The organism is Promicromonospora citrea, from assembly GCF_013004695.1.
Classification (GTDB): domain Bacteria; phylum Actinomycetota; class Actinomycetes; order Actinomycetales; family Cellulomonadaceae; genus Promicromonospora; species Promicromonospora citrea.
Genome location: NZ_JABEMG010000025.1, coordinates 1 through 44143, shown reverse-complemented (window position 1 = coordinate 44143; position 44143 = coordinate 1). Strand labels below are relative to the sequence as shown.

40 protein-coding genes, 1 rRNA gene, 1 pseudogene and 1 riboswitch are annotated in these 44143 nt (G+C 73.5%); of the genes and pseudogenes, 31 read left to right on the top strand and 11 right to left on the bottom strand.

The genetic code is table 11. The annotated features are described in order from the left end of the window. The 5 genes from rrf to HLB15_RS07480 all read left to right on the top strand — a co-directional run. Positions 1-89 (top strand): 5S ribosomal RNA (gene rrf / locus HLB15_RS07500); the annotation flags it as partial. A gap of 172 nt (positions 90-261) precedes the next feature. Beyond that, positions 262-1521, top strand: a complete 1260-nt coding sequence (locus tag HLB15_RS07495; RefSeq protein ID WP_171104679.1) for an AGE family epimerase/isomerase — start codon at positions 262-264, stop codon at positions 1519-1521. A 58-nt stretch (positions 1522-1579) separates the two neighbouring features. Next, positions 1580-2038: an RrF2 family transcriptional regulator gene (locus HLB15_RS07490; protein ID WP_171104678.1), complete on the top strand. Its 459-nt coding sequence runs from the start codon at positions 1580-1582 to the stop codon at positions 2036-2038. A gap of 247 nt (positions 2039-2285) precedes the next feature. Next, on the top strand, positions 2286-3206 hold the full coding sequence (locus HLB15_RS07485; RefSeq protein ID WP_171104677.1) for a sulfite exporter TauE/SafE family protein: 921 nt from the start codon (positions 2286-2288) through the stop codon (positions 3204-3206). Further along, positions 3203-3700, top strand: a complete 498-nt coding sequence (locus HLB15_RS07480; protein ID WP_171104676.1) for a MogA/MoaB family molybdenum cofactor biosynthesis protein — start codon at positions 3203-3205, stop codon at positions 3698-3700. Before HLB15_RS07485 ends, HLB15_RS07480 begins: the two co-directional genes overlap by 4 nt. Here the strand turns inward: HLB15_RS07480 and HLB15_RS07475 are convergent. Further along, complete coding sequence (locus HLB15_RS07475) at positions 3697-3936, bottom strand: MoaD/ThiS family protein (protein WP_171104675.1); 240 nt, start codon at positions 3934-3936, stop codon at positions 3697-3699. The genes HLB15_RS07480 and HLB15_RS07475 overlap by 4 nt on opposite strands. Then, positions 3933-4403: a cyclic pyranopterin monophosphate synthase MoaC gene (gene moaC / locus HLB15_RS07470; protein WP_171104674.1), complete on the bottom strand. Its 471-nt coding sequence runs from the start codon at positions 4401-4403 to the stop codon at positions 3933-3935. Before moaC ends, HLB15_RS07475 begins: the two co-directional genes overlap by 4 nt. A gap of 125 nt (positions 4404-4528) precedes the next feature. Between moaC and HLB15_RS07465 the strand changes: the two genes are divergently transcribed. Next, complete coding sequence (locus tag HLB15_RS07465) at positions 4529-5299, top strand: PAS and ANTAR domain-containing protein (RefSeq protein ID WP_171104673.1); 771 nt, start codon at positions 4529-4531, stop codon at positions 5297-5299. Here HLB15_RS07465 and HLB15_RS07460 read toward each other — a convergent pair. Further along, positions 5288-5569, bottom strand: a complete 282-nt coding sequence (locus tag HLB15_RS07460) for a DUF4235 domain-containing protein (protein WP_171104672.1) — start codon at positions 5567-5569, stop codon at positions 5288-5290. The two genes, HLB15_RS07465 and HLB15_RS07460, sit on opposite strands and share 12 nt — an antisense overlap. 38 nt (positions 5570-5607) lie before the next feature. Next, positions 5608-5713: riboswitch (TPP riboswitch) on the top strand. Here HLB15_RS07460 and HLB15_RS07455 point away from each other — a divergent pair. The 4 genes from HLB15_RS07455 (at position 5708) to HLB15_RS07440 (ending at position 9669) form a co-directional block, all read left to right on the top strand. Further along, on the top strand, positions 5708-6766 hold the full coding sequence (locus HLB15_RS07455) for a thiamine ABC transporter substrate-binding protein (protein ID WP_171104671.1): 1059 nt from the start codon (positions 5708-5710) through the stop codon (positions 6764-6766). (Overlaps the previous riboswitch by 6 nt.) Then, positions 6742-8436 carry an ABC transporter permease gene (locus tag HLB15_RS07450; protein WP_229785140.1) on the top strand — a complete coding sequence of 565 codons (1695 nt, stop codon included), beginning with the start codon at positions 6742-6744 and terminating at the stop codon, positions 8434-8436. The genes HLB15_RS07455 and HLB15_RS07450 overlap by 25 nt, the downstream gene beginning before the upstream one ends. Continuing rightward, entirely contained in the window at positions 8436-9152 is a 717-nt protein-coding gene (locus tag HLB15_RS07445; protein WP_171104670.1) for an ABC transporter ATP-binding protein, read from the top strand. Before HLB15_RS07450 ends, HLB15_RS07445 begins: the two co-directional genes overlap by 1 nt. Positions 9153-9276: 124 nt before the next feature. Beyond that, positions 9277-9669, top strand: coding sequence for a DUF6069 family protein (locus tag HLB15_RS07440; RefSeq protein WP_171104669.1), 393 nt, complete (start codon positions 9277-9279; stop codon positions 9667-9669). On the opposite strand, the gene HLB15_RS07435 is transcribed toward HLB15_RS07440, so the two are convergent. Further along, entirely contained in the window at positions 9666-10847 is a 1182-nt protein-coding gene (locus tag HLB15_RS07435; RefSeq protein ID WP_212759601.1) for a PrsW family intramembrane metalloprotease, read from the bottom strand. The genes HLB15_RS07440 and HLB15_RS07435 overlap by 4 nt on opposite strands. Positions 10848-10908: 61 nt before the next feature. Here HLB15_RS07435 and HLB15_RS07430 point away from each other — a divergent pair, with 61 nt between their 5' ends. Continuing rightward, positions 10909-11697: a copper homeostasis protein CutC gene (locus tag HLB15_RS07430; RefSeq protein ID WP_229785139.1), complete on the top strand. Its 789-nt coding sequence runs from the start codon at positions 10909-10911 to the stop codon at positions 11695-11697. Continuing rightward, positions 11694-13409: a glucose-6-phosphate isomerase gene (gene pgi / locus HLB15_RS07425; protein ID WP_171104667.1), complete on the top strand. Its 1716-nt coding sequence runs from the start codon at positions 11694-11696 to the stop codon at positions 13407-13409. Before HLB15_RS07430 ends, pgi begins: the two co-directional genes overlap by 4 nt. Before the next feature lie 87 nt (positions 13410-13496). Here pgi and HLB15_RS07420 read toward each other — a convergent pair. Next, positions 13497-14378, bottom strand: a pseudogene (locus tag HLB15_RS07420) (M20/M25/M40 family metallo-hydrolase); the annotation flags it as partial. A 91-nt stretch (positions 14379-14469) separates the two neighbouring features. Here HLB15_RS07420 and HLB15_RS07415 point away from each other — a divergent pair. The 5 genes from HLB15_RS07415 (at position 14470) to HLB15_RS07395 (ending at position 19962) form a co-directional block, all read left to right on the top strand. After that, on the top strand, positions 14470-15720 hold the full coding sequence (locus HLB15_RS07415; RefSeq protein ID WP_171104666.1) for a phosphotransferase: 1251 nt from the start codon (positions 14470-14472) through the stop codon (positions 15718-15720). Next, on the top strand, positions 15717-17162 hold the full coding sequence (locus tag HLB15_RS07410; protein WP_171104665.1) for a sensor histidine kinase: 1446 nt from the start codon (positions 15717-15719) through the stop codon (positions 17160-17162). The genes HLB15_RS07415 and HLB15_RS07410 overlap by 4 nt, the downstream gene beginning before the upstream one ends. After that, positions 17159-17824 carry a response regulator transcription factor gene (locus HLB15_RS07405; protein WP_171104664.1) on the top strand — a complete coding sequence of 222 codons (666 nt, stop codon included), beginning with the start codon at positions 17159-17161 and terminating at the stop codon, positions 17822-17824. Before HLB15_RS07410 ends, HLB15_RS07405 begins: the two co-directional genes overlap by 4 nt. A 120-nt stretch (positions 17825-17944) precedes the next feature. Continuing rightward, positions 17945-18397, top strand: a complete 453-nt coding sequence (locus HLB15_RS07400; RefSeq protein WP_171104663.1) for a hypothetical protein — start codon at positions 17945-17947, stop codon at positions 18395-18397. A gap of 83 nt (positions 18398-18480) precedes the next feature. Then, complete coding sequence (locus HLB15_RS07395; RefSeq protein WP_171104662.1) at positions 18481-19962, top strand: M81 family metallopeptidase; 1482 nt, start codon at positions 18481-18483, stop codon at positions 19960-19962. Between the two features lie 12 nt (positions 19963-19974). Here HLB15_RS07395 and HLB15_RS07390 read toward each other — a convergent pair whose 3' ends face one another. Beyond that, a complete protein-coding gene (locus HLB15_RS07390; protein ID WP_171104661.1) occupies positions 19975-21063 on the bottom strand; it encodes a GNAT family N-acetyltransferase in 1089 nt (362 codons plus the stop codon). Positions 21064-21134: 71 nt separating this feature from the next. On the opposite strand from HLB15_RS07390, the gene HLB15_RS07385 reads away from it, so the two are divergent. After that, on the top strand, positions 21135-23510 hold the full coding sequence (locus HLB15_RS07385) for a glycoside hydrolase family 3 C-terminal domain-containing protein (RefSeq protein ID WP_171104660.1): 2376 nt from the start codon (positions 21135-21137) through the stop codon (positions 23508-23510). Here the strand turns inward: HLB15_RS07385 and HLB15_RS07380 are convergent. Beyond that, complete coding sequence (locus HLB15_RS07380; protein WP_171104659.1) at positions 23449-24567, bottom strand: GNAT family N-acetyltransferase; 1119 nt, start codon at positions 24565-24567, stop codon at positions 23449-23451. The genes HLB15_RS07385 and HLB15_RS07380 overlap by 62 nt on opposite strands. Positions 24568-24619: 52 nt before the next feature. Then, entirely contained in the window at positions 24620-25720 is a 1101-nt protein-coding gene (locus HLB15_RS07375; RefSeq protein ID WP_373291072.1) for a LacI family DNA-binding transcriptional regulator, read from the bottom strand. A 182-nt stretch (positions 25721-25902) separates the two neighbouring features. On the opposite strand from HLB15_RS07375, the gene HLB15_RS07370 reads away from it, so the two are divergent. The 7 genes from HLB15_RS07370 to HLB15_RS07340 all read left to right on the top strand — a co-directional run bounded on the left by HLB15_RS07370 (position 25903) and on the right by HLB15_RS07340 (position 36395). Further along, a complete protein-coding gene (locus tag HLB15_RS07370; protein WP_171104658.1) occupies positions 25903-27192 on the top strand; it encodes an extracellular solute-binding protein in 1290 nt (429 codons plus the stop codon). An 8-nt stretch (positions 27193-27200) separates the two neighbouring features. Then, positions 27201-28223 (top strand): carbohydrate ABC transporter permease, encoded by a 1023-nt coding sequence (locus tag HLB15_RS07365; RefSeq protein WP_171104657.1) that lies wholly within the window; start codon positions 27201-27203, stop codon positions 28221-28223. Continuing rightward, complete coding sequence (locus HLB15_RS07360; RefSeq protein WP_171104656.1) at positions 28223-29098, top strand: carbohydrate ABC transporter permease; 876 nt, start codon at positions 28223-28225, stop codon at positions 29096-29098. Before HLB15_RS07365 ends, HLB15_RS07360 begins: the two co-directional genes overlap by 1 nt. Before the next feature lie 88 nt (positions 29099-29186). Further along, positions 29187-31598 (top strand): beta-xylosidase/alpha-l-arabinosidase, encoded by a 2412-nt coding sequence (locus HLB15_RS07355; RefSeq protein ID WP_171104655.1) that lies wholly within the window; start codon positions 29187-29189, stop codon positions 31596-31598. Positions 31599-31701: 103 nt separating this feature from the next. Beyond that, positions 31702-32064: an Hsp15 family ribosome-associated heat shock protein gene (hslR, locus tag HLB15_RS07350; protein ID WP_171104654.1), complete on the top strand. Its 363-nt coding sequence runs from the start codon at positions 31702-31704 to the stop codon at positions 32062-32064. A gap of 129 nt (positions 32065-32193) precedes the next feature. Further along, complete coding sequence (locus tag HLB15_RS07345; protein ID WP_171104653.1) at positions 32194-35244, top strand: S8 family serine peptidase; 3051 nt, start codon at positions 32194-32196, stop codon at positions 35242-35244. A gap of 95 nt (positions 35245-35339) precedes the next feature. Then, positions 35340-36395 carry a dipeptidase gene (locus HLB15_RS07340; RefSeq protein WP_171104652.1) on the top strand — a complete coding sequence of 352 codons (1056 nt, stop codon included), beginning with the start codon at positions 35340-35342 and terminating at the stop codon, positions 36393-36395. A gap of 13 nt (positions 36396-36408) precedes the next feature. On the opposite strand, the gene HLB15_RS07335 is transcribed toward HLB15_RS07340, so the two are convergent. Continuing rightward, positions 36409-36681, bottom strand: a complete 273-nt coding sequence (locus tag HLB15_RS07335) for a hypothetical protein (RefSeq protein WP_171104651.1) — start codon at positions 36679-36681, stop codon at positions 36409-36411. A gap of 162 nt (positions 36682-36843) precedes the next feature. Then, the gene (locus tag HLB15_RS07330; RefSeq protein WP_171104650.1) at positions 36844-37389 is read right to left on the bottom strand and encodes a GNAT family N-acetyltransferase; all 546 of its coding nucleotides are present in this window, start codon (positions 37387-37389) and stop codon (positions 36844-36846) included. Between the two features lie 173 nt (positions 37390-37562). Between HLB15_RS07330 and dnaK the strand changes: the two genes are divergently transcribed. The 5 genes from dnaK (at position 37563) to HLB15_RS07305 (ending at position 42199) form a co-directional block, all read left to right on the top strand. Continuing rightward, positions 37563-39428, top strand: coding sequence for a molecular chaperone DnaK (gene dnaK / locus HLB15_RS07325; RefSeq protein ID WP_171104649.1), 1866 nt, complete (start codon positions 37563-37565; stop codon positions 39426-39428). Next, positions 39425-40105 carry a nucleotide exchange factor GrpE gene (gene grpE, locus HLB15_RS07320; RefSeq protein ID WP_171104648.1) on the top strand — a complete coding sequence of 227 codons (681 nt, stop codon included), beginning with the start codon at positions 39425-39427 and terminating at the stop codon, positions 40103-40105. Before dnaK ends, grpE begins: the two co-directional genes overlap by 4 nt. A gap of 78 nt (positions 40106-40183) precedes the next feature. After that, complete coding sequence (locus HLB15_RS07315; RefSeq protein WP_171104647.1) at positions 40184-41185, top strand: DnaJ C-terminal domain-containing protein; 1002 nt, start codon at positions 40184-40186, stop codon at positions 41183-41185. A 100-nt stretch (positions 41186-41285) separates the two neighbouring features. After that, positions 41286-41738, top strand: coding sequence for a heat shock protein transcriptional repressor HspR (locus tag HLB15_RS07310; RefSeq protein ID WP_171104646.1), 453 nt, complete (start codon positions 41286-41288; stop codon positions 41736-41738). Positions 41739-41890: 152 nt separating this feature from the next. Then, positions 41891-42199: a DUF1540 domain-containing protein gene (locus tag HLB15_RS07305; protein WP_171104645.1), complete on the top strand. Its 309-nt coding sequence runs from the start codon at positions 41891-41893 to the stop codon at positions 42197-42199. Between the two features lie 118 nt (positions 42200-42317). On the opposite strand, the gene HLB15_RS07300 is transcribed toward HLB15_RS07305, so the two are convergent. Continuing rightward, entirely contained in the window at positions 42318-43085 is a 768-nt protein-coding gene (locus HLB15_RS07300; protein ID WP_171104644.1) for a GGDEF domain-containing protein, read from the bottom strand. Positions 43086-43244: 159 nt separating this feature from the next. Here HLB15_RS07300 and HLB15_RS07295 point away from each other — a divergent pair. Further along, the coding region (locus tag HLB15_RS07295) for an RNA polymerase sigma factor (RefSeq protein WP_171104643.1) at positions 43245-44143 on the top strand (899 nt) is incomplete at its 3' end.

Here is a 44143-nt window from a genome sequence, read left to right as displayed (position 1 = left end):
CCGGTCCCATTCCGAACCCGGAAGCTCAGCCCTACAGCGCCGATGGTACTGCCCTGGAGACGGGGTGGGAGAGTAGGACGCCGCCGGACAACCATTCCGTCAGGGGATGGACCCCCGCACCCCACACTGGGTGCGGCACGGGTCCATCCCCTGACGACGTTCACGGCAGGTTTGCGCCGGCACGAGCGCTCGCGCCCGTGCCGGCGCCCGTATGCCGAGGCAACTTGCCGCCTGGAGCCCTGCCGCGACTATCGTGGCGGTGTGAACGCAGATCTGACCCGCACCGGCGCGGACTCCACCGACAACCAGACCGCAGGCTCCACCGACTCCGCGTGGCGCAGGGAGCACTTCGTCTCGCTGCTGCGGTTCGCCGAGGGGTCGATCCGTGAGGACGGCGCGGCCTGCTGGCTGGACGACGCGGGCCGGCCCGACACCTCGCATCCCGTGGAGACGTGGATCACCTCCCGCATGGCGCACATCTTCGCCGTCGGGCAGCTGCTCGGGGTGAGCGGGTCCGGGGCGTACGCCGAGCGGGCGATCGCCGGGCTGCGGGAGGTCCTGGGCGACGCCGAGTTCGGCGGCTGGCTCGCCGCGCGGGGCGAGGGCGACGACCTGGTCGGCACCAAGGAGGCGTACGCGCACGCGTTCGTCGTGCTCGCCGCGTCGACCGGAAAGATTGCCGGTGTCCCCGGCGCCTCCGAGCTGCTCACGGAAGCCCTGGCCGTGCTGGACGCGCGGTTCTGGGAGCCCGAGCACCAGCTGCACCTGGACGAGCGGTCCCGTGACTGGTCCACGACGTCGGACTACCGCGGCGTGAACGCGAACATGCACTCCGTCGAGGCGCTGCTCGCGGCGCACGCCGCGACGGGCGACGCCGTCTGGCTCGACCGTGCCGCGGCGATCGGTGACCGCGTGATCTCCTGGGCCGAGGCCAACGACTGGCGCATCCCCGAGCACTTCGACGCCGCGTGGGCGCCGCAGCTCGAGTACAACGCGGACCGGCCGCACGACCCCTTCAAGCCGTACGGCGCGACGCCGGGGCACGGGCTGGAGTGGGCGCGCCTGCTGCTGCAGATCGACGCGGAGGCCGGTACCGAGGGTCGGCGGACGGCGGCCGCGGCGTCGCTGTTCGACCGTGCGGTCGCCGACGGCTGGGACGAGGCGCACGGCGGCGGGTTCGTGTACACGACGGACTGGTCGGGCGCGCCGGTCGAGCCGCGCCGGTTCCACTGGGTGGCCGCCGAGGCGGTCTCGACGGCGCACGTCCTGGCTCGTGTCACGGGCGAGGAGCGGTACAGCGCGCTCGAGGCCGAGTGGTGGGGCTGGATCCGGAGGTACCTCGTGGACGACGAGCAGGGGTCGTGGCACCACGAGCTCGACACCGACAACCGTCCCTCGGGCCGCACCTGGGTCGGCAAGCCCGACGTCTACCACGCCGCGCAGGCCGCGATCCTCTCGGAGCTGCCGCTGACCGGGTCGTTCGCAGCGTCCGCGCAGCGGGCCGGCCAGATCCTGGCCTGAGGGTCGCGACACCGAACGGACCGGCGCGCTCGGCCCTGACCCGGGGGACAATGGAGGCATGAGGATCTCCGCACGAGCCGACTATGCCGTCCGGGCCGCCGCCGAGCTGGCCGCCTCCGACCAGGACGGGCCCGTGCGCGCCGAGGCCCTGGCTCGCGCGCAGGACATCCCGCACCGCTTCCTCGAGGGAATCCTGAGCGACCTGCGCCGGGACGGGCTCGTCACGAGCCACCGGGGTGCCGGCGGCGGGTACCGGCTGGCCCGGCCGGCCGAGAAGATCACGGTCGCCGACGTCGTGCGCGCCGTCGACGGGCCGCTCGTCTTCGTGCGCGGCACGCGCCCGTCCGACCTCGAGTTCCAGGGCGCGGCCGCGCCGCTGCTCCATGTGTGGGTCGCGCTCCGGGCGAACGTCCGCGCGGTCCTCGAAGCCGTGAGCCTGGCCGACCTCGTGGCGGGCGACCTCCCGGACGAGATCGAGGAGCTCACCCGGGGCGAGTCTGCCTGGGCCAACGCCTGACCCGCACGCCGGCGGACGCACCGGCGTCGTGACCAGCACCTGACCCACGCGTCCACAGGCTGAGACGACGGCTGCCGGCTCGACGGGCGAGCCGCAGGAAACCGCCTCTCGAGGGCGCGTCCTGTTCATGCCGACTAATCCGATCCGTGAGATGACTGTTGTTCCCGACCGGGTAAGGCGGATACCGTGACCCGAGGCCGCGCCGGAGCGGCCCTGCCGTTCACCCCGTCCTCGGAAGGCAACGACCATGAGAACCCTGATCCTGCTGGCGCTCGTCGGCCTCGGCGCGCAGCTGGTGGACGGAAGTCTTGGCATGGCCTACGGCGTCACCTCGACCACCCTGCTGCTCGCGATCGGCACCAACCCGGCGGCGGCCTCGGCGACGGTCCACCTCGCCGAGATCGGCACCACGCTCGCGTCGGGCGCCGCGCACTGGCGGTTCGGCAACGTCGACTGGAAGGTCGTCGCCAAGATCGGCATCCCGGGCGCGGTCGGCGCGTTCGCGGGCGCGACGTTCCTCTCCTCGCTCTCGACCGAGGTCGCGGGCCCGATCATGTCGGTCATCCTGCTGGCTCTCGGCCTCTACGTGCTCCTGCGGTTCACGCTGCAGGGCCTGCCTGCGCGCTCGGACAAGCCCCTGCGCAAGCGGTTCCTCGCCCCCCTGGGCCTCGTGGCCGGCTTCTTCGACGCCACCGGCGGGGGTGGCTGGGGGCCGGTCGGCACCCCGGCGATCCTCGCGAGCGGCCGCCTGGAGCCGCGCAAGGTCATCGGCTCGATCGACACCAGCGAGTTCCTCGTCGCGGTCGCCGCCAGCGCGGGCTTCTTCGTGGGCCTCGCCGGTGAGGGTATCGACGTCACGTGGGTGCTCGCGCTGCTGGTCGGCGGCCTGATCGCGGCCCCGCTCGCCGCGTGGCTCGTGCGTCACGTGCCGCCGCGCGTCCTCGGCTCGCTCGTGGGCGGCCTCATCGTGCTCACCAACGCGCGGACGCTGCTGCGCAGCGACTGGATCGACGCGTCCGACCCGGTCAAGATCCCGATCTACGCGGTGATCTGGCTGGCCTGGGCCGCCGCCGTCGCGTGGTCCGTGCGGGCGCACCTGCGGAACAAGGCCGCGGAGGCCGCGTCCGCCGTGAGCGAGGAGCCGGAGGCCGATAGCGTGAAGGCATGACGCTCGACACGGCCGCGGTGATCACCGTCTCCGACCGCTGCGCACGCGGCGAGGCGGAGGACAGGTCCGGGCCCGCCGCTGTCGCGCTGCTGCGACAGACAGGACTCACCGAGGTCGCCACCTATCTGGTGCCCGACGGCGTCGAGCCGGTCCGTGACGTGCTGCGGACCGCGCTCGGCGCCGGCGCGCGTCTGGTGGTCACCACGGGCGGTACCGGTGTCACGCCGCGCGACCTCACGCCCGAGGGCACCCGGGAGGTGCTCGAGCAGGAGGTCCCCGGCATCGCGGAGGCCGTCCGGCAGCAGGGCGTCGCCGCCGGTGTCCCGACGGCGGTGCTGTCGCGGGGGCTGGCCGGCATCGCGCGGACAGGGGACGGGTCGCGGGCCCTCGTCGTCAACCTGCCGGGATCCTCCGGCGGGGTGCGCGACGGGCTCCAGGTGGTGCTCACCCTGTGGCCCCACGTGCGCGGCCAGCTCGACGGCGCGGACCACTAACCCCCGGCGAACGGCGGCAGCACGTCCACGGTGACGCCGTCGGGGACGGGGGCGGCGTCGTCGGTGGTGCGGGAGCCCGCCACCAGGAGCGTGCACCGCGGCAGCACGGTCGCCAGCCCCGGGTGGGCGTCAGTGAGGGCGGCGCGCAGGGCGGCGACCGACGTCGGGCCCTCGAGCTGCTCGCCCGGGGTGCCCGCGGCCTCGCGCGCGCCCGCGAAGTAGCGCACGGCGATCACGGCTCACGCACCCACTCGCCTGACTTGCCGCCGGTCTTGCGCTCGAGGCGCACGTCGGCGAGCGAGACGGACTTGTCCAGGCCCTTGACCATGTCGACGACGGCGAGGCCCGCCACCGCGACCGCCGTGAGCGCCTCCATCTCGACGCCGGTGCGGTCCGCGGTGCGCACGGTCGCGGTGATCGTGACGCCGTCGTCGGTGACCTCGAGGTCGACCGCGGCGCCGTGCACGCCGATGACGTGGGCCAGGGGCAGCAGCTCCGGCGTCCGCTTGGCGGCGGCGATGCCCGCGACGCGGGCCACGGCGAGCACGTCCCCCTTGGGGACGGCGCCGTCACGCAGGGTGCGCACGACCTCGGGGGTGCAGCGCACGCGGCCGGAGGCGGTCGCGGACCGGACGGTCGGCTGCTTGGCGGTGACGTCGACCATGCGGGCCTGCCCGCGGTCGTCCAGGTGCGTGAAGCTCACGGGTCCAGCGTGCCATGTGACTCACGACATCCCGTTCGACTGTCCGAACTATCCGACCTGTTCTATGGTGACGTTCATCGGAGTCATGAAGCGGCTCCAGGTCCTACTGGATCTGGGAGGTTCACATGTCCGCCGACACCACGCACGCCCTCACCCTCGTGGACGGGGCGCGGAGCGACAGCCTGCCGGCGCTGCCGGGGATCTCGGCAGCCGAGCTGGCAGAGGCTCTCGGCATCGGAACCAACCTTCTCATCGGCCGATACCGTGTCGGCCTGGCTACGGGCGAGTGGTGGTGGTCCGACGAGGTCTACACCATGCACGGCTGGAGGCGCCACGAGGTGGAGCCTGGCCTCGACGCACTACGCTCGCGCAAGCACCCTGACGACCGGGCCCGCGTCGTGCGGGCTGCCGCGGAGTCCCTGCGGCTCGGACGCCCGTTCGCGTGCGCCCACCGGATCGTCGACAAGAACGGCCGCTCGCGGTCGGTGGTCGTCATCGGTCAGGGGCAGCGGGGACCTGAGGGGCCGATGATCGCCGGGTACGTGCTCGACGTGACGCCTGTGCAGAAGGAGGCGCTGAACCGCCGTGCGACCAGCACGGTGAACAGGGCCTTCGTCAGCCAGGCAGCGATCGAGCAGGTCAAGGGCGTGATCATGGCCGTGCGCGGCGTGGACGAGGCGACCGCCGACGTCACGCTGCGCGAGCGGGCCAACGCGGTCGACGTGCCCGTACGGCTCGCGGCCGACCAGGTGATGGCAGCGCTGCGCGCCGACGCCGAGAAGTCGGGGATCACCCCTGCGGTGCTGACCCAGGCGCTCGACGCGGTGCAGTCCGTGGGCCGGCCGCGCAGGCACGACGCGCTGCTGACCCGCAGGCCGCGCAAGTCACGCGACTGAGCGGCGGGCGGCGATCCGGAGAGCGGCCGTGTGCGCTCCCTTGGCGGCCATGCGCTTCGCGAACACCGCGGTACCTGCCGCGACGGCTGCGAAGACGGTCGCCTGCACGAGGTCGAGCTCCGGATCGTCCGCCTTGCTCGGTGCGTCGTTGCCCGTCACGCCCTTCCAGATCATGCTCACCGCCTTCTGGGCGACCCAGCCGGCCGCCAGCGTGAGGGCGAGCGTCCCGACCTTCTCCACGAGTGTCTGTTCCGTCTCAATCTGCGCCACCTGCCCACCGTAGCCCTGGTCGGCCCACTAGGCTGAACGGGAAACGACAGGGGAGCGCCCCGACGGCGCTGAGAGTGCGGAGAACCGCAGACCCTTGAACCTGATCCGGTTGATACCGGCGGAGGAAGTCGAGGCACGATGTTGCGTCTTTCGGGTGCCCGCAGGGGCACCGTCGTCCTGGGTGTCGCCGTGGCCGTCGCCGCGGCAGGGTGCGCCGGCGGGTCCGGCACGGGCGAGGACGGGGCCGAGGGCCAGGGCACCGTCACCCTGGTGACCCACGACTCCTGGGCGCTCGACGACTCGCTCGTCGAGCAGTTCGAGCAGGAGTCCGGCTACACGCTCGAGGTGAGCGCGGCCGGGGACGCGGGCACCCTGGTCAACCAGCTCGTCCTCACCCGGGACGCGCCGCTGGGCGACGCCGTGTTCGGCGTCGACAACACGTTCGCGTCACGCGCGCTGGACGCCGGCGTGCTCGAGGAGTACACCCCCGAGGCGCTGCCTGACGGGGCGGAGCAGCTCGGCGGCGCGCTCACCCCCGTCGACCAGGGCGACGTGTGCGTCAACGCCGACACGGCGTGGTTCGAGCAGGAGGGCCTCGAGCCGCCCACGACGCTCGAGGACCTGGCCGACCCGGCGTACCGCGACCTGCTCGTGGTGACCAACCCCGCGACGTCGTCGCCCGGGCTCGCCTTCCTGCTGGCGACCGTCGGCGCGTTCGGCGAGGACGGCTTCGAGGAGTACTGGGCCTCGCTCGTGGACAACGGCGTCAAGGTCGCCGACTCGTGGGAGGACGCGTACTACGTGGACTTCTCGGGCGCAGGCGAGGGCGGGCAGCGCCCCCTGGCCCTCTCCTACGCGACGTCGCCCGCGTTCACCGTGACCGAGGACGGCAGCGCGTCGACCACGAGCGCGCTGCTGGAGACCTGCTTCCGTCAGGTCGAGTACGCGGGCGTCCTCGCGGGCTCCGACAACCCGGAGGGCGCACGGGCGCTCGTCGACTTCCTGCTCACCCAGGACGTCCAGGCCGCACTGCCCGAGTCGATGTACATGTACCCGGCCGACCAGGCGGTGGAGCTGCCCGAGGACTGGCAGAAGTTCGCACCGCAGGCCGACGAGCCCTTCGCGGTGGACCCGGCAGCGGTCAGCGAGCACCGTGACGAGTGGATCGAGCGGTGGACCGCGACCGTCGTGGGCTGACCCGCACCCCCGCCCCGTACCTGTGGGCGGCGGCCGTCGCCGTCCCGCTGGGCTTCCTCGGCGTCTTCTTCGCCTGGCCCGTCGCGGCGCTCGTCGTGCGCGGGTTCGTGCCGGACGGCGCGCTCGACCTCGGCGGCTTCACCGAGGTGCTGTCCCGGCCGCGCACGTGGCGGCTCGTCGGGCTGACCCTGACCCAGGCGGCCCTCGGCACGGTGTTCTCCGTGCTCCTCGGCCTGCCGCTCGCCTACCTGCTGTACCGGCGCTCGTTCCCCGGCCGGACCCTGGTGCGCGGGCTCGTCACCGTGCCGTTCGTGCTGCCCGCCGTCGTGGTCGGCGTCGCGTTCCGCACGCTGTTCGCGCCGGGCGGCACCCTCGGGTTCCTCGGCCTCGAGGAGTCGCTCGCCGGGATCGTCGTCGCGCTCGTGTTCTTCAACGTGTCCGTGGTGGTGCGCACCGTCGGAGGGCTCTGGGAGCGGCTCGACCCCCGCACCGAGCAGGCCGCCGCGTCCCTCGGCGCCTCGCCCGCGCGCGTGCTGCGCACCGTGACCCTGCCGGCCCTCGCCCCGGCCGTCGCCTCGGCGGCGTCCGTCGTGTTCCTGTTCTGCGCCACGGCGTTCGGCGTCGTGCTCGTGCTCGGCGGCGTGCGCTACGGCACGGTCGAGACCGAGATCTGGACCCGCACGACGCAGTTCCTCGACCTGCGCTCCGCGTCGGTGCTGTCGATCCTCCAGCTCGTCGTCATCACGGCGGCACTCGCGGCCTCCGCGCGCGCCCGCAGACGCCGCGAGGCGGCGCTCCGGCTCGTCTCGGCCCGGGTCGCCGCCCGCTCCCTGTCGTGGCGCTCGCCCGCCGACGTCGCCGCGGCCCTCGGCGGCGTGGTGATCGTGGGCGGCCTGCTGGTGCTGCCGCTCGCGGGCCTCGTCGCGCGCTCGTTCCGCGAGCCCGACGGGTCCTGGGGCCTGGCCAACTACGTCGCGCTCGGGACCACCGGCGAGCGCAACGCGCTCGTCGTCACCGTCTGGGAGGCCACGGCCACCTCGCTCCGGATCGCCCTCGTCGCCACGGTGCTCTCGCTCGTCGTGGGCGGGCTCGTGGCCCTCGTCGTCTCGCGGCGGCCGCGCTCGTCCGGTGCCCGCCGGGCCGTCGGCGTGCTCGACGGGCTGTTCATGCTGCCGCTCGGCGTCTCCGCCGTGACCGTCGGGTTCGGATTCCTCATCACGCTCGACCAGCCCGTGCTCGGCGTCGACCTGCGCACCTCGGGCCTGCTCGTGCCGGTCGCGCAGGCCGTCGTCGCCGTGCCGCTCGTGGTCCGCACCGTGCTGCCCGTGCTGCGCGCCGTCGACCCCCGCCTGCGGGAGGTCGCCGCGGTGCTCGGCTCCGGTCCGGGCCGCGTGCTGCGCACCGTCGACCTGCCGATCGCCCTGCGGTCGGTCGGCCTGGCCACCGGCTTCGCCTTCGCGGTCTCGCTCGGGGAGTTCGGCGCGACGTCGTTCCTCGCCCGGCCCGACGGCGCCACGCTGCCGGTCGTCATCTACCGGCTGGTCGGGCGGCCCGGCGCGGAGAACTACGGGATGGCGCTCGCGGCGTCGGTCGTGCTGGCGGTGCTCACGGCGACCGTGATGATGGTGGCGGAGCGGCTGCGCGACGAGCGCGCCGGAGGGGAGTTCTGATGGCGGGCCTCGAGGTCCGGGACGTCACGGTCCGGTACGGCGGCGCGACGGCGGTGGACGGCGTCTCGCTGGCTGTCGCGCCGGGCGAGGTGGTCGCGCTGCTCGGCCCTAGCGGGTGCGGCAAGTCGTCGCTGCTGCGCGCGGTGGCGGGCCTCGAGCCGCTCGCCGGCGGCCGGGTCGCCTACGACGGCGCCGACCTCGCCGGGGTGCCCGTGCACCGCCGGCGGTTCGGCCTGATGTTCCAGGACGGCCAGCTCTTCCCGCACCGCGACGTGGGCCGCAACGTCGCCTACGGGCTGGAGACGCAGCCGCTGGGCCGCGCCGCGCGGGACGCCCGGGTGGCCGAGCTGCTCGACCTCGTGGGCCTGGCGGGCTACGAGCGGCGGCCGGTGCCCACGCTGTCCGGCGGCGAGCAGCAGCGCGTGGCCCTCGCCCGCGCGCTCGCACCGCGCCCGCGCCTGCTCCTCCTGGACGAGCCCCTGTCCGCCCTCGACCGGCAGCTGCGCGAGCGGCTCGCGAACGAGGTGCGGTCGGTGCTCGTCGGGACGGGGACCACGGCGGTGTTCGTCACGCACGACCACGCCGAGGCGGCCGTCGTCGCCGACCGTGTCGCCGTCATGGACGCGGGCAGGCTGCTGCAGGTCGCGGCGCCGGACGAGCTGCGCACGGCCCCGGCGTCGGACCGGGTGGCGGAGTTCCTCGGGCTGCGCGGCTGACGCCGTCGCCGGGAGGTGGACCACAGGACGATCCGGACCGGTACCCCAGGCCGACGACGCGCACCCGGTGCGCGGCCAGGATCCTCCCAGGCGCGAGGGACGTGCCGAGAAGGAGGGGAACGACATGGCTGAGAGCACAGTCGTCCGCAGGCAGGCACCCCCGTGGACGGTTCCGCTCGTCGCCGCGGTCGCAGCGGTCGCGGTCTACCTGATCGGCGTGGCGGTCGGTGTCGACCCGGAGGCGCGCATCGGGTCGCGCCTGCAGGCCGTCTCCGTGCCCGCCGTCCTGATCATCACCCTGGCCGCGGGCTTCGTCGGGTGGGGTGTGCGGGTCCTGCTCGGGCGCGTCGTGCGGGGCGGAGGGGAGACCGTCTGGCTCGTGCTGTGCGGCCTCGTCTTCCTCGGCTCGCTGCTCGGGGCGGCAACCGGCACGACGGCGGGCGCCGTGGCGCTGCTGGTCGCGCTGCACCTGGTCGTCGCGGTGATCGTGGCGCTCGGCCTGCGGCGCGCCGCCTAGCGCGACGGCGGCCCGAACCCGGTGGCACCCCACGGCGACTGCGGCGGGTGCGGCTGCCGGGCCAGGAACGTGGCGCGCGCCTGCTGCATGAGCCACACGAGGTACTGCCGCTGCTGCTCCAGGCCGTGCGGGTCGAGGTCGCGCTGCGCGCCCGCGCGCTGGTGCAGCAGCGCGAGCTCGGTCGCGGCCTGCTGGTAGTCGGTCATCGCGCGCTCGGCCGGCCGCCCGCCCGCCGCCCGTGCCCAGGCGCGGGCGGCGCGGCGGCCCGGCAGGCTCGACAGCATCCGGAGGTCGTCCGCCGTGACGATCCCGACCGGCGCGTACATCGGCAGGTAGTGCCCGATGAGCTGCACGATCCGGCGCCGGTCCCGCGCCAGGATCACGATGAGCGCGACCAGGACCGCGAACCCGACGAGGTAGGCGCCCGCCAGGCCGAGCACGCCGAACTTCGTCGAGCCGTTCCACAGGCTGTGGAGCACGATCGCGCCGGCGAGGCCGTACAGCGGCGCACGGCGGCGCAGGCGCCCGGGGCCGGCGAGGGCCGCGACCGCGACGCCGATGCCGGTCATCGCCGTGCACAGCGGGTGCAGCAGCGGTGAGACGATCGCGCGCAGCACGAACACGTACCCGAGCTGGTCCACCTCGACGGCGTCGATGAAGTACTGGATGTTCTCCGTCGCGGCGAAGCCGAGGCCGACCATCGCGGCGTAGATGACGCCGTCGGTCGGGCCGTTGAGCTCCTGGCGCCGCCACCACAGCATGCCGAACAGCACGAGGCCCTTGAGCAGCTCCTCGACCACCGGGGCGCCGAACGTCGCGACGAGGTACCAGCCCTCCTCCTCGCCGGTCAGCTCGGTCTCGGTGAGCAGCGACAGGCCGAGCGTGTTGAGGATGCTCGCGAACAGCGCCGCGACGCCCGCGCCCCACAGGAACGCGAACACCAGGGCGTTCGGCGGCTCGGGCTCGAGCCGGTCGAGAGCCAGCACGAGCGGCAGCCAGACCGCCACGGGCAGCAGCGCCAGCAGCAGCCCGACGACGAACGACCCGCCGCCGGTGATCGCGTCGAACGCGAGCACGACGAGCAGGCAGAGCGAGGCGAAGACGATCCCGACGATCACGCCGACCGGGGCACGCCCGGGCGCGCGCCCCTGGAGGATCGCACTGGGATCGATGGCCATGCCACGGGACCCTACCGACTCGGGCCACCGGACGGCGGGCGAACGCCGCTACGCTGGCGCCGTGCCCCCCTCAGCGCCCCTCCCCGTGCTTCCGCGTGCCGTGCTCGAGCTCGCCGTCCAGGACCCGGCAGGGGCGGTGGTCGCGGCCGGCGTCGGCGCCCGGCGCGTCGAGCTCTGCTCCGCGCTCGGCGCCACCGGCGGCATCACGCCCAGCACCGGCCTCGTCGAGGCGGTGGTCGCGGCGGCCTCGGTGGTCCCGGCGTCGGACAGCGCGCCGCTGCTCGAGGTGCACGTGCTCGTGCGCCCCCGGCCCGGCGGGTTCGTCTACACGCCCGCCGAGACGGACCTCATGGCCCGCGACGTCACGCTCGCCGTCGAGGCGGGGGCCGACGGGGTCGTGGTCGGCGCGCTGACACCGTCGGGCGCCGTGGACCTCGCCGCGCTGCGCGCGCTGGTCGAGGCCGCCGAGGGCGCGGAGGTCACGTACCACCGCGCGCTCGACGTGGCGGCCGACCCGGCGGCCGCCCTCGACGTGCTCGCCGAAGCGGGCGTCGCCCGCGTCCTCACGTCCGGGGGAGCCGCCCGCGCGGCCGACGGGCTGGACCGGCTGGCCGCGCTCGTCGAGCGCAGTGCCGACGTCGGCATCGAGGTCATGGCGGGCGGTGGCGTCACCGCGGCGGACGTCCCCGCGCTGGTCGCCGTGGGCGTCGACGCGGTGCACCTGTCGGCCAGGCGGACCGTCGCCGACACCGGCGGCCCCGGCGGCGGGGGCGACGCCGGGTACGAGGTGACGGATCAGACACTGGCCGAGGCTGCGGCGGCGGCCCTCCGCACTACCGTTGACCTATGACCTCTGAGCAGGCACGTGTGCCCGTCGATGCCACCACCACCCATGCCTGGGGTTCGCTCACCGAGCTCTCCGCGAACCTCGTCCCCGACCTGCGCGGCTGGTTCGCCGCCGACCCCGACCGGGCAGGCCGCTACACCCACCAGGCCGCCGACCTCCACGTCGACCTGTCGAAGAACCTGGTCACGGACGAGGTGCTCGCCACGCTGCTCGCGCTCGCCGACGAGGTCGGGCTGACCGAGCGCCGCGACGCGATGTTCGCGGGCGAGCACATCAACGTCACGGAGGACCGCGCGGTGCTGCACACCGCGCTGCGCCGCCCGTCCGACCAGCCCCTGACGGTCGACGGCCAGGACGTCACCGGCGACGTCGCCGACGAGCTCGCCAAGGTCTACGCGTTCGCCGAGAAGGTGCGCTCCGGCGAGTGGACCGGTGTCACGGGCGAGCGCGTGCGCACGGTCGTCAACATCGGCATCGGCGGCTCCGACCTCGGCCCCGTCATGGCATACGAGGCGCTCGAGCCCTTCGTCCAGGACGGCCTCGAGGTCCGGTTCGTCTCGAACATCGACCCCACCGACGTCGCGCAGAAGACCGCCGACCTCGACCCCACCACGACGCTGTTCATCGTCGCCTCCAAGACGTTCGGCACGCTGGAGACCCTCACCAACGCGCGCCTCGCCCGCGACTGGCTGTGGCGCTCGCTCGTGGCCGCCGGCGCGATCGAGGACTCCGACGAGGGCCGTTCCGACGCTGTGGCCAAGCACTTCGTCGCGGTCTCGACCGCGCTCGACAAGGTCGAGGCGTTCGGGATCGACCCCGCCAACGCGTTCGGGTTCTGGGACTGGGTGGGTGGCCGCTACTCCGTCGACTCCGCGATCGGCACCTCGCTCGCCGTCGCCATCGGCCCCGACGCCTTCGCCGACCTGCTGGCGGGCTTCCACGCGATGGACGAGCACTTCCGCACCACGCCGCTCGACCAGAACGTGCCCGTGCTCATGGGCCTGCTCAACGTCTGGTACACGAACTTCCGGAACGCGCACACGCACGCCGTGCTGCCGTACGCGCAGCAGCTCCACCGGTTCCCCGCCTACCTGCAGCAGCTCACCATGGAGTCGAACGGCAAGTCGGTGCGCTGGGACGGCAGCCCCGTCACCACCGACACCGGCGAGGTCTTCTGGGGCGAGCCGGGCACCAACGGGCAGCACGCCTTCTACCAGCTCATCCACCAGGGCACGCGGCTCATCCCCGCCGACTTCATCGCCGTGGCCAACCCCGCCTACCCGCTCACCGACGCCGTCGGCGACGGCAAGGACGTCGCGGCGGGCGCCGACGTGCACGGCCTGTTCCTCGCGAACTTCTTCGCCCAGACCAAGGCGCTCGCGTTCGGCAAGACGCCGGACGAGGTGCGTGCCGAGGGCGTCGCCGAGGAGCTGGTCTCCGCCCGGACGTTCCCGGGCAACCGGCCGACGACCTCGATCCTCGCGCCCGCGCTCACGCCGTCGGTGCTCGGCCAGCTCGTGGCGCTGTACGAGCACATCACGTTCGTGCAGGGCGTCGTGTGGGGCATCGACTCGTTCGACCAGTGGGGCGTCGAGCTCGGCAAGAAGCTCGCGCTGGAGATCGCGCCGGCGGTCGTCGGCGACGAGGCCGCCCTGGCGGCGCAGGACCCGTCCACCGCCGCGCTCATCACGCGGTACCGCGAGCTGCGCGCCTGAGGCGCCGCTCGACCCGCCGGCGGCGACGCCGGTGAGCGGGGGCAGGCCCGCCTCGGCCGAGAGCCGCTGGGCGCGCGCGAAGAGGTCCGCCGACAGCGCGCGCTCCAGCGGCGGCCGGTTGATGCCGCCCTCGATCGTGATCGCGGCGCCGGGCTGCACGGGCGTCAGCGCGCGCAGCGCCGTGTCGACCCGCACCTGTTCCGCCACGGTCCGCGCGCGGACGTCGACGGCGAACGACGCCGCGGCGGGCACGGTGTTCCGGGTCGTCCCCGCCGCGGCGACCGTCGGCACGACGGTGGTGCCGAGCTCCGGGTCGCCCAGTGCGGCGACCGCGAGCACCTGGTGCGCGAGCTCGACCGACGCGTTGACGCCCTTCTCGGGCTCCAGGCCCGCGTGCGCGGCGCGGCCCGCGAGCACCACCTCGTAGATCGACGTGCCCTTGCGCTCGAGCTTGAGGGCGCCGCCGTCCGCCGAGGCCTCCAGGACGAGCGCCGCGTGCGCGCCGCGCGCCTCGTCCTCGATGAGCGCCCGCGACGACGGCGAGCCGAGCTCCTCGTCGCCCGTGACCAGCAGCGTGACGCCCGTGCGGTCGTCGAGCGACGCGAGCGCGTGCAGGGCCATGACCAGGCCGGTCTTCATGTCGAAGCTGCCGGGGCCGCGCAGCACGCCGTCCGTCACGGCGAAGGGGTGGGTGCGCAGCGAGCCGACCGGCCACACCGTGTCGTGGTGCGCCAGCACCAGCACGCGCGTCGGCCCGCCCAGCCGCCAGCGGAGGTGGATCCCCAGGCGCTCCGGCTCCGCGCCGAGCAGCCGGGTGCCGAGCCCCGCCACCAGGTCGGCGGAGCGTGCCAGCGCCTCGGGGTCCGACGACGGCGACTCGCACTCGACGAGCGTCCGCAGGTCGTCGAGCAGGTCGGCCGGCAGGTCGTCGAAGGGGGTGTCGGTTCCGGGCAGCGTCGTGTCGGGCATGGCCGCACCGTACCCGCCGGTGCGGCGAGGGTGAGAGGATTCTCATGCGGATGAGCGGGCTCGGCGGGCCGTGGGCTGCGAGGATGGTGCGGTGACCACGCACCTCGACCTCCTGACCGGCGAGTCCGCGGCGGAGCTGCTCGACGCCGCCGTCGCGACCGCCGGCGGCGAGCTCGTGGACTGGCGCGTGCGCCAGGTCGACCACCGCCCGGGCTCGACGACGACCGTCGCCTACCGCGCGACGGTGCGCTGGGACGGCGTGACACGGTGCGAGACCCTCGGCGCGAGCGTCGGCCGGTCCCGCGACGGCACGAAGCCCGGAGTCGTCACGCTGACCGACGGCGACGCGACGGTCGCGGTGTGGCGCTTCCCGGACGACCCGGCGCTGCCCGCGCTGCCCGCGGCGTTCGACCCCGTCCGCGTCGAGGAGCTGCTGGAGGGCCTCGGCGTCGGGCACCAGGCGCGCGCCCACCCGGAGCTCGGCGTGCGCGCCTACCGGCCCACCCGCCGGGCGGTGATCGAGGCGCGGGCCGCCGCGGCGCGCGTGTTCCTCAAGGTGCTGCGCCCGCGCAAGGTCGCCGACCTGCACCGCAGGCACGAGCTGCTCTCGGACGCGGGCCTGCCCGTGCCGCGGCCGCTCGGCTGGTCGGACGAGGGCCTCCTCGTGCTGTCCCCGCTGCGCGGCACCGAGATGCGGGCCGCCGTGCGGGACGGCGCGCGGATCCCGTCCCCCGACGAGGTGCTCGACCTGCTCGACCGGCTGCCCGACGAGGTGCGGGACCTGCCGCGCCGCCCGGCGTGGAGCGAGTCGGCCGAGCACTACGCGGGCGTCATCGGCGCGGCGCTGCCGGCGGAGGCGGGCCGCGCGGCCGACCTGGCCGGGGCCGTCGGCGCGCGCCTCGCGGAGCGCGGGCCGGGTACCGACCCCACGCACGGCGACCTGTACGAGTCGCAGATCATGCTCACCGACGGCCGGATCACCGGCCTGCTCGACGTCGACTCCGCCGGGCCCGGCCACCGCGCCGACGACCTGGCGTGCCTCGTGGCGCACCTCGACGTGCTGTCCCTGACGCGCCCGAAGGACGCGGCACAGGCCGAGCAGGCGTCCCGGATGCGTCGCCTCGCCGCCGACTACGCCACGGCGTTCGTCGCCGCGGGCGACGGCAGGGGAGCCGACCGCGCTGACCTGTGCGCACGCGTCGCCGGGGTGCTGCTGTCCCTGGCCACCGGCCCGCACCGGGTGCAGGAGCGCGACTGGCAGACCGCGACCTCGCGCCGGCTCGACGCCGTCGCCGGCTGGCTCGACGGCTCCCGGCTCGCGGCGGCCGTGGGCACCGCATGAGCCTGCGCCGGCCCTCGGTGCGTGCCCGGGTCGTCGCGGTGGTCGTCGCGGTGACCGCCGTAGGACTGCTGGCGACGGGCCTGCTCACGCACGCCATCCAGACGCAGCAGATCATGGACGACGTCTCCGAGGACTTCGACCAGGAGATCCGCGAGCTGCAGCGGCTGGCCGACGCGGGCATCGACCCCGAGACCGGCGAGCAGTTCCGGGGCGCGGGGCGGCTGATGAGCGTCGCGATGGAGCAGAACGTGCCGGGCTCCGACGAGATGTTCCTCAGCTACCTCGACGGCGAGCTGCAGCAGTCCAACCCGCCGACGCAGTCGCGCGTGGTCGCCGACAGCCCCCTGGTCCAGGAGGTGGTCGACGGCCTGACGCCGCGCTCGGGGCGGACCGTGCAGCGCGAGATCGAGACCGAGATCGGCCGGGTGTGGTTCGTCGTCGTCCCCGTGACCGTGCCCGACCGGCAGGAGGTGGGCGCCTACGTGCTCGCGTCCGCGCTGGACCGGGCGCTCGCGACCGAGCGCTCCGTGATGCGCACGTACACGGTCGTCTGCTCGGTGGCGCTCGTGCTGCTGGGCGCGTCCGCGTGGCTCGTGGTCAGCCGCCTGCTGCGCCCGCTGCGCCAGCTCGGCGCGACGGCCGCGCGCGTGACCGAGACGGACCTCTCCGAGCGCGTCCCCGTGGCCTCCCAGGACGACCTCGGGGAGCTGGCCGGCGCCTTCAACACGATGCTCGACCGGCTCGCGACCGCGATCGAGACGCAGCGGCAGTTCCTCGACGACGCCGGGCACGAGCTGCGCACCCCCCTGACGGTGCTGCGCGGGCACCTCGAGGTGCTCGACCCGGACGACCCGCAGGACGTGCGCGAGACGCGGGACCTCCTGCTCGACGAGACGGCCCGGATGGGGCAGATCGTCGAGGAGCTCGTGCTGCTCGCCAAGGCCGAGCGCGCCGACTTCGTCACGCTCGCGCCCGTCGACCTCGGCCGGCTCACCGACGACGTGCACGACAAGGCGCGCGCCCTGGGCGCGCGGCGCTGGGTGGTGGATGCGCGGGCCGACGTCGAGGTCCCGGCCGACGCCCACCGGATCACCCAGGCCGTGCTGCAGCTCGCGGACAACGCGGTAAAGTTCACCGGCCCGGACGACGAGGTCGGCATCGGCACGCAGGTGTCGGGCGGGCGCGCGCGGCTGTGGGTGCGCGATACCGGGCCGGGCGTGCCGCCGCAGGAGGCGGAGCGCGTCTTCGACCGGTTCGCCCGCGGCAGCGGTGCGGGCGGCGTGCCCGGCTCGGGGCTCGGGCTCGCGATCGTGCGCGCCATCGCCCAGGGCCACGGCGGCGACGTGGCGGTCGAGCGGCCCGACGGCGGCGGCGCGCGGTTCGTGATGACGTGGCCCGCGCGCGGCGCGACGCCGTCCGGCCCGGACGAGGAGGTGGCGTGAACCAGATCCTGATCGCGGAGGACGAGGAGCGCATCGCGCAGTTCGTCCGCAAGGGCCTCACCGCGCACGGGTTCCAGCCCACCGTCGTGTCCGACGGCGCCACGGCGCTCGCCCACGCGATGTCGGGCGGTTACGACCTCATGGTGCTCGACATCGGCCTGCCCGTGCTCGACGGCTTCACGGTGCTCCAGCGCCTGCGCGACGTCGGCTCGACGCTGCCCGTCGTGATCCTCACGGCGCGCGACTCGCTGTCCGACCGGGTGGCGGGGCTCGAGGGCGGCGCCGACGACTACATGTCCAAGCCGTTCGGCTTCGACGAGCTGCTCGCGCGCATCCGCCTGCGCCTGCGCCGGGCCACCGCCGACGGCACGGCACCGGGCCGGCTCGAGCACGGCGGCGTCAGCCTCGACCTGCGCAGCCGGACGGCGACCGCGGCGGGGCGGGAGGTCGAGCTGTCCGCGCGGGAGTTCGCGCTCGCCGAGGTGTTCCTGCAGCATCCGGGCCAGGTGCTGTCCCGCGAGCAGCTCCTGTCGCGCGTGTGGGGGTACGACTTCGACCCCGGCTCCAACGTCGTGGACGTGTACGTGCGCTACCTGCGCCGGAAGCTCGGCGCCGACAGCATCGAGACGGTGCGCGGGGCCGGCTACCGGTTCCGTGGCTGAGCGGTCCGGGACCGAGATGAGAGCCGTCTCATCCAGGTCTCCTCGTCCCCTCATCCAGGGGTCCCAGACTCGATGTCAGGAGGCACCCGGCAGGGGTGCCGAGAGATCGGAGGTCACGCCATGAACCCCTCGACCATGAAGAAGCGCTGGGTCGTCGTCGGAACCGCTGCCGTGCTGGGCGTCGCCGGTGCGAGCACCGCCGCTGCGCTCAACGACCCCGCCCCCCGGACCGAGGCCACGGCGGCCGTCGCCCTCGACGGCGGCTCCGCGTCGGGCGAGCCGACGCCGGCCTCGACCGCCGACCCGTCGCCGGAGTCGGCGGACTCGCCGAACGAGTCGGCGCGCGACACCGCGGGTTCCGCGCAGTCGGCCGACTCGCCGGGCGACGCCAACTACGACCCGTCGCCGGAGTCGGCGGACTCGCCGAACGAGTCGGCGACCGAGACGCCGGGTTCCGCCCAGTCGGCCGACTCGCCGGACGACGCCAACTACCAGGGCGACGACGGTGACGACGACCGTGACGACGACACGAACACCCCGAACGACACCCCCGGGGACCGCGACGACGACTGACCCGGGGACTGACCCGGAGTCAGTGCGGTGACCCCGGCGGTGGGGGGTATTTTGTCCGGCCTGTGCGTGTCTACACTGCGCGCGTGACCCGAACCCCCCATCGCCCCCGGATCGCGATCTGCGGCGTGGTCATCGAGTCGAGCACGTTCTCCCCGCACCGCTCGGGCTGGGAGGCGTTCACCCTGCTGCGCGGCAACGAGCTCGTGCGGCGCTACCCCTTCCTCCGCGACGGCGCGCCCCTGCGGAGGGAGGCCGAGTGGGTGGGGGTCCTGCGGGCCGCCGCCCTGCCGGGCGGCCCGGTCCTGACCGACGTGTACGAGTCGGTCAGGGCCGAGATCTGTCTGGCCCTGGAGGCGCAGGGGCCGTTCGACGGCGTGCTGCTCGACGTGCACGGCGCGATGTCCGTGCTCGGGTACACCGACGCCGAGGCGGACCTCGCCCGGGCGGTGCGCTCCGCCGTCGGGCCGGACTGCCTCGTCGCCGCGAGCATGGACGTGCACGGCAACCTCTCGCGCGAGCTGGCCCGCACGGTCGACCTCGTCGCGTGCCACCGCACCGCCGCCCACGAGGACGACGACGAGGCGCGCGAGCGGGTCGCCACGCACCTGGTGCGCCGCGTGCACGACGGCGGCAGGCCGCACAAGGCGTGGGTCCAGGTGCCGGTGCTGCTGCCGGGGGAGCGGGTCAGCACCCGCCAGGAGCCGGCGCGCGGCGTCTACGCGGACGTGGCGCGGGTCGCCGACCTGCCCGGCGTGCTCGACGCCTCCCTGTGGCTCGGGTACGCGTGGGCCGACGAGCCGCGGTGCCGGGCCGCCGTCGTCGTCTCGGGGGACGACCCCGACGTGCTGGTGCGCGAGGCCGCGCGCCTGGCCCGGCGGTACTGGGACGCGCGCGACGACCTCGGGCTCGTCGCACCGGCGGGCACCTACGAGGAGTGTCTCGCGGCCGTGCTCGCGGGGGACGCGCGGCCGTTCGTCCTGTCCGACACCGGCGACAACCCCCTGGCGGGCGGCGCGGGCGACGTGACCTGGACGCTGGCCCGCCTGCTCGACGAGCCCGCGTTCACGGTGCCGCCCGAGGCCGGCGGCCGCACCGCGATCTACGCCTCGCTGTCCGACGCCGCGGCCGCGCGCGCCGTCGCCGACGCCGGGGTGGGCGCCGTCGTCGAGGTCGACGCGGGCGCCCGGGTCGACGCGGGATCGCACGGTCCGGTGACGCTGCGCGGCGTGGTCGAGCACGTGCGCGAGGACGACCCGGTGGGCGGCGCGGTGGCCGTCGTGGCCGTCGGCGGGCTGAAGGTCGTGCTCACCGAGCGGCGCAGGCCCTACCACCTGGAGTCGGACTTCACCGCGATCGGCCTGGACCCGCGGGGCACCGACGTGCTGGTGGTGAAGATCGGCGACCTCGACACCGAGCTGCGCGACATGGCGGAGGACTGGATGCTGATGCTCACGCCGGGCGGCGTCGACCAGGACCTCGGCCGGCTCGTGCACCGCGGCCTGGGCGGACCGGTGTACCCGATCGACCCGCCGGACTCCTACGACCCGCGGCCGGAGCTGCTCTGACCGGTCAACCGGTCACAGCGGTCCCTGGAAGTTGGCGCAGCCGCCGGCCGGGACGAAGCCCAGCGCGACGTTGATCGCCAGCATGTGCGGGTTCTCCTCGTTGTTCCACGTGTAGATCCGGCGCGAGCCCGGCCGCAGCCGCGCGTGCTCACGCAGGTTCACCGTCTTGACGAGCATGCCCAGCCGGTGCCCGCGGTGCGCCGTGAGCACGACCGTCGCCTGCTGGTCGGTGTGGTGCGGCTTGAGGTCGTTCCACTGCAGCATGCTCATCGCCACGAGCTCGCCGGAGGCCACGTGCTCGGCCGCCGTCACGACGTACCGGTCGCCCTTGGCCGCGATCGCCGCCTCCTCGCCCCGGATCCGGTCGGCGTCCCAGACGTCGGACTCCATGTCGAGGCCACCGCGCGGCTCGTCGTCCGCCAGCGCCTGCTCGAGGGCCGCGTAGGACCCGATGAGCTCGTCGGGCGTCGGCGCGGTCCAGGTGCGCACCCGGTACGCGTCGCCCGCCACGGCGCGCGACTCCGCCTCGAACCGCGACACCACCTCGGGCGCCACCGGCAGGTCGAGCCGCGAGCGGCGCTCCACGAGCTGGAGCGTGAGGCCGAGCTTCTGCGCGAACACGACGCCCGGCAGGTCCGCCGCGACCCTCCCCGTGCCCGAGGCCGGGCTCAGCGTCGCACCGTCCGGCGTGCCCGGGCCGAAGTCGACCCAGGTCGTCAGGGTCGTCCGACCCTCAGCCCGTGCCGTCTCGCGCGCCCACTGCGCGAGCGCCGTGCCGATGCCCTGCCGCCGGTGCTCCGGGTGCACGGTGATGTTGCCGAACGCGAGCTCACGGTTCGCCTTGACCTGCAGGAACAGCGCCGCCTCACCCACGACGCGCGGGCCGTCCGGCGCGTCGACGACCGCGACCTGGCGCACCTTGCGCAGGTAGTCCTGGTTGTTCGCGCCGACGAGGATGCCGATCGCGGTCGGCGCCGCGTCGGCGTTGCCGAGGTCGGCCTCGTGGGCCGCCACGTGCAGGTCGGCGATACCCCGGTACGCCCAGGCGTCGGCGTCGTCGAGCGAGGCCGGGTGCGGCGGGGTGACGAGCTGGAAGGTCATGGGGCTCAGGCTCCCCCGGGCAGGGCCGGGACGCACGGCTTTTTCCGCGGCGCTCCCGCTACCGTGACCGCATGACGAGGACGTCACGCCACCACGCCACCGCCGCGGCACTCGTGCGCCGGCTCGACCTCGAGGACGCGGCACGCCTGCTGTCGGGCGCCTCGTTCTGGACCACGGCGGAGGTCCCCGGCGTCCCGCCCGTGCACCTCGCCGACGGCCCGCACGGCGTGCGTCTCCTCGCCCCGCACGTCGGCGACGTCGTCGGCGCGGTCCCCGCCACCTGCTTCCCGCCGGCGGTGGCGCTGGGCGGCACCTTCGACGTCGACCTCGTCGAGCGCGTCGGACAGGCGCTCGGCGAGGAGGCTCGCCTGCGCGACGTCGACGTGCTCCTCGGACCGGGCGTCAACATCAAGCGCACCCCGCTGTGCGGGCGCAACTTCGAGTACGTCGCCGAGGACCCGCTGCTCGCGGGCGAGATCGGCGCCGCGCTCGTCCGGGGGATCCAGCGCACCGGCGTCGGCGCGTGCGTCAAGCACTTCGCCGCGAACAACCAGGAGACCGAGCGCCTGCGCGTCTCCGCCGACGTCGACGAGCGCACCCTGCGCGAGATCTACCTGCGACCCTTCCAGCGCGTCGTGACCGCAGCACGCCCCGCCACGCTCATGACCTCGTACAACCGCGTCAACGGCACCTACGTCGGCGAGGACCCGCGCCTCGCCACCGGCGTGCTGCGCGACGAGTGGGGCTTCGACGGCCTCGTCCTGTCCGACTGGGGCGCCGTGCACGACCGCCTCGCCGGGCTGCGCGCCGGGCTCGACCTCGAGATGCCCGGCGCCGGCGAGGCCCGCGTGCGCGAGATCGTCGCCGCCGTGCGCTCCGGCGCCCTCGACCCCGCCGACGTCGACCGCGCCGCGACCCGCGTCGTCGCCCTGGCGCTCGCCGCCAGGGACGCGCGAGGCGGCGCAGACCACCGCGCCCTGCAGGCCGAGCGCGGCCACGACCCCGCGGCCTGGCACGACGAGGCGCACCACGCGCTGGCCCGCGAGGCGGCGAGCCGTGCGGTCGTCCTGCTCAAGAACGACGGCGGGCTGCTGCCGCTCGCCCCCGGGTCGCGGGTCACCGTCGTCGGCGAGCTCGCCCGCACCCCGCGCTACCAGGGCGCAGGCTCCTCGCAGGTGGTGCCCACCCGGCTCGACGACGCGCTGACCGCCCTCCGGGACGCCGCGGACGTGACGTTCGCCCCCGGGTACACCCTCGACCCCGGCGGACCGGACGCCACGGCGCTCGCCGACGAGGCCGTCGCGGCCGCGCGGGAGGCCGACGTCGTGCTGTTCTTCGCGGGCCTGCCGCCGTCGGCCGAGGCCGAGGGCCGCGACCGCGAGCACATCGACCTGCCCGCGGAGCAGCTCGACCTGCTCGACCGGGTGCTGGAGGCGACGGCGCGCGTCGTCGTCGTGCTCGCCAACGGGTCGGTCGTGCGGCTCGCGCCGTTCGCCGACCGGGTGCCCGCGATCGTCGAGGGCTGGCTGCTCGGCCAGGCCGGCGGCGGCGCCCTGGCCGACGTGCTGCTCGGCCGCGTCAACCCGTCCGGGCGCCTCGCCGAGACCGTGCCCCTGCGCTTGCAGGACACGCCCGCCTGGACGAGCTTTCCCGGCACCGGGCTGCGCGTCACCTACGGCGAGGGCGTCTTCGTCGGCTACCGCTGGTACGACGCGCGGGACCTGGCCGTCCAGTACCCCTTCGGGCACGGGCTCTCCTACACCACGTTCGGCTACGCCGACCTCGCCGTCACCCCGGCCGACGACGGGGGCCTCGCCGTCTCCGTCACCGTCACCGACACGGGCGACCTGGCGGGACGCGAGGTGGTGCAGTGCTACGTCGCGCCGCCCGACGCCGGGGGCACGCGACCGCCGCGCGGCCTGGCGGCGTTCGCGGTGGTCGACCTCGCGCCCGGCGAGTCCCGGCGCGTCGAGCTGCACGTCGCGCGCGAGGATCTCGCGGCGTGGGACGTGCGGGCCGGCCGGTGGGTCGTCGCGGGCGGCACGTACCGGGTCGAGGTGGGCGCGTCGAGCCGCGACCTGCGGGTCGCCGCCGAGGCCGAGGTGCCGGGCGACGACGTGGACCCGCCGCTCACGACGGCCTCGACGGTGGCAGAGGCGATGGCGCACCCCGTCGTCGGTCCGGCCGTCTCCGGGCTCGTGCGGGCGACGGGCCTGTCCCCGGACGTCGTCGTCATGATGCAGGCCATGCCGCTGGAGCGGCTCCCGTACCAGCCAGGATCCGGGATCACGCACGGGCGGCTCGACCGGCTCCTGGCGCTCGCGAACGGCACGGGCGGCCCGCTGTCCCGCGCGGCGACGGCCCTGCTCCGCCTCGCGGCGCGGGTCAGCGGCGCTTCTGCAGGGCGGCCTCGGCGCCCGACGGACGGAAGCCCAGGGCCACGTTGATCGCCAGCATGTGGTCGTTCTCCTCGGCGTTGAACGTGTGCACGCGCTCGGTGAGCGGGTAGCGCTCGGCGAGCTCGCGCAGGTTCACCGCCTTGACGAGCATGCCGAGGCGGTGCCCGCGGTGGGTGCCGAGCACGATCGTCTCCTCCTGGAACGCGTACGCCGGCCTGCCCTCCTGGAGCAGGAACGACGTGCCGCCCACGACCTCGCCCGTCGGCACGTGCACGGCGAGCGTGGTGAGCAGGCGCTGGCCGCTGTCGGCACGGTCCTGGAGGTAGGCCTGCACGCGCGCCGCGTCCCAGGTCTCCTCGCCGAAGTCGAGGCCGCCCTGGGGCACGTCGGTCGACATGCGCGTCATGAGCAGGGCGTACCCCTCGTACCACTCCTCGGGCAGCGGGTCCCACGTGTGGACGCGGTAGTCGTCGCCGGCCGCGGCGCGCGCACCGGCCTCGTGCGCCGCGAGCCCGGCGGCGTCGACCGGCAGGTCGAGGCGTGACATGCGCTCGACCTGCTCGAGCTCGTACCCGCGGCCCCGCGCGAACAGGACGCCGGCCGCGGACGCCGGGATGCGGCCGGCGCCGGTCGCGGGCACCAGCGCGTCCTCGTCGTCGGCCGCCTCGCGGGGCGAGAGCGACCAGCCGAAGAACGTCGTGCGCCCGGTCTCGGCGGCCACGCGCTCCGCCGCCTCGGCCAGGGCCGTGCCGACGCCGCGGCGCCGGTGGTCCGGGTGCACGCCGACGTACACGTCGGCGCTGTGCGTGTTCTGGTCGCGCGGCATCGACAGGAACCCGTAGCCGATCACGTCGTCGGCCGTCGGCGCGCCGCCGTCGGCCCGTTCGAGGACGGCGGCGAAGCGGCGTTTGTCCGCGTACTCCTGGTGGAGCATGCCGCTGACGAGCTGCTCGACCGGCCGCGCGAGGTCGTCGTAGCCGAGCGAGGCGGTCTCGACCGCCCTGTCGACCGCGGCGATGCCGTGGTACGTCCAGGCGTCCGGGTGGTCGGGCGCCGGCACGGGCGGGACCTCGACGACGTGCCACGGCGCGGTGGGGCTGCTCATCACCCCAGGGTGCACCGCACGCCCGTGCGCGGCGAGGGTTTTTCGCGGGTGGCTACGCCGCGGGCGGGGCCGTGCTCGCGCGCTCGACGAGGCGGGTGGGCAGGCGCGTGTGCCGCGGCTGCGTGGCGTCGGACTCGAGCATCGAGATGACCATGCGCAGCGCCTCGGCGCCCATCTCGTGCAGCGACTGCGCGATCGTGGTCAGCGGCGGCGTCGAGGCGGCCGCCTCGGGGACGTCGTCGAAGCCGATGACGGACAGGTCCTCGGGCACGCGCAGGCCCAGCTCCTGGGCCACCTGGATCACGTGGATCGCCGAGAGGTCGTTCGCCGCGAACACGGCGGTGGGCCGGTCGGGGCGCTCGAGCAGGTCGTGCGTGGGGCGGTCGGAGCGGTCGGGGCGGTACCCACCCTCGAGCACGAGGTCCGGGTCGGGCGTGAGCCCGGCCGCCTCCATCGCCTCGCGGAAGCCGAGCTCGCGCAGCCGCGCGGACTCCAGGTCGGCACGCCCGCCCAGGTAGCCGATGCGTGTGTGGCCGAGGCCGATGAGGTGCTCCGTGGCCATCCGCGCACCACCGAGGTTGTCGGAGTCGACCGTCGCGGGCCCGGTCGGCCCGGTGTGCGGGTCGATGGCGACGACGGGCACGCCGTCGTGCTCGGGGAGGGCGAGGGTGGGCGTGACGATGACGACGCCGTCGATGAGCGTGCCCGCCAGGCGGGACAGCGAGCGGCGCTCCCAGCCCACGTGGTCGGTGCGGCCCGCGTCGCCGCAGTAGGCGAGCAGCTCGTAGCCGGTGCCGTTGATCGCCGCCGAGATGCCCTTGAGCAGCTCGGTGCTGAACGGCTCGAACTCGGCCACGAGCACGCCGATGACGTTGGTCTGCCGGCGGCGCAGGCTGCGGGCGACGAGTGAGGACTCGTACCCGAGCTCCTCGACGACGCCGAGCACGCGCTCCGCCGTCGCCGCCGCGACGCCGTACCGGCCGTTGACCACCTTGGACACCGTGGCGACGGACACGCCGGCGACCCGCGCCACGTCGGTGATGGTGGCGCGACCGACCGCCGGGGCCGCGGGATGGTCCGAGCCTCCCGGACCGCCCGCTACGTCGTCGCCCGGCTCCACGCCGGGCCCGGAGGCGCTCGTCCCACTGTGCACGGACATGAGAGTACCCCGGGCAACCGGATGCGGGGCTCGCGCCATTCTGTTTCGAAATCGATATCGAAACCGTTTGACTCAACCGTGACCCAACTGCCACTCTCACTGGTGTGACGGACTCACGGTCCGTCAACGGGCAGGCTCCTGCCAACCGTCGATGACGACCTACAAGGGGTTCCACAATGATGAGGAAGACGCGGGCCACGGGCATCTTCGCCCTGGGTGCCACCGTTGCCCTGCTGGCGGCGGGCTGTTCAGGTGGTGGCGACGGAGGGTCGGGTGACGGCGACGTCACGATGACCTTCTGGCACAACTCCACCACCGGCCCCGGCAAGGCGTACTGGGAAGCCACTGTCGCGGCCTTCGAGGAGGCCAACCCCGGTGTGACGATCGAGGTGCAGTCCATCCAGAACGAGGACATGGACGGCAAGCTCCAGACCGCCCTCAACTCGGGCGACGCACCGGACATCTTCATGGCGCGCGGCGGCGGCAAGCTGGCCGACGTCGTCGAGGCCGGTCAGATCATGGACCTCACCGACACGATCGACGAGGCCACCAAGGAGAACGTCGGCGCGGGCTTCGACGCCTTCACGATCGACGGCAAGGTCTACGGCATGCCGACCGCGGTCCTGCCGGGCGGCCTCTTCTACAGCCAGGACCTCTTCGAGGAGGCGGGCATCACCGAGACGCCCACCACGATCGACGAGCTGAACGACGCGGTCTCGGCCCTCAAGGACGCCGACATCTCGCCGGTCGCCCTGGGCGGCAAGGACGCCTGGCCCGCCGCGCACTGGTACTACTTCTTCGCGCTCCGCGCGTGCTCGCAGGAGACGCTGGACGCGGCCGCCGCGTCGCGCAGCTTCGACGACGAGTGCTGGCTCACCGCGGGCGAGAACCTGCAGGCCTTCGCTGAGACCGAGCCCTTCCAGAAGGGCTTCCTCACCGCGACCGCCCAGCAGGGCGCCGGCTCGTCGGCCGGTCTCATCGCCAACCACAAGGCCGCCATGGAGCTCATGGGCGCGTGGGACCCGGGCGTCATCGCCGGTCTGACCCCCGACGAGAAGCCGCTGCCCGACCTGGGCTGGTTCCCGTTCCCCGACACCGGCAGCGGTGAGGGCGACCCGGCCGCGTTCATGGGCGGCGTCGACGGGTACTCCTGCTTCGTCGAGGCCCCGCCGGAGTGCGCCGACTTCCTGAACTTCTTCATGCAGAAGGAGCACCAGGAGGCCTACGCCGAGGCCTTCGTGACCCTGCCCGCGAGCAAGGAGGCGCAGGGTGTCGTGACCGACCCGGCGCTGAAGTCCGTGCTCGAGGCGTACAACGAGGCCCCGTACGTGTCCGTCTGGCTGGACACCCTCTACGGCCAGAACGTGGGCAACGCCCTCAACGCCGGCGTCGTCGAGATGCTGGCGGGCGACGGCGACCCGCAGAGCATCGTCGACGCGGTCAACGCCGCGGCCGCAATGGAGTAACCAGGCACATGACTCACTCCCTGGGCGAGAACACAGCGACCCGGACCGCCTCGCCTGAGGGACCCGTGGTGGCCGGGGGCGGCGTGCAGACGCCGTCCCCGGCCCCCGGGCCGCGACGGGGCAAGCGGACCGACTGGGGCAAGGCGCTCGAGATCATCGTGCTCTCGGCACCCGCCGTCGTCGTGTTCCTGATGTTCGTCATCTTCCCCGTCGTGATGGCGGCCTACTACGGGTTCTTCAAGTGGAAGGGCTTCGGGCCGCCGACCGAATTCGTCGGGTTCGACAACTACCTGACGATCTTCCGGGACACCGCGTTCCACGACGCGCTGCTGCACAACGGGTACATCGTCGTGCTGTCCCTGCTCCTGCAGGGGCCCGCGGCCGTCGCGCTCGCGCTCCTGCTGAACCAGAAGATCCGCGGACGGTCGGTCATCCGCGTGCTCATCTTCGTGCCCTACGTGATCTCCGAGGTCATCGTGGGTACCGGCTGGAGCCTCATGCTCCAGAGCGCCGGTGCCGTCAACGACCTCCTCACCAAGATCGGGCTCGAGGCGCTCGCCGTCGACTGGTTGTCCGACCCGAGGATCGCGCTGTGGTCGCTGATGATCATCATCAGCTGGAAGTACATCGGCTTCGCCGTGATCCTCTTCCTCGCGGGCCTGCAGAGCATCCCGGAGGAGCTCTCCGAGGCCGCGGCGATCGACGGCGCCTCCTACTGGCAGATCCAGCGGACGATCACGCTGCCGCTGCTCGGCCCCACGATCCGGATCTGGGCGTTCCTGTCGATCATCGGCTCCCTGCAGCTGTTCGACCTCGTCTACATCATCTGGGGCCAGTACGTGTCCGCGACCGCAGGCACGTCCACGATGGCGACCTACATGGTGCTCAACGGGCGGCTGGCCGGGAACTACGGCTACGGCAACGCCGTCGCCGTGGTCCTGTTCGTGATCTCCCTCGTCATCGCGCTGGTCTACCAGCGGTACGTGCTGCGCCGGGACACCGAGGGCGCGCTCACGGAAAGGAAGAAGTGATGACGGCGCTCCTCGAGACCCCGACCGCGGGCAAGCAGACACTTCGCCCCACCCGGAAGGTGGCCTGGGGCAGCCCGATGACGTACGTCATCGCCTTCCTCTTCGTCGGCATCTGCATCGGGCCGGTGCTCTACATCATCCTGGGCGGGTTCCGCACCAACGCGCAGATCACCGCGGACCCGTCCGGCCTGCCCGGGCCCTGGGTGGTGGACAACTACCTCGAGGTGCTCGCCAGCCCGATCTTCTGGCGGCAGGTCGGCAACTCCGCGGTGGCCGGCGTGCTGACCACCTTGGGCGTGGTGGCGCTCGGGCTCATGGTGAGCTTCGTGCTGGCGCGGTACGACTTCAAGCTCAACGGGGCCATGTACTCGCTGTTCGCCGCGGGCCTCATGTTCCCGATGACGGTGGCGATCACCCCGCTCTACATCCTGATCCGCGACCTCGGGCTCATGAACACGATCGGCGGCATCGTCCTGCCGCAGATCGCGTTCGCCCTGCCGACGACGATCATCATCCTGGTGCCGTTCCTGCGGGCCATCCCGAAGGAGATCGAGGAGGCCGCCGCGATCGACGGGTCGGGCCGCCTGGGCTTCTTCTTCCGGATGGTGGTCCCGCTGTCGCTCCCCGGCGTCATCACGGTCGGCATCCTGGCGTTCGTCGCGTCGTGGAACTCGTACATGCTCCCGCTGTTCATCCTGAACGACGAGATGTCGTACACGCTGCCGCTCGGCGTGCAGGCGTTCTCCTCCCAGTACTCGGTCGACACGGCACGGGTGCTGGCGTTCACGTCGCTGTCGATGATCCCGGCGCTCATCTTCTTCTCGCTGTTCGAGCGGCGCATCGTCGGCGGCCTCACCGGGGCCGTCAAGGGCTGACCCACGAGGCGGCGCGGTCGCCGACCGCGCCGCCTCCTCCACGCAAGGCTGCACTCGCGGCCGTCCCCTGCAGGTAGGAAGGATTTCGATGACGGAGCTGCCAGTGGCGCTTCGGGCCGTGCCCGAGGTGTCGGAGCGCGTGCGCGAGCTGCACGCCCGGATGACCCTCGAGGAGAAGCTCGCTCAGCTCGTCGGGTACTGGCTGGACCAGGGCGGCAACGTCGTGGCCCCGATGCAGGGCGAGATGGCCGGCGACGCGGCCTCCACGACCCTGCCGGAGATCACGCGGAACGGCCTGGGCCACTACACCCGCGTGTACGGCACGCGGCCGGTGGACCCGGTCGAGCGGGCCGAGTGGCTCTGGGCCGAGCAGCGCCGGATCAAGCGCGAGACCCGGCTGGGCATCCCGGCGCTGGTGCACGAGGAGGTCCTGACCGGCCTGGCGGCGTGGAAGGCGGCCACCTTCCCGACGCCGCTCGCGTGGGGCGCGTCGTTCGACCCCGAGCTGGTCGCGGAGATGGGCCGCCTCATCGGTGACTCGATGCGCGAGCTCGGCGTGCACCAGGGCCTGGCCCCGGTGCTCGACGTCGTGCGCGACCCGCGGTGGGGCCGCGTCGACGAGTGCATCGCCGAGGACCCGTACCTCGTCGGCACGGTCGGCACGTCCTACGTGCGCGGCATGCAGAGCGCCGGTGTGCACGCGACGCTCAAGCACTTCGTCGCGTACTCCGGCTCCCGGGCGGGGCGCAACCACGCGCCGGTGAGCGCCGGCCCGCGCGAGATCGCCGACGTCTACCTCCCGCCGTTCGAGATGGCCGTGGTCGACGGCGGCGTCCGGTCCGTCATGGCCTCGTACAACGACGTCGACGGCGTGCCGATGCACTCGTCGGCCGAGTACCTCACGGGCGTGCTGCGCGAGCGCTGGGGCTTCGACGGCGTCGTGGTCGCCGACTACTTCGGCGTCGCCTTCCTCGACGTCATGCACGGCATCGCGGCCGACAGGGGCGCCGCTGCCGCCGCGGCCCTCGAGGCGGGTGTCGACATCGAGCTGCCCTCCGGCGACGCGTACCTCGAGCCGCTCGCCGCGCTGGTCAAGGACGGCGTGGTGCCGGTCGAGGTCGTCGACCGGGCGGTGCTGCGCGCCCTGCGGCAGAAGGAGGACCTGGGCCTCCTGGAGCCGGGCGCGTACGAGGACGAGCCGCCGGCCACGGTGGACCTCGACTCGGCCGCGCACCGCGACGTCGCGCGGCGCCTGGCCGAGGAGTCCGTGGTGCTGCTGTCCAACGACGGCGTGCTCCCGCTCGGCGGGTGGCAGGACAAGCCCGCGCGCGTCGCCGTCATCGGCCCCAACGCGGACCGGCCCGAGGCGCTCATGGGCTGCTACTCGTTCGCCAACCACGTGCTGGCGCACCACCCCGGCGTGCCCGCGGGCTTCGAGATCCCGTCCGTCGCGGAGGCGCTGGCCGGCGAGTTCGAGCGGGCGGGCCTGCCGACGCCCGAGCTGACGTTCGCACAGGGCTGCGACGTCGAGGGCGACGACACCTCCGGGTTCGCCGAGGCCGTCGCGGCGGCGCAGGCCGCGGACGTCGCGGTCGTCGTGGTCGGTGACCAGGCGGGCCTGTTCGGCCGCGGCACGGTCGGCGAGGGCAACGACAGCGAGTCGCTGGACCTGCCGGGCGTGCAGCGCGAGCTGGTCGAGGCCGTGCTGGCCGCGGGCAAGCCCGTCGTCATGGTGCTGATCACCGGGCGCCCGTACGCGATCGACTGGGCCCTGGACGGCGAGAACACCCCCGGCGCCGTGCTCCAGGCGTTCTTCCCGGGCGAGGAGGGCGGCACGGCCCTTGCCGGCGTCCTCTCCGGCCGCGTGAACCCGTCCGGGCGCCTGCCCGTGTCGCTGCCGCGCTCGTCGGGCGCGCAGCCGTACTCGTACCTGCACCCGATCCTGGGCGGCCGGTCCGAGGTGACGTCGACGGACTCCACGCCGGTGCGGTCCTTCGGGTTCGGCCTGTCCTACACGACGTTCCAGCGCGAGCTCGTGTCGGTCGACCCGTCGGTCGAGGCGGGCGGCAGCTTCCGCGCCGTCGTCGCGGTGACGAACACGGGCGCCGTGGCGGGCTCCGACGTCGTGCAGCTCTACGGGCACGACGTGGTGGCCTCGGTCGCACGGCCGGTCGCGCAGCTCCTCGGGTACCACCGGGTCGCGCTGCGGCCCGGCGAGACCACGACGGTCACGTTCGAGGTGCCGACCACGCGGTTCGCGTTCTCGGACCGCCGGATGGTCCGCGTCGTCGAACCCGGTGACGTCGAGGTCTGGGTCGGTGCGCATGCGGCCGACAGCGTTGTCAAGGTGGTCGCGGAGGGCATCGCCGACCTGGACGAGCCCAACGACTCGCCCGACGACGCGGCACCGGTCGAGCCGGCCCCCCGCCGGGTCGTGACGATCACGGGCGAGCCGCACGAGGTCACGACGGCGGACGAGCGCTGGGTGCGCGTGTCCTGATCGTCCCCCTCCGCCCCGGGGGCCGCGCGCGCCGCGGCCCCCGGGGCGTCCTCGTGCGCGCGGCCCGTGCCGCAGGGGACAGGATGTGCGGCAGGATGGACGGGTGCGGATCGACGTCTGGTTGTGGGCCGTGCGGCTGGCCAAGAGCAGGTCGGTCGCCGCGGAGCTGTGCCGCAGCGGCCGCGTACGGATCAACGGCAAGGTCGCCAAGCCCGCCGCGTCGGTAGCCGTGGGCGACCGCGTGACGTGGCGCGACCCCCTGCGGGACCGGGTGGTCGAGGTCGTGGAGCTGCTGCCCAAGCGCGTCGGTGCCCCGGTGGCCGCCACGGCCTACCTCGACCACAGCCCGCCCCTGCCCACACGCGTCGAGCGCGAGGCCGTGGGCCTGCGCGAGCGGGGCGCCGGGCGGCCCACCAAGCGGGAGCGCCGCGAGATCGACCGGCTGCGCGGCGGCAGGAGGTCCTGAGAACCCGCCGGGTGATTTCTCGGATTTTCGTGCGAACCCGCAGGTTCGGAGCGCTACGTTTCCGGCATATCTCCTGCCTCATGCAGGTCCTGAGCGCCCGGGACCCGGGCGCCCCAGCCGGGAGTACCCATGCATCCACGCACCCGACGTCTCACCAGAGGGCTGGCCGCTGCCACGACCTTCGCGCTCCTCGCCGTACCGGCCGCCGCTGTCGCCGCGCCGGACCCGGCGGACGGGACACCGTCGTCCGACGGCGCGACCACCCAGCGCGTCCCCGCCGTCCGCGACCCCCAGGACAAGATCACCGCCGCCGCCACCAAGGCCTTCCGGGCCGAGGGCGAGACGGACTTCTGGCTCCGGTTCGCCGGCGAGCCGGACCTCGCCGCGGCCGAGGGCATCACCGCCTGGTCCGAGCGGGGCGAGCACGTCGTCAGGACGCTGCAGGAGACCGCGAAGGCCTCCCAGGAGAAGGCGATCGCGGCCCTCGAGGAGTCCGGTGCCGCGTACACGTCCTTCTGGGCCACGAACGCGATCCTCGTCGAGGACGGCTCGCTGGACGACGCGCTCGAGCTCGCGGCGGACGTGCAGGTCCTCGAGGTCCGCCCGACGACCCGCCACGTCGTCGACGAGCCCGTCTCGACGGACGAGGCAGCCACCGCCGCGGCCGCGGGGAGCTCGACGTACGGCATCACGTCGATCAACGCCGACGACATGTGGGCGGCGGGCTTCACGGGCGAGGGCATCGTCGTCGCGGGGCTCGACTCCGGCGTCGACCGCTTCCACCCCGCGCTCGCGGCCCAGTACCGCGGCCGCACCACGGGTGGCGGCTACAACTGGTTCGACGCCCTCGGCGGCACCTCGAGCCCGTACGACGCGGACGGCCACGGGACCCACACGATGGGCACGATGGTCGGCACGGACGACGGTGCGATGAACATCGGTGTCGCGCCGGGCGCCGAGTGGATCGCCGCCAACGGCTGCGCCGAGGACTGCGCCGACGCCACCCTCATCGCGTCCGGCCAGTGGCTCCTGGCGCCGACGCGTCTCGACGGCACCGGGGCGGACCCGGCGATGCGCCCGCACGTCGTCAACAACTCGTGGGGCCTGTCGTTCTCGACCGACCCCTTCATGGAGGACGTCATCGCCGCCTGGGAGGCGGCGGGCATCTTCAGCACGTGGGCGAACGGCAACGAGGGCGAGTTCGGCTGCGACTCGTCCGGCAGCCCGGGCTCGCGTGCGCTGTCCTACTCGGTCGGCGCGTACACGCCGTCGGGCGCCATCGCCCCGTGGTCCTCGCGCGGCCCGGGTCAGAGCGGCACCGTGAAGCCGGACATCGCCGCGCCGGGCGGGACCGTGCGGTCCGCCGTCCCGGGCGGCGGGTACGAGCAGTGGTCCGGGACGTCCATGGCCGCGCCGCACGTGGCCGGCGCCGTCGCGCTCCTCTGGGAGGCCGTCCCGGAGCTCGTGGGCGACGTGGCGCGGACGCGCGCCCTGCTCGACGAGTCCGCCGTGGACGTGCGCGACACCAGCTGCGGCGGCACGACCGACGACAACAACGTCTGGGGCGAGGGCAGGCTCGACGTGCTGGCTGCCTGGGAGCTCGCGCAGGAGCAGGCGTTCGACGCGGCGCCCGAGCCCACCGTCACCGGTGACGAGGCCAAGGTCGGCGTGACGCTCACGGCCTCGGTGCCGGCGTGGACGCCCGCCGCGTCGTTCACCTACCAGTGGCGCAAGGACGGCGAGATGATCTCCGGCGCCACGGGCCAGACCTACCGCCCCCGCGGCGCGGACGCGGGCGCCACGATCTCCGTCACCGTGGTGGGCACCGCGTCCGGCCGCACGCCGACGGCGCGGACCAGCGCCGAGACGGCCGAGGTCGCGCCGGGCGTCATGACGGCGGCGAACCCGACCATCAGCCCCACGGCCAAGGTCGGCACCACCCTGTACGCCAAGTCGGGCACCTGGACGTCCGGCACGCGGTTCACCTACCAGTGGTTCTCGAACGGCGCGCCGATCTCCGGCGCGACCGGCTTCACCTTCGTGCCCACGAGCGTCCACCGCGGCAAGCCGCTGACGGTGACCATCACCGGCACGCGTCAGGGCTACGTCAGCGAGAGCCGGACCAGCGCGCCGGTCACCGTCGCCTACGGCACGTTCTCGATGCCGGCTCCGCGCATCACGGGCATGTCCTCCCCGGGCGCCACCGTGCGCGTGGTCGCCCCGCCGGCCACGCCGGCGCGCACGACGACGACGTACCAGTGGAAGGTCGACGGCAAGAAGATCTCGGGCGCGACGGGGGCGACGTTCAAGATCCCGACGTCGTACGACGGCCGCAAGCTCACCGTCACGGTGACGGGCAAGCGCCCCGGCATCTCGACGAAGTCGGTCACCTCCGCGCACTCCACGGTGGCGAAGAAGTTCTCGTCGTCGCCGTCGCCGAAGATCACCGGGACCGCCCGCGTGGGCTCGAAGCTGACGGCCAAGGTCGGCACCTGGTCGCCGAAGCCCGCGTTCACCTACCAGTGGTTCGCGGACAGCGTCCCGATCTCGGGCGCGACGAGCTCGACGTACTCGGTCAAGGGTCCCCAGCTCGGCAAGAAGATCTCCGTGGTCGTCACCGCCCGCAAGTACGGGTACGCGACCGCCGTGCGGACCGGCGGCCCGACCGCCGCCGTCGCCAAGCCGGTCACGACCATCCCGGCCGACGACGGCTACCTCGTCGGCGGCAAGGGTGGCGTGCCCGCGGGCACGTACGTCGCCTCCGCCGGCTCCCGGACCTGCATCTGGGAGCGGGGCTCGGAGGACGACGTGCTGGGCTTCGACATCGGCTCGGGCCAGCGGGTCGCCTCGGTGAAGTCGGGCGACTACTACTTCTTCTCGCTCGACTGCGGCCGCTGGACCAAGTTCTTCGGCGGCATGAAGGCGCCGGCGCTGCGCACGGCCGCCAACGGGGTGTACGTGCTGGGTGACCAGCTCCAGCGGGGCGTCTACATGACGAACGGCCCCACCAAGCCGGAGAACGGCCCCTGCTACTACGCCGTCATCAAGGAGTTCACGGGCAGCCCGGACGGGAAGAACCTCGTGACGAGCGGCTCCGTCACCGACGCCCGGACGGTCACCCTGCCGTCCACCGCCAAGGGCTTCGAGACGGCCAACTGCGTCTGGCAGCGGGTGGGCTGACGCCCTCCTGTCCCACCGCGACGACCAGGCCCGCGGGACCGCCGACGGCGGACCCGCGGGCCTGGCCCGTCCCACGGCGCGGTAGCGTCGCCCGCATGACCACCGCAGACCGCGTCGCCGCGCTCCTCGAGAAGCACCCCGTCTGGGACGGGCACAACGACCTGCCCTGGGAGCTGCGCGAGCAGGTCGCCTACGACCTCGACGCGCTCGACGTCGCGCAGCGGCTCACGACCACCCAGACGGACCTGCCCCGGCTGCGCGAGGGCGGCGTGGGCGCCCAGTTCTGGTCCGTGTACGTCCCCTCGACGCTCCAGGGCGGCGCCGCGGTCACCGCGACGCTCGAGCAGGTGGACTGCGTGCACCGTCTCGTCGAGCGGTACCCGGACACGCTCCGCCTCGCGCGCACCGCCGCCGACGTCGAGCAGGCGTGGCGCGACGGCCGGATCGCCTCCCTGCTGGGTGCCGAGGGCGGCCACTCCATCGACGGTTCGCTCGCGGTGCTGCGCATGCTCCACGCGCTCGGCGTGCGCTACATGACGCTCACGCACAACGACAACGTGCCGTGGGCCGACTCCGCGACCGACGCCGAGGTGCTGGGCGGGCTCTCCGACCTCGGCGAGGACGTGGTGCGCGAGATGAACCGGATCGGCATGGTCGTCGATCTCTCGCACACCTCCGCCGGCACCATGCGGCACGCGCTGCGCGTCACCGCGGCGCCCGTGATCTTCAGCCACTCCAGCGCCCGCGCCGTCTGCGACGTGCCGCGCAACGTGCCCGACGACGTACTGGGCGGCCTCGCGACCAACGGCGGCGTCTGCATGGTGACCTTCGTGCCGCAGTTCGTCTCGCCCGCCGTCGCCGCGTGGCGGGACGCCGGGGACACCGACGCGCCCCCGCCGCGCGCGACCCTCGCCGACGTCGTCGCGCACGTCGAGCACGTCCGCGAGGTCGCCGGCATCGACCACGTGGGTCTCGGCGGCGACTACGACGGCACGCCGACGCTGCCGGAGGGGCTCGAGGACGTGACGGGCTACCCCCGCCTGCTCGCCGCGCTCGCCGACAACGGCTGGTCCGACGCCGACCTCGCGAAGCTGACCAGCGGGAACGTGCTGCGGGTGCTGCACGACGCCGAGGGCGTCGCGGAGCGCTGAGCGAGCGCGGGGCTCAGCCGGGCAGCTGCACCACCTTGCGCTGGAAGCCCAGGGCCACCCGCTGGAGGGACTCCAGGGGCTCCTGGTCGTTGTGGTGACTGATCTGCCGGAGCATCGACCCCGACGACGCGAGCAGCGCGACGATCACGTCACGGGCGTCCTCGCGCGTCTCGAGGGCCTCCTGGAGCAGGTCCTGGACGTGCGGTGACCGCAGTCCGTCCTCCTCGGGGTCGAGCAGGGCTGTCAGGAGCGCTATCGCCAACGAGCTTCCGTGGATGCTTGCCATGGTGGTCTCCCCCGGTCGGGGCCCGGGTCGCCGGGCATCAGCCACCCGCGGGCTCGCCCGCGGGGTACTCCTCCGACGCCCCGCCCCCGCGGCCTCGGTCGTGCACCTCTGTGTACCGCAGGTCGGCCCGTCTCGCCTGTCGACGGCGGTGGCGGGCGGGGCTCAGTCGTGCAGGATCCGCTGGAAGACGACGTGGTCCTGCCACGACCCGGCGATCTTGAGGTAGCTCGGCGCGTACCCGATCTTCTCGAAGCCGGCCCGGCCCAGCACCGCCTGCGAGGCCACGTTGTGCGGCAGCGTCGCGGCCTGCAGGCGGTGCAGGCCGAGCTCGTCGCGCGCGTGGTCGGCCAGTGCCAGCAGCGCGGCGGTCATGAGCCCCCTGCCGGTGTAGCGCGCGTCGATCCAGTAGCCGACGTGCCCGTTCTCGAACGCGCCACGCACGATGTCGGTGAGGTTGAGCCGCCCGACGACCTCGCCGTCGGCCGACTCCAGCACGGTGTGCAGCGCCGAGCCGTTCGTGTTGGCCAGCACCTGCACCCACAGGCGGTCCTTGTGCCACTGCTCGGTGAAGAACTCCTCCGGCCGGGCCGGGTCCCACGGCTCCAGGTGCTCGCGGTTGCGCGCGTAGGCGTGGGCGACGGCGACCGCGTCGTCCTTGGCGAGCTCGCGGAGCGTGACGTCGTCGGCCAGCCGGGTCTCGAAGGGCATGCGGCCACGATAGTGACCTCCGCCGCGCCCGGGAACTTTTCAGCCGCCGCCGGGGTTGAGTGAGATGGACTCAACTTTGGCGCCACGAGCTTGCCTCGTCCGGAGGGCCGACCTAAAGTTGAGTGCAGAAGGCTCAATCTGAACCTCTCCCGCAGTCGAGGAAAGCAGGCAACATGGCACGCGCAGTAGGAATCGACCTCGGAACCACGAACTCCGTGGTGTCCGTCCTCGAAGGTGGCGAGCCCACCGTCATCGCCAACGCGGAGGGCTCGCGGACCACCCCGTCGGTGGTCGCGTTCTCCAAGACCGGCGAGGTCCTGGTGGGCGAGGTCGCCAAGCGTCAGGCGGTCACGAACGTCGACCGCACCATCTCCTCGGTCAAGCGCCACATGGGCACCGAGTGGACCGTCGGCATCGACGACAAGAACTACACGCCGCAGGAGATCTCCGCCCGCATCCTGGGCAAGCTCAAGCGCGACGCGGAGGAGTACCTGGGCGAGCCGGTCACCGACGCGGTGATCACCGTCCCGGCGTACTTCAACGACGCCGAGCGCCAGGCGACCAAGGACGCCGGGCAGATCGCCGGCCTCAACGTGCAGCGCATCGTCAACGAGCCCACCGCCGCCGCGCTCGCGTACGGCCTGGACAAGGGCAAGGAGGACGAGCTCATCCTCGTCTTCGACCTCGGTGGCGGTACGTTCGACGTCTCCCTGCTCGAGGTGGGCAAGGACGAGGACGACTTCTCGACCATCCAGGTGCGCGCCACCTCGGGTGACAACCGCCTCGGTGGCGACGACTGGGACCAGCGGATCGTCGAGCACCTCATCAAGCAGGTGAAGAACTCCTCGGGCGTCGACCTGTCCAAGGACAAGATCGCGCTGCAGCGCCTCCGTGAGGCCGCCGAGCAGGCGAAGAAGGAGCTCTCGTCCGCGACGAGCACCAACATCTCGATGCAGTACCTGTCGATGAGCGAGAACGGTCCGATCCACCTGGACGAGAAGCTCACCCGCGCCCAGTTCCAGCAGATGACGCAGGACCTCATCGACCGCACGAAGGCGCCGTTCCACGCCGTCATCCGTGACGCGGGCATCTCGGTGTCGGACATCGACCACGTCGTGCTCGTCGGTGGCTCCACCCGCATGCCCGCCGTGACCGACGTCGTCAAGGAGCTGACCGGTGGTCGCGAGCCCAACAAGGGCGTGAACCCGGACGAGGTCGTCGCCGTCGGCGCCGCCCTGCAGGCCGGTGTCATCTCGGGTGACCGCAAGGACGTGCTGCTCATCGACGTCACGCCGCTGTCCCTCGGCATCGAGACCAAGGGTGGCGTGATGACGAAGCTCATCGAGCGCAACACGGCCATCCCGACCAAGCGCAGCGAGGTCTTCTCGACGGCGGACGACAACCAGCCGTCGGTGGCGATCCAGGTCTTCCAGGGCGAGCGCGAGTTCACCCGGGACAACAAGCCGCTGGGCGTCTTCGAGCTGACCGGCATCGCGCCCGCGCCGCGCGGCGTGCCGCAGATCGAGGTCACGTTCGACATCGACGCGAACGGCATCGTGCACGTGTCCGCCAAGGACCGCGGCACGGGCATGGAGCAGTCGATGAAGATCACGGGCGGCTCGGCCCTCCCGAAGGAGGACATCGACCGCATGGTCAAGGACGCCGAGGCGCACGCCGAGGAGGACAAGCGGCGCCGCGAGGAGGCCGACACCCGCAACCAGGCGGAGGCCTTCGCGTACTCGATGGAGAAGCAGATCGCGGACAACCGCGACAAGCTCCCGGCCGAGGTCGTCACCGAGGTCGAGGCGGACATCGCCGCCGTGAAGTCCGCCCTCGAGGGCGACGACGCGGCCGCCGTGAAGTCGGCCTACGAGAAGCTCGGCGCGTCGTCGCAGAAGATCGGCGAGGCGCTGTACTCGGCCCAGCAGCCCGCGGCGCAGGGCGCCGAGGGTGGTCCCCAGACGGCGAACGCCCAGTCCGCCCCCGAGGAGGACGTCGTGGACGCCGAGATCGTCGACGACGAGGACGAGCGCAAGTGACGGACGAGAACCAGCAGGGCGCCCCCGAGCCCGAGGGCTCGGCCGAGCACCCCTTCCAGTTCACGGACAAGCGCAAGGTGAGCATGTCCGGCGACGAGGCGCGGGCCGCCGAGGCGGCGTCCGCCGCCGAGCAGCCGGCCGAGGAGCCGGCGTCGTCGGACGAGGGCGCGGGCGAGCCCGCCCCCGGGGCGGGCGACCCGCTCGCCGGGCTCGACTTCGAGCCCTCCGGCGACGCGGCGGAGGCGTCCGAGGTGCTCAAGGCCAAGGCCGAGGCCGCCGAGCACCTGGACGCCCTGCAGCGGGAGCGCGCGAGCTTCACGAACTACCGCAACCGTGCCCTGCGCGACCAGGAGGCCGCGCGGGAGCGGGGCGTGCAGGACGTGCTGGTCGCGCTGCTGCCGGTGCTCGACGACATCGAGCGCGCCAAGCAGCACGGCGAGCTGAGCGGGCCCATGGCCGCGATCGCGGAGAAGATCGACCAGAGCCTGCAGAAGTTCGGCGTCGAGCGGTTCGGCACCGTGGGGGAGGAGTTCGACCCCACCGTGCACGAGGCGCTCATGCACTCGACCGAGGCGGACGCGACGGCCACGACTGTCAACCTTGTGGTCGAGCCCGGCTACAAGATCGGCGACAAGGTGGTCCGGGCGGCGCGCGTCGGCGTCGTCGGACCGGAGTAGCCCGGTACCCGGTGGTCGGGCCCACCCCCGCGAGGGGTGGGCCCGGCCGTCGGGGCCACGGTGCGGAAAGGAGGTGCCATGACCGGTCAGGACTGGATGGAGAAGGACTTCTATGCCGTGCTGGGCGTGCCGAAGGACGCCGACGACGCGACGGTGAAGAAGGCCTACCGCAAGCTCGCCCGCCAGTACCACCCCGACCAGAACAAGGGGAAGGCGGACGCGGAGTCCAAGTTCAAGGAGATCGGCGAGGCCTACGCGGTCCTGTCCGACCCTGAGCAGCGCCGGCAGTACGACGCCGTGCGCGCCATGGCCGGCGGCGCCCGCTTCTCCGCGGGTCCGGGCGGCGCCGGAGCGGGCGGCTTCGAGGACATCATGAGCGCCATGTTCGGTGGCGGCGGCGCCCGGGGCGGACCCCGCGTCCGCTACTCGCAGGGCGGCGGCGCCTCGGGCGCGGGCTTCGAGGACATCCTCGGCTCGATGTTCGGCGGCGGCGCCAGGCAGGGCTACGGCCCCACCGGGTTCACGGCGCCGAGCCAGGGCGCCGACCTCACGGCGCAGGTGACGCTGCCGTTCCGTGCGGCGGTCGAGGGCACGACGGCCGACCTCCAGGTCGACGGGCGCACCCTCCACGCGCGGATCCCCGCGGGCATCAACGACGGCAAGAAGATCCGGCTCCGCGGCAAGGGCCGGCCGGGTACGAACGGCGGGCCGGCGGGCGACCTGGTGGTCACCGTGCACGTCGCACCGCACCCCGTGTGGAGCCTGGACGGGCGCGACCTGCGGATGACGGTCCCCGTCACCTTCGCGGAGGCCGCCCTCGGCACGACGCTCGAGGTGCCGACCCTGGACGGCTCGACCGTCCGGCTCAAGGTGCCGGCCGGGACCCCGTCGGGCCGTGTGCTCCGCCTCAAGGGGCGGGGCGTGCAGGCGTCCGGGGCGTCCGGCGACCTGCTCGTCACCGTCCAGGTGGCGGTGCCGCAGAAGCTGAGCCGGAAGGCCAGGCAGGCGCTCGAGGCGTTCGCCGCCGAGAGCGACGGCGAGGACGTGCGCGCGGGCCTGGCCGAGCGCGCCGCGGAATGACGAGCGGCGCGGCGGGGCGGGTGCCCTGCCGCGCCGTGGTCGGTTAACGTACTCGGTTGATCTGCCCGGACGACGGGCACGCGAGGAGACGGGAGGGCACATGATCGACGACGACGCCCCGGTGCTCACCGTGTCCAAGGCCGCGGAGCTCGCCGGGATGCACCCGCAGACGTTGCGGCAGTACGACCGGCTCGGTCTCGTGGTCCCGCGCCGGACCCGTGGCAGGGGGCGGCGGTACTCCCGGCGTGACGTGGCCCGGCTGCTGCAGGTGCAGCGGCTCGCGCAGGTCGAGGGCATCAACCTCGCGGGGATCAAGCGCATCCTCGACCTCGAGGAGCACGTCTCCGTGCTCGAGGACCGGCTCCGCGACCTGATCCTTCGCGTGCAGGAGGAGGGCAGGGTGTTCGCCGCCGGCCCGTCGGCGGGCGACGTCGTCGTCGTGCAGCGCGGGCAGCGCGTGCGCAGCTCCTCGGTGCGGGTGGACCTCGAGCACCGCTCGGTCGGCGGCGGCGCGCTCGTGCTGTGGCGCCCGCCCCCGCGGCGTGAGGAATAGATTTCGGAAAGGCAATTCTTTCCGAATGGTCTGCACCGCGCGCCGCGACAGGTAAGGCATTCCTTGCTTTTTCCAGATCCTTCACGGTGGCCCTTCCTGGAATACGATCGATGTATTCGACAGGTCAGCGTCGGGACACGAGGAGGAAGCACATGAGCGCGCTCATGGAGATGCCGGAGGTGGCCGAGTGCTCGATCGAGGGCTGCGGCTACAACCACGACCACGGTTGCCACGCGGGTGCCGTCACCATCGCGGGTACGGCGGGTGACGCGTCGTGCGCCACGTTCATCCCGCTGAGCACCAAGGGCGGCCTGGAGAAGGTGATCGCCCACGTGGGCGCCTGCCAGCGCGGGGAGTGCGTGCACAACGACCAGCTCGAGTGCGCCGCGCCGTCGATCCGCGTCGGCGCCGGACCCGAGGACCCGGGCCACGCCGACTGCCTCACGTTCCAGGAGCGCTGAGCCCCCCGGACGCGACAGAGCGCCTGCTCGCCGGTGAGCAGGCGCTCTGCGTGCGTTCAGGGGGGTGTGTTCCGGGGGCCGTGCGGTCTTCTTCGGGGGCCTGCGCGCCCCGGCGGCCTCAGCGGGCCAGGTGGTCCAGCAGGAGGAGTGCGTCGTCGTGCGTGCCGGGCAGCTGTTCCACCCAGACCCGCGTGGGCCGCCGCACCTCCGTGGTGAGGCCGAGCACCTCGGCGTTGCGCTCCACGACCCGGCGGAGCGACTGGCCCAGCTCGGCGGTCGCGGGTCCGCGCTCGCACAGCACGACGAACGTCCCGTCGCCGACGGCGGCCATCGGGTGCCCCTCGCCGAACACCTGGTGCAGCGTGCGCCCGATCGCGGCCGAGCGCGCGAGCCGTTGCCACGTGTCGAGGTTGTCGAGACCCACGTCGAGCACGAGCAGGCAGTGCGTGCTGCTCGCCGGCGCGCCCGTCCGCTGGGCCGCCCCGTAGGTCTCGCGCAGCCGCTCGCCCAGGTACTCGCCGGTCGCGAGCCCTGTCGACGGGTCGCGCGTGGCGATCTGGTACGGCACCCGCTCGCGCTCGCCGACCCAGCCGATGGCGGCGGCCCGCAGCGCGCCGACGTCGGTCGGGCGGCCGAACGCGGCGTACAGGCACGCGACGTCGTCCAGGGCCTCGGTGATCCCGGCGCCGACCATCGCACGCGCTGCCCCGAGGCGCTCCGCGGGCGCGATCACGTCCCGGCCCTCGGCCAGCGCCTCGGCCAGCGCCTCCGCGGCGGGGTGGTCCCAGTCGTTCGGCCTGATCCAGACCGAGGCCAGACTGGTAGCGCGCCACCGCTCGCGCAGGTCGTGTACTCGCACCTGCGCCTCCTGCTGCGACTCGCTCATGATGAAGGGACCCTCACGGGGATACATCATGACGCACCTTCTGGTGCCGAGTACCCCACTTCACCCCCGGAAGGCGGGCGAATCGCATTTTTCAACCCCTAGGAATCCGCCTCACCCTCTATAGTCTTGGCAGGACACCGGCCGAGAGTCTGGGTAGACGTGAAGCAAGCGGAGAGCAGCACAGGGGAGACCCCGAGCGACGCGGAACTGATCCTGCAGGTCAGGTCGGGTAACCGCGAGGCCTTCGGCGTGCTCTACGAGCGCCACGCGGCCGCGGCGCGCGCGCTCGCGCGCCAGTACGTCTCCCCCTCCGACGCCGAGGACGTCGTCGCCGACGCCTTCAGCAAGCTGTTCGAGATGCTCCGCCGGGGCGCCGGGCCCGACGCCGGGTTCCGTCCCTACCTGTACACCGTGGTGCGGCACCGGGCCTTCGACGTCTCCCGGGGCGCCGCCCGCAACCGTCCCTCGACGGACGACGAGATCGAGTCGGTGCTCGGCCGCGTCGCGTCCGAGGAGGACCCGGCCCTGGCCGGGTTCGAGCGCAGCGTCGTCTCGCGGGCCTACTTCGACCTGCCCGAGCGCTGGCGCGAGGTGCTCTGGTACGTGCTGGTCGACGACCTCAAGCCCGCCCAGGTGGCACCCGTGCTGGGCCTCAGCCCGAACGGCGTCTCCGCGCTGCTCTACCGCGCCAAGGAGGCGCTGCGCGCCGGGTACCTCCAGCAGCACCTGACCCACGCGCCGTCCGACACGTGTCGCAGCGTCAACCCGCTGCTGGGCGGCTACGTGCGCGAGAGCCTGTCCAAGCGCGAGACGGCGAAGATCACCGAGCACCTGTCCACCTGCGGCACCTGCAGCGCGCTCGTGCTCGAGCTGCACGACGTCGCGCACGGCATGAAGACCGTCATCGCCCCACTCGTGCTCGGCGCGGGCGGGCTCGTGCTGGTCGGCGCGGGCGCGCCGATCGGCGGCCTCGCCGTGGCGGCGAAGGCCGGCGCCGGTGCCGCTGTCGGCACGCCCGCCGCGACCGCGAGCACCGTCGGGGCCGTGAGCACGGCCGG

Excerpts from the sequence above, each read along its gene's own strand:
- HLB15_RS07360 (WP_171104656.1), top strand. The coding sequence starts at position 28,223 with ATGACGGCGCTCCTCGAGACCCCGACCGCGGGCAAGCAGACACTTCGC.
- HLB15_RS07465 (WP_171104673.1), top strand. The coding sequence starts at position 4,529 with ATGTCCGCCGACACCACGCACGCCCTCACCCTCGTGGACGGGGCGCGG.
- HLB15_RS07480 (WP_171104676.1), top strand. The coding sequence starts at position 3,203 with ATGACGCTCGACACGGCCGCGGTGATCACCGTCTCCGACCGCTGCGCA.
- HLB15_RS07315 (WP_171104647.1), top strand. The coding sequence starts at position 40,184 with ATGACCGGTCAGGACTGGATGGAGAAGGACTTCTATGCCGTGCTGGGC.
- HLB15_RS07355 (WP_171104655.1), top strand. The coding sequence starts at position 29,187 with ATGACGGAGCTGCCAGTGGCGCTTCGGGCCGTGCCCGAGGTGTCGGAG.
- HLB15_RS07390 (WP_171104661.1), bottom strand. The coding sequence starts at position 21,063 with ATGACCTTCCAGCTCGTCACCCCGCCGCACCCGGCCTCGCTCGACGAC.
- HLB15_RS07435 (WP_212759601.1), bottom strand. The coding sequence starts at position 10,847 with ATGGCCATCGATCCCAGTGCGATCCTCCAGGGGCGCGCGCCCGGGCGT.
- HLB15_RS07490 (WP_171104678.1), top strand. The coding sequence starts at position 1,580 with ATGAGGATCTCCGCACGAGCCGACTATGCCGTCCGGGCCGCCGCCGAG.
- HLB15_RS07485 (WP_171104677.1), top strand. The coding sequence starts at position 2,286 with ATGAGAACCCTGATCCTGCTGGCGCTCGTCGGCCTCGGCGCGCAGCTG.
- HLB15_RS07335 (WP_171104651.1), bottom strand. The coding sequence starts at position 36,681 with ATGGCAAGCATCCACGGAAGCTCGTTGGCGATAGCGCTCCTGACAGCC.
- HLB15_RS07345 (WP_171104653.1), top strand. The coding sequence starts at position 32,194 with ATGCATCCACGCACCCGACGTCTCACCAGAGGGCTGGCCGCTGCCACG.
- HLB15_RS07455 (WP_171104671.1), top strand. The coding sequence starts at position 5,708 with ATGTTGCGTCTTTCGGGTGCCCGCAGGGGCACCGTCGTCCTGGGTGTC.
- HLB15_RS07445 (WP_171104670.1), top strand. The coding sequence starts at position 8,436 with ATGGCGGGCCTCGAGGTCCGGGACGTCACGGTCCGGTACGGCGGCGCG.
- HLB15_RS07440 (WP_171104669.1), top strand. The coding sequence starts at position 9,277 with ATGGCTGAGAGCACAGTCGTCCGCAGGCAGGCACCCCCGTGGACGGTT.
- HLB15_RS07300 (WP_171104644.1), bottom strand. The coding sequence starts at position 43,085 with ATGAGCGAGTCGCAGCAGGAGGCGCAGGTGCGAGTACACGACCTGCGC.
- HLB15_RS07330 (WP_171104650.1), bottom strand. The coding sequence starts at position 37,389 with ATGCCCTTCGAGACCCGGCTGGCCGACGACGTCACGCTCCGCGAGCTC.
- HLB15_RS07400 (WP_171104663.1), top strand. The coding sequence starts at position 17,945 with ATGAACCCCTCGACCATGAAGAAGCGCTGGGTCGTCGTCGGAACCGCT.
- HLB15_RS07380 (WP_171104659.1), bottom strand. The coding sequence starts at position 24,567 with ATGAGCAGCCCCACCGCGCCGTGGCACGTCGTCGAGGTCCCGCCCGTG.
- HLB15_RS07410 (WP_171104665.1), top strand. The coding sequence starts at position 15,717 with ATGAGCCTGCGCCGGCCCTCGGTGCGTGCCCGGGTCGTCGCGGTGGTC.
- HLB15_RS07305 (WP_171104645.1), top strand. The coding sequence starts at position 41,891 with ATGAGCGCGCTCATGGAGATGCCGGAGGTGGCCGAGTGCTCGATCGAG.
- HLB15_RS07370 (WP_171104658.1), top strand. The coding sequence starts at position 25,903 with ATGATGAGGAAGACGCGGGCCACGGGCATCTTCGCCCTGGGTGCCACC.
- HLB15_RS07340 (WP_171104652.1), top strand. The coding sequence starts at position 35,340 with ATGACCACCGCAGACCGCGTCGCCGCGCTCCTCGAGAAGCACCCCGTC.
- HLB15_RS07385 (WP_171104660.1), top strand. The coding sequence starts at position 21,135 with ATGACGAGGACGTCACGCCACCACGCCACCGCCGCGGCACTCGTGCGC.
- pgi (WP_171104667.1), top strand. The coding sequence starts at position 11,694 with ATGACCTCTGAGCAGGCACGTGTGCCCGTCGATGCCACCACCACCCAT.
- HLB15_RS07310 (WP_171104646.1), top strand. The coding sequence starts at position 41,286 with ATGATCGACGACGACGCCCCGGTGCTCACCGTGTCCAAGGCCGCGGAG.
- HLB15_RS07365 (WP_171104657.1), top strand. The coding sequence starts at position 27,201 with ATGACTCACTCCCTGGGCGAGAACACAGCGACCCGGACCGCCTCGCCT.
- dnaK (WP_171104649.1), top strand. The coding sequence starts at position 37,563 with ATGGCACGCGCAGTAGGAATCGACCTCGGAACCACGAACTCCGTGGTG.